This is a genomic window from Cupriavidus sp. JZ107 (assembly GCF_053903255.1).
In genome coordinates this window covers 3,306,563-3,362,743 of record NZ_CP096481.1, presented here as the reverse complement: position 1 = coordinate 3,362,743, position 56,181 = coordinate 3,306,563, and the positions used below count along the sequence as shown (strand labels likewise).

At 66.3% G+C, this 56,181-nt stretch carries 52 protein-coding genes and 2 pseudogenes (2 of these 54 only partly in view); 27 read left to right on the top strand and 27 right to left on the bottom strand.

The annotated features are described in order from the left end of the window. The 6 genes and pseudogenes from M1D55_RS24775 to M1D55_RS24750 all read left to right on the top strand — a co-directional run. Window positions 1-2,590: the 3' portion of an efflux RND transporter permease subunit gene (locus M1D55_RS24775; protein WP_023263838.1), read on the top strand. 563 nt of this gene lie to the left of the window's left edge; the window shows 2,590 of its 3,153 coding nt (coding positions 564-3,153); its start codon lies beyond the left edge, outside the window; it ends in the stop codon at window positions 2,588-2,590. A 1-nt stretch (window position 2,591) separates the two neighbouring features. Next, on the top strand, window positions 2,592-4,067 hold the full coding sequence (locus M1D55_RS24770) for an efflux transporter outer membrane subunit (RefSeq protein WP_456282065.1): 1,476 nt from the start codon (window positions 2,592-2,594) through the stop codon (window positions 4,065-4,067). Between the two features lie 211 nt (window positions 4,068-4,278). Next, the gene (locus M1D55_RS24765; protein ID WP_023263836.1) at window positions 4,279-5,013 is read left to right on the top strand and encodes an NYN domain-containing protein; all 735 of its coding nucleotides are present in this window, start codon (window positions 4,279-4,281) and stop codon (window positions 5,011-5,013) included. 464 nt (window positions 5,014-5,477) lie between these two features. Further along, a complete protein-coding gene (locus M1D55_RS24760) occupies window positions 5,478-5,903 on the top strand; it encodes a hypothetical protein (RefSeq protein WP_006579575.1) in 426 nt (141 codons plus the stop codon). A 36-nt stretch (window positions 5,904-5,939) separates the two neighbouring features. After that, window positions 5,940-6,268 (top strand): annotated as a pseudogene (locus M1D55_RS24755) (nucleotide pyrophosphohydrolase). Between the two features lie 17 nt (window positions 6,269-6,285). Next, on the top strand, window positions 6,286-7,167 hold the full coding sequence (locus M1D55_RS24750; RefSeq protein ID WP_232206872.1) for a DUF72 domain-containing protein: 882 nt from the start codon (window positions 6,286-6,288) through the stop codon (window positions 7,165-7,167). On the opposite strand, the gene M1D55_RS24745 is transcribed toward M1D55_RS24750, so the two are convergent. Further along, window positions 7,104-8,381 (bottom strand): MFS transporter, encoded by a 1,278-nt coding sequence (locus M1D55_RS24745; protein ID WP_232206871.1) that lies wholly within the window; start codon window positions 8,379-8,381, stop codon window positions 7,104-7,106. The genes M1D55_RS24750 and M1D55_RS24745 overlap by 64 nt on opposite strands. A gap of 237 nt (window positions 8,382-8,618) precedes the next feature. Between M1D55_RS24745 and M1D55_RS24740 the strand changes: the two genes are divergently transcribed. Further along, window positions 8,619-9,416: an AraC family transcriptional regulator gene (locus tag M1D55_RS24740; RefSeq protein ID WP_064574803.1), complete on the top strand. Its 798-nt coding sequence runs from the start codon at window positions 8,619-8,621 to the stop codon at window positions 9,414-9,416. Between the two features lie 36 nt (window positions 9,417-9,452). Here M1D55_RS24740 and M1D55_RS24735 read toward each other — a convergent pair whose 3' ends face one another. Beyond that, a complete protein-coding gene (locus M1D55_RS24735; RefSeq protein WP_456282064.1) occupies window positions 9,453-10,682 on the bottom strand; it encodes a M20 aminoacylase family protein in 1,230 nt (409 codons plus the stop codon). Window positions 10,683-10,742: 60 nt separating this feature from the next. Here M1D55_RS24735 and M1D55_RS24730 point away from each other — a divergent pair. Beyond that, a pseudogene (locus M1D55_RS24730) lies at window positions 10,743-11,009 on the top strand (hypothetical protein); the annotation flags it as partial. On the opposite strand, the gene M1D55_RS24725 reads toward M1D55_RS24730, so the two are convergent. The 5 genes from M1D55_RS24725 to M1D55_RS24705 form a co-directional block, all read right to left on the bottom strand. Further along, window positions 10,896-11,747: a fumarylacetoacetate hydrolase family protein gene (locus tag M1D55_RS24725; RefSeq protein ID WP_064574806.1), complete on the bottom strand. Its 852-nt coding sequence runs from the start codon at window positions 11,745-11,747 to the stop codon at window positions 10,896-10,898. The pseudogene M1D55_RS24730 and the gene M1D55_RS24725 sit on opposite strands and share 114 nt — an antisense overlap. A gap of 59 nt (window positions 11,748-11,806) precedes the next feature. Then, window positions 11,807-12,502 (bottom strand): glutathione peroxidase, encoded by a 696-nt coding sequence (locus tag M1D55_RS24720; RefSeq protein ID WP_456282063.1) that lies wholly within the window; start codon window positions 12,500-12,502, stop codon window positions 11,807-11,809. A gap of 56 nt (window positions 12,503-12,558) precedes the next feature. Next, entirely contained in the window at window positions 12,559-14,058 is a 1,500-nt protein-coding gene (locus M1D55_RS24715) for an MDR family MFS transporter (protein ID WP_456282062.1), read from the bottom strand. A 281-nt stretch (window positions 14,059-14,339) separates the two neighbouring features. After that, a complete protein-coding gene (locus M1D55_RS24710) occupies window positions 14,340-14,777 on the bottom strand; it encodes a CBS domain-containing protein (protein ID WP_006576941.1) in 438 nt (145 codons plus the stop codon). A gap of 141 nt (window positions 14,778-14,918) precedes the next feature. Next, window positions 14,919-16,130: a hypothetical protein gene (locus M1D55_RS24705; RefSeq protein WP_456282061.1), complete on the bottom strand. Its 1,212-nt coding sequence runs from the start codon at window positions 16,128-16,130 to the stop codon at window positions 14,919-14,921. A gap of 241 nt (window positions 16,131-16,371) precedes the next feature. On the opposite strand from M1D55_RS24705, the gene M1D55_RS24700 reads away from it, so the two are divergent. Then, entirely contained in the window at window positions 16,372-16,665 is a 294-nt protein-coding gene (locus M1D55_RS24700) for a hypothetical protein (RefSeq protein WP_023263622.1), read from the top strand. A gap of 124 nt (window positions 16,666-16,789) precedes the next feature. Then, window positions 16,790-17,782: a Bug family tripartite tricarboxylate transporter substrate binding protein gene (locus tag M1D55_RS24695; RefSeq protein WP_006576938.1), complete on the top strand. Its 993-nt coding sequence runs from the start codon at window positions 16,790-16,792 to the stop codon at window positions 17,780-17,782. A 54-nt stretch (window positions 17,783-17,836) separates the two neighbouring features. On the opposite strand, the gene M1D55_RS24690 is transcribed toward M1D55_RS24695, so the two are convergent. Continuing rightward, window positions 17,837-18,631: an aquaporin gene (locus tag M1D55_RS24690; RefSeq protein ID WP_456282060.1), complete on the bottom strand. Its 795-nt coding sequence runs from the start codon at window positions 18,629-18,631 to the stop codon at window positions 17,837-17,839. 10 nt (window positions 18,632-18,641) lie between these two features. After that, the gene (locus M1D55_RS24685; RefSeq protein ID WP_064574815.1) at window positions 18,642-19,334 is read right to left on the bottom strand and encodes a response regulator transcription factor; all 693 of its coding nucleotides are present in this window, start codon (window positions 19,332-19,334) and stop codon (window positions 18,642-18,644) included. Window positions 19,335-19,698: 364 nt separating this feature from the next. Between M1D55_RS24685 and M1D55_RS24680 the strand changes: the two genes are divergently transcribed. Together M1D55_RS24680 and M1D55_RS24675 are read left to right on the top strand one after the other, a co-directional pair. Beyond that, window positions 19,699-20,394, top strand: coding sequence for a response regulator transcription factor (locus M1D55_RS24680; RefSeq protein ID WP_023263623.1), 696 nt, complete (start codon window positions 19,699-19,701; stop codon window positions 20,392-20,394). Next, window positions 20,391-21,131: a hypothetical protein gene (locus M1D55_RS24675; RefSeq protein WP_456282059.1), complete on the top strand. Its 741-nt coding sequence runs from the start codon at window positions 20,391-20,393 to the stop codon at window positions 21,129-21,131. The genes M1D55_RS24680 and M1D55_RS24675 overlap by 4 nt, the downstream gene beginning before the upstream one ends. Window positions 21,132-21,144: 13 nt before the next feature. Here the strand turns inward: M1D55_RS24675 and M1D55_RS24670 are convergent, their stop codons facing one another. The 4 genes from M1D55_RS24670 to minC all read right to left on the bottom strand — a co-directional run bounded on the left by M1D55_RS24670 (window position 21,145) and on the right by minC (window position 24,480). Beyond that, complete coding sequence (locus M1D55_RS24670; protein ID WP_006578293.1) at window positions 21,145-22,230, bottom strand: porin; 1,086 nt, start codon at window positions 22,228-22,230, stop codon at window positions 21,145-21,147. A 329-nt stretch (window positions 22,231-22,559) separates the two neighbouring features. Continuing rightward, window positions 22,560-22,814 carry a cell division topological specificity factor MinE gene (gene minE, locus M1D55_RS24665; protein ID WP_006578294.1) on the bottom strand — a complete coding sequence of 85 codons (255 nt, stop codon included), beginning with the start codon at window positions 22,812-22,814 and terminating at the stop codon, window positions 22,560-22,562. Between the two features lie 15 nt (window positions 22,815-22,829). Beyond that, entirely contained in the window at window positions 22,830-23,642 is an 813-nt protein-coding gene (gene minD, locus M1D55_RS24660; RefSeq protein WP_006578295.1) for a septum site-determining protein MinD, read from the bottom strand. A gap of 61 nt (window positions 23,643-23,703) precedes the next feature. Further along, window positions 23,704-24,480 (bottom strand): septum site-determining protein MinC, encoded by a 777-nt coding sequence (minC, locus tag M1D55_RS24655; protein WP_064574821.1) that lies wholly within the window; start codon window positions 24,478-24,480, stop codon window positions 23,704-23,706. Between the two features lie 197 nt (window positions 24,481-24,677). On the opposite strand from minC, the gene M1D55_RS24650 reads away from it, so the two are divergent. Both M1D55_RS24650 and M1D55_RS24645 read left to right on the top strand, forming a co-directional pair. Continuing rightward, window positions 24,678-25,649: a magnesium and cobalt transport protein CorA gene (locus tag M1D55_RS24650; RefSeq protein WP_023264438.1), complete on the top strand. Its 972-nt coding sequence runs from the start codon at window positions 24,678-24,680 to the stop codon at window positions 25,647-25,649. A 341-nt stretch (window positions 25,650-25,990) separates the two neighbouring features. After that, window positions 25,991-26,929 carry an alpha/beta fold hydrolase gene (locus M1D55_RS24645; protein WP_456282058.1) on the top strand — a complete coding sequence of 313 codons (939 nt, stop codon included), beginning with the start codon at window positions 25,991-25,993 and terminating at the stop codon, window positions 26,927-26,929. Between the two features lie 99 nt (window positions 26,930-27,028). On the opposite strand, the gene M1D55_RS24640 is transcribed toward M1D55_RS24645, so the two are convergent. The 6 genes from M1D55_RS24640 to M1D55_RS24615 all read right to left on the bottom strand — a co-directional run bounded on the left by M1D55_RS24640 (window position 27,029) and on the right by M1D55_RS24615 (window position 32,706). Further along, window positions 27,029-28,531, bottom strand: a complete 1,503-nt coding sequence (locus M1D55_RS24640; protein WP_023264436.1) for a tripartite tricarboxylate transporter permease — start codon at window positions 28,529-28,531, stop codon at window positions 27,029-27,031. A 13-nt stretch (window positions 28,532-28,544) separates the two neighbouring features. Continuing rightward, on the bottom strand, window positions 28,545-29,006 hold the full coding sequence (locus M1D55_RS24635) for a tripartite tricarboxylate transporter TctB family protein (protein ID WP_006578074.1): 462 nt from the start codon (window positions 29,004-29,006) through the stop codon (window positions 28,545-28,547). A 415-nt stretch (window positions 29,007-29,421) separates the two neighbouring features. After that, entirely contained in the window at window positions 29,422-30,318 is an 897-nt protein-coding gene (locus tag M1D55_RS24630; protein WP_456282057.1) for a 2-hydroxy-3-oxopropionate reductase, read from the bottom strand. A gap of 140 nt (window positions 30,319-30,458) precedes the next feature. Next, window positions 30,459-30,878 carry a GNAT family acetyltransferase gene (locus tag M1D55_RS24625; protein ID WP_006578076.1) on the bottom strand — a complete coding sequence of 140 codons (420 nt, stop codon included), beginning with the start codon at window positions 30,876-30,878 and terminating at the stop codon, window positions 30,459-30,461. Between the two features lie 60 nt (window positions 30,879-30,938). Then, window positions 30,939-31,742, bottom strand: a complete 804-nt coding sequence (locus tag M1D55_RS24620; RefSeq protein ID WP_456282056.1) for a thioesterase family protein — start codon at window positions 31,740-31,742, stop codon at window positions 30,939-30,941. Continuing rightward, entirely contained in the window at window positions 31,726-32,706 is a 981-nt protein-coding gene (locus M1D55_RS24615; protein WP_064574825.1) for a Rieske 2Fe-2S domain-containing protein, read from the bottom strand. The genes M1D55_RS24620 and M1D55_RS24615 overlap by 17 nt, the downstream gene beginning before the upstream one ends. Here M1D55_RS24615 and M1D55_RS24610 point away from each other — a divergent pair. From M1D55_RS24610 to M1D55_RS24595, 4 genes are all read left to right on the top strand, one after another. Continuing rightward, window positions 32,691-33,437: a TetR/AcrR family transcriptional regulator gene (locus tag M1D55_RS24610; protein ID WP_456282055.1), complete on the top strand. Its 747-nt coding sequence runs from the start codon at window positions 32,691-32,693 to the stop codon at window positions 33,435-33,437. The genes M1D55_RS24615 and M1D55_RS24610 overlap by 16 nt on opposite strands. After that, window positions 33,434-35,113: an acyl-CoA dehydrogenase family protein gene (locus M1D55_RS24605; RefSeq protein WP_456282054.1), complete on the top strand. Its 1,680-nt coding sequence runs from the start codon at window positions 33,434-33,436 to the stop codon at window positions 35,111-35,113. Before M1D55_RS24610 ends, M1D55_RS24605 begins: the two co-directional genes overlap by 4 nt. A 103-nt stretch (window positions 35,114-35,216) precedes the next feature. After that, window positions 35,217-36,728 (top strand): class I adenylate-forming enzyme family protein, encoded by a 1,512-nt coding sequence (locus tag M1D55_RS24600; protein WP_064574829.1) that lies wholly within the window; start codon window positions 35,217-35,219, stop codon window positions 36,726-36,728. Between the two features lie 151 nt (window positions 36,729-36,879). After that, on the top strand, window positions 36,880-37,299 hold the full coding sequence (locus M1D55_RS24595; protein ID WP_006576053.1) for an FKBP-type peptidyl-prolyl cis-trans isomerase: 420 nt from the start codon (window positions 36,880-36,882) through the stop codon (window positions 37,297-37,299). Window positions 37,300-37,311: 12 nt separating this feature from the next. On the opposite strand, the gene aac(3)-IV is transcribed toward M1D55_RS24595, so the two are convergent. The 3 genes from aac(3)-IV to M1D55_RS24580 are packed head-to-tail and all read right to left on the bottom strand — an operon-like array spanning window position 37,312 to window position 38,937. Next, window positions 37,312-38,100 carry an AAC(3)-IV family aminoglycoside N-acetyltransferase gene (aac(3)-IV, locus tag M1D55_RS24590; RefSeq protein WP_064574830.1) on the bottom strand — a complete coding sequence of 263 codons (789 nt, stop codon included), beginning with the start codon at window positions 38,098-38,100 and terminating at the stop codon, window positions 37,312-37,314. Between the two features lie 46 nt (window positions 38,101-38,146). Further along, the gene (locus M1D55_RS24585; protein WP_064574832.1) at window positions 38,147-38,557 is read right to left on the bottom strand and encodes a GNAT family N-acetyltransferase; all 411 of its coding nucleotides are present in this window, start codon (window positions 38,555-38,557) and stop codon (window positions 38,147-38,149) included. Between the two features lie 35 nt (window positions 38,558-38,592). Beyond that, window positions 38,593-38,937, bottom strand: coding sequence for a winged helix-turn-helix transcriptional regulator (locus tag M1D55_RS24580; RefSeq protein WP_456282053.1), 345 nt, complete (start codon window positions 38,935-38,937; stop codon window positions 38,593-38,595). 134 nt (window positions 38,938-39,071) lie between these two features. Between M1D55_RS24580 and M1D55_RS24575 the strand changes: the two genes are divergently transcribed. Further along, complete coding sequence (locus M1D55_RS24575; RefSeq protein WP_456282052.1) at window positions 39,072-39,962, top strand: NAD(P)-dependent oxidoreductase; 891 nt, start codon at window positions 39,072-39,074, stop codon at window positions 39,960-39,962. A 33-nt stretch (window positions 39,963-39,995) separates the two neighbouring features. On the opposite strand, the gene M1D55_RS24570 is transcribed toward M1D55_RS24575, so the two are convergent. Then, window positions 39,996-41,264, bottom strand: a complete 1,269-nt coding sequence (locus M1D55_RS24570) for a serine hydrolase domain-containing protein (protein ID WP_456282051.1) — start codon at window positions 41,262-41,264, stop codon at window positions 39,996-39,998. Here M1D55_RS24570 and M1D55_RS24565 point away from each other — a divergent pair. Continuing rightward, window positions 41,226-43,025 (top strand): saccharopine dehydrogenase NADP-binding domain-containing protein, encoded by a 1,800-nt coding sequence (locus M1D55_RS24565; protein WP_456282050.1) that lies wholly within the window; start codon window positions 41,226-41,228, stop codon window positions 43,023-43,025. The two genes, M1D55_RS24570 and M1D55_RS24565, sit on opposite strands and share 39 nt — an antisense overlap. 293 nt (window positions 43,026-43,318) lie before the next feature. Then, window positions 43,319-45,271, top strand: coding sequence for a putative Ig domain-containing protein (locus M1D55_RS24560; RefSeq protein ID WP_232206853.1), 1,953 nt, complete (start codon window positions 43,319-43,321; stop codon window positions 45,269-45,271). A gap of 42 nt (window positions 45,272-45,313) precedes the next feature. Here the strand turns inward: M1D55_RS24560 and M1D55_RS24555 are convergent, their stop codons facing one another. After that, window positions 45,314-46,075: an SDR family oxidoreductase gene (locus M1D55_RS24555; RefSeq protein WP_006576861.1), complete on the bottom strand. Its 762-nt coding sequence runs from the start codon at window positions 46,073-46,075 to the stop codon at window positions 45,314-45,316. A 243-nt stretch (window positions 46,076-46,318) separates the two neighbouring features. On the opposite strand from M1D55_RS24555, the gene M1D55_RS24550 reads away from it, so the two are divergent. Together M1D55_RS24550 and M1D55_RS24545 are read left to right on the top strand one after the other, a co-directional pair. Then, window positions 46,319-47,314: a GlxA family transcriptional regulator gene (locus M1D55_RS24550; protein WP_023264427.1), complete on the top strand. Its 996-nt coding sequence runs from the start codon at window positions 46,319-46,321 to the stop codon at window positions 47,312-47,314. Beyond that, window positions 47,311-47,847, top strand: coding sequence for a dihydrofolate reductase family protein (locus tag M1D55_RS24545; RefSeq protein ID WP_456282049.1), 537 nt, complete (start codon window positions 47,311-47,313; stop codon window positions 47,845-47,847). Before M1D55_RS24550 ends, M1D55_RS24545 begins: the two co-directional genes overlap by 4 nt. A 92-nt stretch (window positions 47,848-47,939) precedes the next feature. On the opposite strand, the gene gyrB is transcribed toward M1D55_RS24545, so the two are convergent. The 3 genes from gyrB to dnaA all read right to left on the bottom strand — a co-directional run bounded on the left by gyrB (window position 47,940) and on the right by dnaA (window position 53,837). Beyond that, the gene (gyrB, locus tag M1D55_RS24540) at window positions 47,940-50,465 is read right to left on the bottom strand and encodes a DNA topoisomerase (ATP-hydrolyzing) subunit B (RefSeq protein WP_006579264.1); all 2,526 of its coding nucleotides are present in this window, start codon (window positions 50,463-50,465) and stop codon (window positions 47,940-47,942) included. A 224-nt stretch (window positions 50,466-50,689) separates the two neighbouring features. After that, window positions 50,690-51,805, bottom strand: coding sequence for a DNA polymerase III subunit beta (gene dnaN, locus M1D55_RS24535; protein ID WP_023264426.1), 1,116 nt, complete (start codon window positions 51,803-51,805; stop codon window positions 50,690-50,692). Window positions 51,806-52,127: 322 nt separating this feature from the next. Beyond that, complete coding sequence (gene dnaA, locus M1D55_RS24530; protein ID WP_232206850.1) at window positions 52,128-53,837, bottom strand: chromosomal replication initiator protein DnaA; 1,710 nt, start codon at window positions 53,835-53,837, stop codon at window positions 52,128-52,130. A gap of 807 nt (window positions 53,838-54,644) precedes the next feature. Between dnaA and rpmH the strand changes: the two genes are divergently transcribed. From rpmH to yidC, 4 genes are all read left to right on the top strand, one after another. Beyond that, on the top strand, window positions 54,645-54,779 hold the full coding sequence (rpmH, locus tag M1D55_RS24525) for a 50S ribosomal protein L34 (protein ID WP_006578231.1): 135 nt from the start codon (window positions 54,645-54,647) through the stop codon (window positions 54,777-54,779). Window positions 54,780-54,944: 165 nt separating this feature from the next. Further along, complete coding sequence (gene rnpA, locus M1D55_RS24520; protein ID WP_156526473.1) at window positions 54,945-55,358, top strand: ribonuclease P protein component; 414 nt, start codon at window positions 54,945-54,947, stop codon at window positions 55,356-55,358. Window positions 55,359-55,372: 14 nt separating this feature from the next. After that, a complete protein-coding gene (gene yidD / locus M1D55_RS24515) occupies window positions 55,373-55,633 on the top strand; it encodes a membrane protein insertion efficiency factor YidD (protein WP_006578233.1) in 261 nt (86 codons plus the stop codon). 20 nt (window positions 55,634-55,653) lie between these two features. Then, on the top strand, window positions 55,654-56,181 hold the 5' end (the start) of the coding sequence (gene yidC, locus M1D55_RS24510; protein WP_064574841.1) for a membrane protein insertase YidC. It continues 1,134 nt past the right edge of the window; only the first 528 of its 1,662 coding nucleotides appear in the window; the start codon lies at window positions 55,654-55,656; the stop codon falls past the right edge of the window.

Below are 56,181 nucleotides of genomic sequence, written 5' to 3'. Positions count from 1 at the left end.
CGATCCGGCCAAGCTGACCGGCTACAACCTGACCCCGCTGGACGTCACCGCGGCGATCTCCGAGCAGAACATCCAGGTCGCCGTCGGTGAACTGGGCGGTACGCCCTCGCCGCGCGGTACCGAGCTGAACGCCACGGTGACCACGCAGAGCCGGCTGTCGACGCCCGAGGAATTCGCCAACATCCTGTTGCGCGTGAATCCGGACGGCTCGCAGGTGCGCATCCGCGACGTCGGCCGCGTGGAGCTCGGCGGCGCCGACTATTCGACCGTCGCCCGTACCAACGGCAAGCAGTCGGCCGCGATCGCCATCAAGCTGGCGCCGACCGCCAACGCGCTGGCCACGGCCACCGCGGTGCGCGCGAAGATGGAGGAGTTGTCGAAGTTCTTCCCGGCGGACTACGAGTACACCGTGCCGTACGACACCTCGGCCTTCGTCAAGATCTCGATCGAGGAAGTGGTCAAGACCCTGCTCGAAGCGATCGTGCTGGTGTTCCTGGTGATGTACCTGTTCCTGCAGAACTTCCGCGCCACGATCATCCCGACGCTGGTGGTGCCGGTCGCGCTGCTCGGTACGTTCGGCATGCTGCTGGCGTTCGGCTTCTCGATCAACGTGCTGACGATGTTCGGCATGGTGCTGGCCATCGGTATCCTGGTGGACGACGCGATCGTGGTGGTCGAGAACGTCGAGCGGATCATGAGCGAGGAAGGGCTGTCCCCCCGCGAGGCGACCCGCAAGGCGATGGGCCAGATCACCGGCGCGATCGTCGGCATCACGCTGGTGCTGACCGCGGTGTTCATCCCGATGGCGTTCTTCGCCGGTTCGGTCGGCAACATCTATCGCCAGTTCTCGCTGTCGCTGATCGCCTCGATGGCATTCTCGGCGCTGATGGCGCTGACGCTGACCCCGGCACTGTGCGCCACGCTGCTCAAGCCGGTCGAGGCGGGCCATCACCACGAGAAGAAGGGCTTCTTCGGCTGGTTCAACCGCACGTTCGCGCGGGCGGCCACCGGCTACCAGAGCATGGTGGCGAAGATCCTGGGCCGCACCGGCCGCTACCTGATCCTGTACGGGCTGATCGTCGCCGCGGTCGTGCTGCTGTTCCAGCGCCTGCCGTCTTCGTTCCTGCCCGACGAGGACCAGGGCTACACCATCACCGTGGTGCAGCTGCCCAACGGCGCGACGCAGGAGCGTACCCTCGGCGTGCTCAAGCAGATCGAGGACTACTACCTGCAGAAGGAAAGCAAGATCGTCGACCAGATGATCACGGTGGCGGGCTTCTCGTTCTTCGGTCGCGGCCAGAACGGCGGTATCGCGTTCGTGCGCCTGAAGGACTGGAAGGAGCGCACCGGCTCGGACGAGACCGCGCAGGCCCTGGTGGGCCGGGCCTTCGGCGCGCTGTCGTTCATCAAGGACGCGATCATCTTCCCGCTGAACCCGCCGGCGATTCCGGAACTGGGCAACTCGTCGGGCTTCGACTTCCGCCTGCAGGACCGCTCGGGCCAGGGTCACGCCAAGCTGATGGAAGCGCGCAACATGATGCTCGGCATGGCCGCGCAGAATCCGGTGCTCGCCGGCGTGCGTCCGGAAGGCCAGGAAGACGCGCCGCAGCTGCAGATCGACATCGACCGCGAGAAGGCGCGCGCGCTGGGCGTGTCGATCGCCGACATCAACTCGACGCTGTCGATCGCGTTCGGCTCCTCGTACGTCAATGACTTCATCTACGAGGGCCGCGTGCGCCGCGTGATCGCCCAGGCCGAAGGCGCGGACCGCCGCCTGCCGGACGACCTGACCAAGCTGCGCGTGCGCAACAGCAACGGCGACATGGTGGCCTTCGCGGCGTTCGCGACGTCGAAGTGGATCATGGGCTCGCCGCGCCTGGAACGCTACAACGGCCTGCCGGCGGTCAAGCTGGCCGGCCAGGCCGCGCCGGGCCGCAGTACCGGCGAGGCGATGGCCGCGATGGAAGAGATGTTCGCCAAGCTGCCGCCGGGCTTCGGCTTCGAGTGGTCGGGTCAGTCGTTCGAAGAGCGGCTGGCCGGCGCGCAGGAACCGATGCTGTACACGCTGTCGCTGATCATCGTGTTCCTGTGCCTGGCCGCGCTGTACGAAAGCTGGTCGATTCCGGCCGCGGTGCTGCTGGTGGTGCCGCTGGGCGTGCTCGGCGCGCTGCTCGGCGTGACACTGCGCGGCATGCCCAACGACGTCTACTTCAAGGTGGGCCTGATCGCCACCATCGGCCTGTCGGCGAAGAACGCGATCCTGATCGTGGAATTCGCCAAGGACCTGCAGGCGCAGGGACGCAGCCTGATCGACGCGACGCTGGAGGCGGTGCACTTGCGCTTCCGGCCGATCCTGATGACGTCGTTCGCGTTCATCCTCGGCGTGCTGCCGCTGGCGATCTCGACCGGCGCCGGCTCGGGCAGCCAGCGCGCGATCGGTACCGGCGTGATGGGGGGCATGATCACCGCCACCGTGCTGGCGATCTTCCTGGTGCCCGTGTTCTTCGTGGTGATCCGCAAACGCTTCAAGGGCAGCGAGCGTCAGCGCATGCTGGACCAGAAGTGGCTGGACCCGAAGGAGGAAATCTGACATGACCAAGACACTGACCGCGCTGCTGCTGGTGGCCGGCGTGCTGTCCGGCTGCACGCTGGCGCCGCGCTATGAGCGGCCGGCCGCGCCGGTGGCGGCCGAATTCCCGACCGCTACCGAAGGCTACGGCCAGTCCGAGGTGAAGACCGGCGAAAGCCGCCGCGCCGCCGACATCGGCTGGCGCGAGTTCTTCCGCGATGCGCGCCTGCAGGCGATGATCGAGACCGCGCTGGACAACAACCGCGATCTGCGCACCGCCGCGCTGCGCATCGAGGAAGCGCGCGCGCTGTACCAGGTGCAGCGGGCCGACCTGCTGCCGACCGTCAACGCGACAGGCGGCTATACGCGCCAGCAGGTCTCGGGCGCGGCCTCACCCTCGGGCCAGGGCTATACCGCCGGGTACTGGCAGGCCGGCGGCGCGATCACCTCGTACGAGCTCGATTTCTTCGGCCGCGTGCGCAGCCTGTCCAACGCCGCGCTGGCGCAGTACTTCGCCACCGAGGAAGCGCGCCGCGCCGCGCAGATCTCGCTGGTGTCGGAAGTCGCCAAGGCCTATCTGGCCGAGCGCGCCTACGACGAGCAGTACCAGATCGCGCAGAACACGCTGAAGACCCGCGAGGAAACCTTCCGCCTGGCGCAACAGCGTTTCGAGGCGGGCGCCACCTCGGCGCTGGACCTGCGCGACAACGAGTCGCTGGTGGCCCAGGCCCGCGTGTCGGCCGCCGAGCTGGCGCGCCAGCGCGCGCAGGCGCGCAACGCGCTCGAGGTGCTGGTCGGCACCCCGCTCGGCGCGATTCCGAACCTGCCGCCGCCGCGCACGCTGTCGGACGAACGCTTCGTCACCGACATCCCGCCGGGGCTGCCGTCGGACCTGCTCGAGCAGCGTCCCGATATCCGCCAGGCGGAACAGCAACTGCTGTCGGCCAACGCGAATATCGGTGCCGCCCGCGCCGCGTTCTTCCCGCGCATCTCGCTGACCACCCAGCTGGGCAGCATGAGCCGCGACTTCTCCGGGCTGTTCGAGGCTGGCACCAAGGCGTGGTCGTTCGCGCCGCAGCTGGTGCTGCCGATCTTCGACTTCGGCCGCAACATGTCCAACCTGGACCTGGCCAACGTGCGCAAGAACATCCAGGTGGCGAACTACGAGAAGACCATCCAGGTGGCCTTCCGCGAGGTCGCCGACGCGCTGGTCGCACGCGGCACGCTGGAAGAGCAGGTCACCAGCCAGGAACAGGTGCGCAACGCCGAGGCGGCGCGCTTCGAACTGGCCAACCTGCGCTTCCGCAGCGGCATCACGGGGCAGCTCGAAACACTGGACGCGCAGCGGCAATTGTTCACCGCCGAGCAGGCGCTGATCCAGGCACGGCAGCTGCGGCTGAACAATGCGATCGACCTGTATCGGGCGCTGGGCGGCGGGCTGTCGGAAACCGGCCCGGTGGCATCCGCACCGACGCCGCAGAACGGCACGGCCCGCTGATCGCAGCGGTCCGGCACCACAAGGAAAGCGCCTTCGGGCGCTTTCTTTCTTTGACTGCAGGTATCCGGTTTGCTGTTGCCCCGGACCCGGACCGATGCTAGATTGCGCTGCATCCAGCCCTTGGCAGTAAGCCGTTGCAATCATCCAGCAGCGCGCCGACCCCCTGGGCTTTTTGCGTTTTGACGTAGAAATGGGGGCCACAGGAGTCAGCATGCCGACAGCGATCCTCATCGACGGGGCCTTCTTCATCAAGCGCTTTCGGGCAATCGAGCCGCAGAATGCCCATGACGCACGCCGGGCGGCGGAGTGCGCTCATAGGTGGGCATGCGCCCATCTTTCGCCACGTCGAAACGGCACTGGGAGCGATGCATCTCCGGAGCGCCAGCGACGGCCACAGGATCGTCGCGAGTTGTATCGGATCTTCTTTTACGACTGCCCTCCGTTGACCAAGAAGATGCACAATCCGATCAACAAGAGAATTGTCGACTTCGCCAAATCGGCAGAGGCGGCTTTCCGGCTTCAGCTACACGAGCATCTACGGGGCATGCGCAAGGTCGCACTCCGGCTCGGGCATCTTTCCAGCTACAGCCAGTGGACCATCAAGGCTTCCAAGGTGGCCGAGCTGTTAGCCGGAAGGATTCAGATGCCGGAGCTGACGCCGGACGACGTGATGGTCGATATCCGGCAAAAAGGTGTCGACATGCGAATCGGCGTCGATGTGTCCTCGCTGGCGTTCAAAAAGCAGGTTGACCAGATCGTGCTGATAGCGGGCGACGCTGACTTCGTACCGGCGGCAAAGCAGGCCCGGCGTGAGGGAATCGACTTCATCCTTGACCCGATGTGGCAGCGCATCCCACCAAATCTGAACGAGCACATAGACGGCCTGCGGTCGACTTGTCCACGGTACGCGGGCCTGGAGCCTTACGAAGACGCTTCGCGACCGTAGGCTGGTTTTGCAATCGGTGTACCAGCCGCCTCGGCGCCGATACGTCGATGAAGGTTTGGATTTGACCTCCGTGGCTTGCCAGCCGTTACAGCGTTCCAAGTTTTTCAAAAGAACCGGCCAACCGACCCACCTACGATCGCGTTTGTCGGTTCGCCCGTCAGCGATTTGCGGGAGCCAGCTACCAACCCCAGCTCCTCGTTGGGTCGCACGTCATCCTTCCTTTGGTAGTTGGCTTTTTTTCCTTCCCCCGCTTTTCTCCTCCCGCGCCCTCCCCTCGCTCGTTCGCTCCCGCGCCGTTGCGACTCCGGTTTGCTTGCGCGTTTCCGCCGTTGCCGGCATTAGCATTAGTTTTCGCGCCAAATTCACTAAAAAGCGTCGCCCGATCGGCGCCGGCTGTACATGCGCGGCTGCGGAAAGCGATACCTTGCGTCTTCACCTCGTTCTTCAACGCTGGAGACCATGGGATGTCGACCCTGACAGAGAATGCCAATGCCGACAGCGCCGACCGGCGCTATTACCAGACCGATGACTCGCTGACGCGCATCACCTGCCGCGTGCTCGACGGCAAGCTGTGGATGACGCTGGACAATATCGCGAGGCTGTACCGGACCTCCGAGCAGGATGTCGCCAGGCAGCTGAAGGCGGCCTTCTGCGGCCGCAGGCTCGGTTCGGCGTCGATCCGCAAGGAGGCCCAGCGCGACGATGGCGTCGTACCGGGCCCGACCTGCTACGCGCTCGACGCGGTGCTGCTGGTTGGCGTACGGCTGGGCTCGACGCGCGGCGAAGCGTTTGCGCATTGGGCGGCCGAGGTGCTCGCCAACGAGCCGGCGGGGCCGACGGACGAGCCGGCGGCGCGGCGAACCGGGCCGGCGCCAGGCACGGTAAAGTAGCCCACCGAACAACCGACCACAGGCAAGGACGTGCAGATGAAGCTGGTTGAAACCGAGCGTTTGCAACAGGTGCTGAACGACTTCATTCGCGCCCGCGACTGGGCGCGGTACCACTCGCCGAAGAACCTGTCGATGGCGCTCAGCGTCGAGGTGGCCGAGCTGGTGGAAATCTTTCAGTGGAAGACGGAGCAGCAGTCTCTCACCGTGATGGCGACGGACGAGCGCGAGCATGTGCGGCAGGAGCTGGCCGACTGGTCGAGCTGGCCTGTGTGCTGGAAGTCGATCTCGACGCCGCGGTGCGCGACAAGATCGCGCTCAATGCCGCCAAGTACCCCGCGATCACGCCATCGCAAGTCAATCGCTAAATCGAAGGAGGATCGTCATGGCAGCGAATGCATCGACTCAGGCCGGTGTGATCCGCGTCGGCATTGGCGGCTGGACCTATGCCCCCTGGCGCGGCACGTTCTATCCGGAGAAACTGACGCAGGCGCGCGAGCTCGAGTTCGCCAGCAGCCGGCTGACGGCGATCGAGATCAACAGCACCTACCACGGCACGCAGAAACGCGCGTCGTTCATCAAGTGGAAGGAGCAGACGCCCGACGATTTCGTTTTCTCGGTCAAGGCGTCGCGTTTTGCGACCAACCGCCGGGTACTGGCCGAAGGCGGGGAGTCGGTCGAGCGCTTTCTCGACAGCGGCATTACCGAACTGGGTGCCAAGCTCGGGCCGATCGTCTGGCAGTTCGCGCCAAGCAAGGCGTTCGAGCCCGAGGACTTCGAGGCGTTTCTTGCGCTGCTGCCACGGGAAGTCGATGGCATCCGGCTGCGCCATGTACTGGAAGTACGCCACGCCAGCTTTGCCTGCGCGGAATTCCTGGCGTTGGCTCGCCAATACAAGGCGGCGACGGTGTTCACCGACGCCGAGAAATTCCCCTCGTTCGCCGATGTGACCGGAGATTTCGTCTACGCACGGCTGATGCGCAGCAACGCCAAGCTGAAGTATGGCTACGCGCCAAAGGCGCTCGACGCGTGGGCCGAGCATGCGCGGGCGTGGGCGCGGGGCGAGGCGCCGGAAGCTCTTCCGCGCGTCGAAAACAACGACGTCCCGGCGGGCCGCCGGGACGTCTTCGTGTTCTTCATCAACGGCGACAAGGAACGCGCGCCGGCCGCCGCGACCGCCCTGCTCTCGCGCCTGGATCCGGACTACGAGGCGCGCGTGCGGGTTTCCGGCAGGAACACGGCCAGCACGCCGAGCAGCGGCAAGTAGGCGCACCAGCGGTAGACCGTCTCGATGCCGTGCGCGTCGGCGATGCCGCCGAGCACCGCGGCACCGATGCCACCCATGCCGAAGGCCAGGCCGAAGAACAGGCCCGACACCATGCCGACCTTGCCCGGAATCAGTTCCTGCGCGAACACCAGGATCGCGGAGAACGCCGAGGCCAGGATGAAGCCGATCACCAGCGACAGCGCGGCGGTCCAGAACAGGTCGGCATGGGGCAGCATCAGCGTGAACGGGGCAACGCCGAGGATCGAGAACCAGATCACCCGCTTGCGGCCGATGCGGTCGCCGATCGGGCCGCCGAGGATGGTGCCGACCGCCACCGCGAACAGGAAGGCGAACAGATACAGCTGGGCCGAGCGCTGCGGCACGCCAAAGCGCTCCATCAAATAGAACGTGTAATAGGTGCCCAGCGACGCCATATAGAAGTACTTCGAGAACAGCAGCACCATCAGCACCGCCATGGCGCGCGCCACGGTACGGGCCGGCAGGCGCGGCGCGCTTGCCATCGCCTTGCGCGCCGCGCGGGCATGCTCGGCCAGCCGCTGGCCATACCAGCCGCCGACGCGCCACAGCACCGCGATCGCCAGCAGGGCCGCCAGCGACAGCCAGGCGATGCTGCCCTGCGTGTGCACCACCACGGCCGCCAGCAGCGGGCCCGCCGCGCTTCCCACATTGCCGCCGACCTGGAAGATCGACTGCGCCAGCCCGTGGCGCCCGCCCGAAGCCATCCGAGCCACGCGCGACGATTCCGGATGGAAGATCGAGGAGCCGGTGCCGACCAGCGCCGCGGCGACCAGCAGTACGCCATAGCTGGGCGCGATCGACAACAGCAGCAGTCCCGCCAGCGTGAAACCCATGCCGACCGCCAGCGAATGCGGCTTCGGATGCTTGTCGGTGTACAGGCCGACCAGCGGCTGCAGCAGCGAGGCGGTGATCTGGTAGGTCAGCGTCAGCAGCCCGATCTGCACGAAGCTCAGATTGAAGCCGCCCTTGAGCATCGGGTAGATCGCCAGGATCAACGACTGGATCATGTCGTTGAGCATGTGGGCGAAGCTGATCGCGGACAGCACGCGGAAGCCGGTACGCTCGCCGGCGGCGGCGGCGCCGTGCGCGGCCGGTGCGGCAGGCCCGGCCGGTGTCACGGCGGCATCGGGCACATTGCCCAGTTCGGCAGACAGGGAATCGATTCGCGAAGCCATGGCAAGGTCTCTGTTTGGACTTGTTCTGGGAGCGTTCGGGCGCAGTCGGGAAGACGCGGGAGCAACACGGCAGCATGGCCGCACGCGCGCGAACACGGTGATGCTATTCCTTGTGTTGGCGCCTGTCCTGCGAGATTGAGACTACAACCATCTCGAAACGGACAGATAATGGCCCTATCCGGCGCATGAAACGCGCCCCAAACGCCACATCTTCGCCCCATTTGCGATATCGACCCAATGGCCGACGCTGCTTCCCCACCCGGCGCCCTGCTCTCCCGCCCGCGCTACATGGCGTACGACCGTGGTCCGATGCCGGTGGCCGCGATGGCCGCCGACTATCAGCCCGGCCACATGACGACGCGCCACCGGCATCCGCACGCGCAATTGCTGCATGCCGTGCACGGCGTGATGGTCGTGGGCACCGACGAGGGCCAATGGATCGTGCCGCCGACGCGGGCGATCTGGGTGCCCGGCGGCACCGATCACTGGATCCGCATGGTCGGCCACGTGCGCATGCGGACCGCCTATATTCGCCCGGACGCGGCCGACGGCTTGCCGACGCGTTGCACCGTGCTCGGGGTCTCGCCGCTGCTGCGCGAATTGATCCTGGCGGCGATCGATATCGTGCCGCCCTATGTTGCCGATTCCCGCGACGGCCGCGTGATGCGGCTGCTGCTCGACGAGGTGGTGCTGCTGCCGGCGTTGCCGCTCCATCTTCCGCATCCCGCGGACCCGGCGCTGCGGCGCATCTGTGCCGCGATTCTGGAAATGCCCGATACGCCGATGACGCTGGCCGACTGGGCGCGGCGATTGGGCATCGATGGCAGGACCGTGCAGCGGCGCTTTGCGCGCGAGACCGGCATGACCTTCGGACAGTGGCGTCAGCAGGCGCGGCTGCTCGCCGCGCTGGAGCGGCTGGCGGCCGGCGTCAAGGTCGTCGAGGTCGCGCTCGAACTGGGCTACCAGAGCCCGAGCGCGTTCGCGGCGATGTTCCGGCGGCAGTTCGGCGTGCCGCCCAGCGCGTTCTTTCGCTGAGCGGGTTTGCCGTCGGCGTCCGCAGGCAGACGCCGGTCAGGCAGCGAGGTAGCGCTCGACCAGCCGGGTCCAGTACGCCGCGCCCACCGTCAGGTTGTCGTCGTTGAAGTCGTAGGCGGGATTGTGCAGCAGCGGACGGCCCGCGCCGTTGCCCAGGCGCACGAAGCAACCGGGACGCTGTTGCAGGAAATAGGCGAAGTCCTCGCTGCCGGCGATCAGCGGGATCTGGCCCACGACCTTGTCCGGGCCGACCAGCTCCTCGGCGACCTGGCGCGCGAATTCGGTTTCCGCTTCGCTGTTGACCACCACCGGATAGCCGGGGCGGTAGTCGATGTCGACCGCGGCGCCATAGCCCTCGACGTGCGAGCTCACCAGCTGGCGGATGCGCGTTTCCAGCGTGGTACGCACCTCGGGACTGAACGAGCGGACGCTCAGTTCAAGCTTGGCGCTTTCCGGAATCACGTTGGGCGCATGGCCCGCATGCAGCGAGCCGATCGTCACCACCGCGGTCTCGTTCGGATCCACATTGCGCGACACGATGGTCTGCAGCGCCATCACCAGGCTGCCGGCGACCAGGATCGGATCGATCGACTGATGCGGCCGCGCGGCATGGCCGCCCTTGCCGCGAATCGTAATCGTTACGGTATCGCAGGCCGCCATCATCGGGCCGGCGCGGAACATGAAGGTGCCCACCGGCACGCCCGGATGGTTGTGCAGGCCGAAGATCGCATCGCAGGGAAAGCGTTCGAACAGCCCGTCGGCGAGCATCCGCTGCGCGCCGCTGGCGCCGGCGCCGATTTCCTCGGCGGGCTGGAAGATCAGATTGACGGTGCCGTCGAAGTTGCGGGTCCGCGCCAGCTGGCGCGCGGCGCCAAGCAGGATCGCGGTATGGCCGTCGTGGCCGCACGCGTGCATCTTGCCGCAATGGACGCTGGCGTACGGCAGGCCGGTCGATTCCAGGATCGGCAGCGCGTCCATGTCGGCGCGGATGCCGACGCTGCGCCCGCTGTCGCCGTTGCGCAGCGTGCCGACCACGCCCGTGCCGCCGACCCCGCGCGTCACCGCATAGCCCCAACGCTCGAGCCGCTGCGCCACCAATTCGGCGGTGCGGTGCTCTTCGAATCCGAGTTCGGGGTATTGGTGGATGGTGCGGCGAATCGCCTCGAGTTCGGGGCGGCTATCCAGGGTATCGGACAACTCGCAATAGGCCGGAGTGAGATCGGCTCCGAGGCGGGACACGAGAATGGGGGGATCAACTTCAGACATGAGGCACTCGTATTGGCTAGTCCATGAAGGACAGTATTCCACTTAGGATCACGAGTGCCTATGCGATTTGACCTTTGCGACGCATTTGTTTTCAGAACTGTTGCTAACGGGGTACGGTCCACCCTGACGCGCGCAGGGTCGGGGGAACTCGATCGCCTTCAAGGGATCAGAGCCCCCCTCATGTTTCATTGTGTTACGACGCGGACGAAGCCATCACGCCGAGCGCGTGTAGGGCAGCACCTGCTGCATCTGCTCGCCCAGTCCCTCGATGCCGAGCCGCATCGTGTCGCCGGCCCGCAAAAAGCGCGGCGGCTTCAAGCCCATGCCGACGCCCGGCGGCGTGCCCGTGCAGATCAGATCGCCGGGATGCAGCGTCATGAAGCGGCTGACGTAGCTGACCAGCGTCGCGACGTCGAACACCATCGTCGCGGTGGTGCCGCTTTGCATCCGTTCGCCATTGACGTCCAGCCATAGCGACAACGCCTGCGGATCGGGCACCTCGTCGCGCGTGACCAGCCACGGACCGACCGGGCAAAAGGTGTCGCAACCCTTGCCCTTGTCCCAGGTGCCGCCGCGCTCGATCTGGAATTCGCGCTCGGAGACATCGTTGACCACGCAGTAGCCCGCCACGTGATCGAGCGCGGCGGCCGGCGACACGTCCTGCGCGCGCGTGCCGATCACCACGCCGAGTTCGACCTCCCAGTCGCTCTTGACCGAATCGCGCGGCAACATCACGGGATCGTTCGGGCCGTTCAGCGAGCTGGTCGCTTTCAGGAACACGATCGGCTCCGACGGGATCGGCATGTTTGCCTCGGCCGCGTGGTCCGCGTAGTTCAACCCGATGGCGACGATCTTGCCGATTCCGGTCCATGGCGTGCCGAAACGCTCGGATTCGGCGAGCGGCAGGGTGGCGGGATCCAGCGCCGCCAGCTCGGCCAGGACGCTCGGCGACAGCGCGCGCGCGTCGATATCGCCGATCACGGCGGACAAGTCGCGCACGCGGCCCTGTGCATCGATCAGTCCCGGCCGCTCGGCGCCGGCGCTGCCAATTCGTACCAGCTTCATCGTTCTCCTCGTCTTGCTTGTTGGTGTGATTGGTTGGTGTGATGCGGTGATTTACCGAATCAATTTGCCGCCGCCGGTTTCGCCTGCGGCGGTGCGGCCAGCAGTTGCTCGATGCGCGAGACCAGTTGCCGGTCCGACGGCTTCACCGAGCTCTGGTAGCTGGCGACGACGCGTCCGTCGCGGTCGATCAGGTACTTGTGGAAGTTCCATTTGGGCGCCGTGCCGCTTTCCCTGGCCAGCCGCGCATACATCGGATTGGCCTGGTCGCCGCGCACATGGGTCTTGGCCAGCATCGGGAACTTGACGCCGTAGGTGTTGAAGCAGAAGTCGGCGATCTCCTTTTCCGAGCCCGGTTCCTGCGAAAAGTCGTTCGAAGGGAAGCCCAGCACCACCAGGCCGCGCTCGCGGTATTTGGCGTAGAGCGCCTCCAGGCCCTCGTACTGCGGCGTGAAGCCGCAATAGCTGGCGGTATTGACGACCAGCACGACCTTGCCCGCGTACTGGCAAAGGTTCTGTTCGGCCTCGTCCTGCAGCCGCGGGAAGCGGAAGTTCAGCGTGGCGGGACAGTTCGCGGCGGCGGGGCGCGCGGCGGACGATGCCTGAGAGATTGTCGCGGCCGCGCCGGCAGGGCGGTTCGCGCCTTGTTCACCGGCGGCATGCACGGCGGGCGCGCACAGCGCCAGCGCGACGGCCAAGGGCAGGGCGGCGCGGCGGCGCCGCGGCGGCTGGCTCGAAGGGGAGGGGAAGCGGGTCATGGCGTCGATCTCCTGCAAACGGTGACCCGTAGTCTACGCCGGCGCCCGCGGCCCCGTTATTCCATCGCCAGCGGCTTGACGTGATCCGGGACGGCGCCGCGCAGCTCGACGTCGGGGGTACGCCGGACCAGGCCCAGCGCGAGCAGCGCGGCCGCGGCGCCGGCCGCGAAGATCCAGTGGAAGCCGGCCTCGACGCCGCCCGCCAGCAGGTGCTGCACCTGCGGCGTCAGTTGCGCGAACGCTTCGCTGCCGTGGCGCAGGGCACCGAGGTCCAGCGGCGCGCTCGCGCGGTCGTGCCCGGCCGCGTGCAGCGCGTCGCGGAAGGCCAGGGTCAGCAGCGTGCCGGCCATCGCGCCACCGAGCGCGCTGCCCAGCGAGCGCAGCACCAGCAGCGCGCCGGTGCCGGCGCCGGTGTCGCGGCGTTCGAGCGCGTTCTGCACGTTCATCAACGTGCCGACCATGCAAATGCCCAGTCCCACGCCAGTCACGATCATCGCGGCCAGCAGCAACAACAGCGAGGTGGCCGGCGTCGCGGTCGACAGCGCCGCCAGGCCGAGGGCCGCGGCGGCAAAGCCGATCGTCAGCAGACCGCGCAGCCGGCCGAGCCGGGGCGCCAATATCGCGACCACGAAGTTGCCGGCGACGGTGGACAGCAGGAAGGGCACCACCAGCATGCCGGACATCGCCGCGTCGGCGCCGCGCACCAGCTGGAAATGCAGCGGCAGCGCGAAGACGCAGAGGAACAGCGCGGAAGCCGCCAGTGCAGAGGCACCGACGCCCAGCACATAACTGCGGTTGGCGAACAGGCGCGGCGGCAGCAGCGGATCGCTGGCGCGCCGTTCCTGCCAGACCAGCGCCAGCACGCTGAGGCCGGTCAGCGCCGCCAGTCCGGCCATCGGCGCGGACAGCCAGTCGTATCGCTCGCCGCCCCAGCTCATCGCCAGCAGGAAGGACACGATCGCCACGGTCAGCAGCAGCGCACCGCCCCAATCGACGCGCGCCTTGCGGGCCGGAGCGGGTAGGGCGCGCAGGCCGCGATGGCACAACCACATCGCCAGCAGCCCAAGCGGAAGATTGATCCAGAACAGCCAGCGCCACGACAGATGGTCGGACACCCAGCCGCCGACCAGCGGTCCAGCCACCGACGCCACCGCCCATACCGCCGCCAGGTAGCCTTGATAGCGGCCGCGCTGGCGCGGTGACACCACGTCGGCGATGGCCGCCTGCGCCAGCGACATCAGGCCACCGCCGCCGATGCCTTGCAGCGCGCGAAACAGGATCAGCTGCTGCAGCGAACCCGCTATGGCGCAGGCCAGCGAGGCCAGCACGAACAGCGCGATCGCGACCATCAGCAGTCGCCGCCGGCCGAACGAGTCCGACAGCTTGCCGTAGAGCGGCGTGGTCACGGTCGAGGTAATCAGATAGGCCGTGACGATCCAGGACAGATGGCCGAAGCCGTCCAGATCCTGCGCGATCGCCGGTACGGCCGGTATCACCACGGTCTGATCGAGCGCGGCAAGCAGAATGCACAGCACGATGCCGCCGATCACGCGCATGATCGCGCGGTGCTCCGCGGCGGCGGCTATGGGCTGCGCCGGCACGGGGAGCGCGGTGTCCGACGGGGCAATCGAAGAAGAGGCGGTAGCGGAAGCGGGGGTAGGGCGGTCGGATACGGCGGGGCGGGACATCGGAGCAGCGGCCGCGGGCGGCCGGAGAGAGCGGCCGGGTGGGCGGCCGAAGCCAGCCCTGCTGGACCGGCTTCATCTGTTATTCACTAAACGCAAAATTATATGCGTTTACCGAATATGCCGCCGCCGGGGGCGCTGCCCTCCGTACGTCAGCGGCTGCCTGCGATGTACTGCTCCAGCTGCTCGATGATGAAGCGTTGTTCGGAGATGATGTCCTTGACCAGGTCGCCGATCGACAGCATGCCGATCAGCTCGTCCCCTTCCATCACCGGCAGGTGGCGCAAGCGGTGTTGCGTCATCAGCGCCATGCATTCGTCGGTGGTCTGGTCGGCCCGGACATAGACCACCGCGGTGGTCATGATGTCCCGCACGAAGGTTTCGCGGGACGTTCGCTGCATCAGGATGACCTTGCGTGCGTAGTCGCGTTCGCTCAGGATGCCGACGATCTTGCCGTGCTCCATCACCAGCAGCGCGCCGATGCTCTTTTCCGCCATCAACTGGAGCGCGGCATACACCGTCGCGCCCGGCTGGATGCTGTAGATGGCTTGCGTCGGCTTGGACGCAAGGACCTGTCGTGCAGTTTTCATCATCCACTCCTGGTCGAGTCGGGAAGGACTGCGGCTCCCACCGGCATCCGCGGTGGCGGGCGGTCCGCCGGTCAGGTCGGCGGTACGCCATTCCAGATTAGCAAAGGATCGCGACGCGTCACAGGGTGACGGGGAAGAATCTTACTGATATGCCCTTATCGCCATATCGGCTCGCTTGCCCCAGACGCGCGCCGGCTTGCGCGGCGCGTTCGCCACTTCGGCTCCGGCCTGGTGGCGTTCCGCGGTCAACGCTTGCGCGCCCGCGACGATGGTTCGCAGCTCGATCCGACTCGCGCGGTCGCCGTTGGGAAGGGCAGCAATGTCGGCCATCGATTGCAGCATCGGGGCCGCCGCCGGTGGTGACAGGACCGGCAGGACGGCGGCGAGATCCTTCAGGTGCCGGCTGATCAGCTGGAAGCCATTGACGGTGTTTGCATCCGCTCCTGGAAGTGGCTCGGTCTTTCGGGCCATCGCACAGGGGTTGACCGCGGCGGCAAGGCCATCTGCCAGCCGCGTAGCGCCGTTTTCCAGCCACTGCCGGAATGCCGGACCGACGGGCAGCCGGCCGGTCAGTTGCACGATTCGCCTGCCCGTCGCCATGTCGAAGTCGTGTGTCTTGGCAAACAGGTCGCAAAGCAATGCCACCATGTCGTCGCGCCGGACTCGCGCCGGCGTGTCGGGGGGCACGGCGAGCGAGCAAAGCGGCTCGAGGATCAGTTCGAGCCGATCGCGTGGCAGCGTCTCGGGCAGGGCGCGCAGTTGCTCCTCCACCAGCTTCAGGTCGTCGTCGGACACGACCGCATCGCGGAAATCGAGGCTGGCGGGCAGATCGATGTTGGCGTCCACAGAGGCGTGAAATCGCCGACAGAGTTGATACAACCAGCCGAGCCGCTGGTCGCGGGGCAGAAAGCCCTGCTCGGGAATGAGTTGAACTCGCCCTTCCGCCTGCGTGAAATGCCCGACGGTATGCCGGATGCGGGCGTTCCTGACGGACCCGCACGGCAGCAGCCGGCACAAAGTCCGCACGATGGCGAGCCATTGCTGCCGCCATGTCATGTGGCGGAACGGCACTTCCACCAGTGTGCCTTCCCATCGTCCAGATGGGCATTTGCTCAGCTGGAAGCGATAGCGGTTCGCGCCTAGCTGAACGATGTGATGGGTGCCGTCGCCATGCAGTTGCTGCAAAAGGTCGCCGGGACGGCGCTGTACGGCCAGCCGGATGTCCTGAATGCTGGCGAACTGGTGGATGGTCAGGGGAGCGCGCATGATCGAAGGCAGGCCGACGACGGGCAGGAACGCATGGCCGGGCACCGCCGTACAGGCCGTCGTGCCGTTGCCATGCAACGAACGCATGGCGCGAGTGTGACGAACTCGTCAAAAAAGAACTTTCGGCAATCTGCAGATTCCGCTTGAAGCGGCACGCCGCCACTTGTCGAATTGCCGTGCCGGGACTTGCATCGGCACTCACCACGCACTATCGCGCACCGTCGCGCACCGTCGGCCACCATGGCGCCCATCAGCAGAGGTGGGATTTGCGGCATCATGGCGGCGTTGCCGTTTCCATCGCGGGGCGTTTGCCGCCCCGCCTGCCGCCGTGTCCGCCCACGAAGCCCCGTCCCGCTCCCGCGATGCATCGCCCGCGCCCGGCGTACCCGATGCCTGCGCCCACTGTCTCGCGCTGGCCGCCGACATGCGCCGCCGCGAACCGCACGAACGCCTGGCGTTGAAACACACGGCGCCGCTGGTCAGCCAGAGCGCGGCCGGTGTGCCGTTCAGCATGTTGACCTTCGAGTGCCGTGAGTGCGGCACCGTCTGGCGCCTGTACGATCGGGCCAACGAGTTGTTCGTCTCCTGGGTGCCCCATTGGCGGCCGGGAGCGTTGGGCTAAGATAGCGCCCGTCGCCGGCCTGGCAGCGAACTGCCCGCCTTCTGCCTGCCTTGCGCATGCGTCATGCCGGCTTCTACCGTCAACTCACGGCCATCACTTCCTACCCATCTCTGCTGCCTGCGCCATGTCTCTTGCCTTCCGCCTGCCCGGACTCTCCGCCCTTGCCGCCGCCACGTCGTTTGCCGTCGTCGCCAGCGCGCCGGCGTTCGCCGCCGACAACTATCCGTCGCGCCCGATCCGACTGATCGTTGCCTATCCGACCGGCGGGATCAGCGATACGGTCGCGCGCGCGCTCGCCGAGCGCCTCTCCGATCAGATGGGGACCTCGGTGGTGGTCGAGAACAAGGCGGGCGCCGGCGGCAGCATCGGCATGGATGCGGTGGCCAAGGCCGCGCCCGACGGATACACGATCGGCTTTTCGTCGACGAGCCCGCTGACCTTGAACCCCCACGTCGGCAAGGTCCACTACGACCCGCAGCGCGATATCGCCCCGGTGATGAGCGTGATGTATTCGCCGGTGATCGTGGTCGCCACCTCGAGCTTTGCCGGCAAGACCTTCCAGGATCTGGTCGCGCAGGCCAAAGCCAAGCCGGGTTCGGTCCGGTGGGCGACCTCGGGCCTCGGCACGGTCGGCCACGTCGTGCTCGAGCAGGTCAAGGCCAAATCGCGAGCGGACCTGACGCTGATTCCGTACAAGGGCGCCGGCCAGCAGATGAACGACGCGCTAGGCGGCCAGTTCGAAGTGATGAGCACCAATGCCAGCCCGGCGCTGACGCAGCAGATGCAGGCCGGACGGCTGCGTGCACTGGCGGTCGGCGCGCCGAAGCGCATCGACGCGCTGGCCGAGGTGCCAACCTTTGCCGAACTCGGTTATCCGAAGGCCAATCTGACGTCGACCTTCGGCGTGTTCGCGCCGGGCAAGACGCCGGCCGCGATCGTCACGCGTCTGAATGCCGAACTGAACAAGGCGCTGGCCGCGCCGGAAGTCCGCGAACGCCTGCTCAAGGGCGGTGAGGTGCCGACCGGCGGCAGCGCGGCGCAGTTTGCCGCCGCTATCCGTGCCGAGTACGACGACAACGGTCGCATCGTCAAGGAAGCCGGCATCAAGGCGGACTGAGCCGGCGCAAGACCGGGCTTCCGCAGTCATCCGCACCGCCACCGCGCACGCCGCTCACGCGGGCGGGGGGGGATCGCAGCCGGGGTCGGCCGCGTCGGCAGCGGCCCAGTGGGCCAGCGCCGTCAGCTCGTCAGGCTCGGTCAGCAAGCCATCCTCGTCGAGCAGGCAGAACGCGACCAGCCCGCCCATCAGTCCGCCCGCCGCGGGCGCCAGCCAGAACAGCCAAAGCTGCGCGATCGCCCAGCCCTGAACGAACAGCGCCTGGCCGGTGGCGCGCGCAGGGTTGAGCGCGGCGTGGGTCACCGGCAAGGCAAGCAGGTGGGCCATCGTCAGCGCGAGCCCAAGTACCACGGGACCCGCCGCGATCAGGCGGCAACGGCGCGTGACGCTGGCGGTCACCAGCGCCAGCATCGCGGTCGCCGCGAATTCGATCGCCAATGCGCTCGGCATGTCGTAGCCCGACGGCGAATGCAGACCGTAGCCGTTCGCGGCGAAGCGCTCGGACGACAGGGCGAAATCCGGGCGGCCCTGCGCCGCCAGCATCAGCAAGGTCGCCGCGGCCACCGCACCAAGCAGCTGCGCGATGCCGTAGGGAATCACCTCTCGCCAGGGAAAGCGCCGTGCCGCCGCCAGGGCCAGGCTGATGGCGGGATTCAGATGCGCACCGGAGATCGGTCCGACCGCCCGCCCCATTGCATAGGCCGCGAGCCCGAAGGCCAGCGCGATGCACAGCAGGTCCGCGGCGGTATCCGGCTTGCAACCGGCCAGCACCACCACGCCGCAACCGGCAAAGATCAATCCGAAGGTGCCGACCGCTTCCGCGAGCAGTCTTCTGGCGAGGGAGGCCATGGTTCGCTCCTTAGATGGGGTCGACCACATCGAGGCGGCAGCCGGCCGAATACACCGTCGTCAGCCGCACGCCGTTGTGCGGCCACAGGGCCAGCTTGGTCCGCACGCGTGACAGATGGCTGTCAAGCGTGCGCGAACCGGCCGGCAGCGCGCGATGCCAGACCTCGTCGATCATGGTCTGGCGCAACACCAGCTGGCCGAGATGACGGAACAGCAGAATGGCCAGATCGAACTCCTTCGGCGAGAGCATGACCGGCGTGCCGGTCAGATACGCGCGCCGGTCAGTGGTCGAAAAACGATAGGCACCGACCGACAGATCGAAGCAGCCCTCGCCCGTATCGAGCATGCGCCGCGCCAGTGCGTGAATGCGGGCGGCCAGTTCCGCTCGCCGCACCGGTTTGGTGATGAACGCATCCGCGCCCTGCGCGAGGCCGTGGCACAGCTGGCACTCCTCGGCGGCATCGCCGAGCAGCATCACGGGCAAGCGGCTGCCTATAGTACGGCGCACCCACAGCAGCACGTCCTGGGCGGCGATGCCCGGCACTTCCCAATCCAACAGCAGCATGTCGAATGCTTCCTGGCGCAACGCCATCATCAGGGTCCGTCCTTCCCGGAAGCGAATGCATCGATGGCCTTGCAGGCTGAGCGTTTGCTCGAGCACCACGGCTTGCGTGGGATCGTCTTGCAGCGCAGCGATTCTCATGGCGTCTGCTCTCCTCGCGTGTCGATTTCGATTGCGCGGGGGGGGGGGGGTGGGTGTCCCGACGCGCGACAAGGGAGTGCGCCGGCGGGGCTGTCACCGGCCGCGGATCGTGAGAGCGTTGGCATGGGCCTTCGCGTCGATCGCCGCTGGCATTGGCGCGGCAATGTCGATCCGCGCAGGCATCGTACGTTCAGACATCGGCATGCCGAAAGTGAGAATTTGTTGAAACCTCAAATTGAGGCAATTCCTATTTGTAAACGGTCACGCGCAGGCTTAAATGCGGGATGGTTCGATGCTCGATGGCAAGGGGCCGGTCGCAGGCAGACCGGAGTTCGATCGCTCACCACCGTGAACGGAGTTGCGCATGAAGATCGCATCGCTCGAAGACGAACCCGCGCAAGCTGCGTGGATCCAGCAAATCGTGACCGAGGCCGGCCACTGCTGCGTCAGCTTCGGACAGAGCCGGCAGTTGCTGCTGCGCTTGCGCAATGAGAGTTTCGATCTGTTGCTGCTCGACTGGCAGATGCCGGACATGAGCGGCAAGGAAGTTCTGCACTGGACTCGTACCAACCTGGATCGGCGCGTGCCGGTGATGTTCCTGACCTGCCGCGGCGCCGAGGAAGATGTGGTCAGCGGCCTGTGCGCGGGGGCCGACGACTACATGGTCAAGCCGATCCGGCCGGGCGAGCTGACCGCGCGCATCCAGTCCCTGCTGCGCCGTACCGACAGCCGCCGCGGCGGTACCGACGCGCGCGTCAGCCTGGGCGGCTACGTGTTCGACAGCGCCGCCCGTACCGTCACGCTGAACGGCTGCCCGGTCGAGCTGACGCCGAAGGAATTCGACCTGGCCCTGCTGCTGTTTCGCAACGAGGGCCGCATCGTCGCGCGCAACTATATCGTCGCCGCGGTCTGGGGCAGGGAGATCTCGCCGCTGTCGCGCACCATCGATACGCATATGTCCCGCGTACGCAGCAAGCTGGGCCTGCGCGCGGAACGCGGTTTCCGGCTGATTCCCGTCTATACCCACGGTTATCGGCTCGAGGTGGTGAGCCTGCCATGAGTTTTCTCGTCAGCATGAGGGATCGATTTGCCCGTCTGGCGGCATGGCGCCGCCGCTGGGCCCGCAGCGCGGCGCGGCGCGGCGATCCGGTATGGCGCGCGGTGGTCCATGGCTTGGCGCATGACCTGCGCGTTCCGCCCACCGACATGCTGGCGCTGGCCGGCCTGTATCGCGCCGGTGCACTGGCGGGGCCTGCGTTTACGGCGCGGGTCGTCGCGCACGCGCGCGAGGCGCTGAACCGGGTCGACGAACTGGGCAGCCTGATCGAAGAAGCCGCTCATTCGTATCGCCGCGAGCCGGTCGATCTGGCTGCATTGGTCGCCGGATGCGTCGATGCGGCATGGAGCGCGGCCGACGAGACGGGCGTGATCCTGCACTGCCAGGCCCTGCCGGCCGTCGCATGGGTGGAGGGCGATGTCCGCATGCTCGAGATGGCGGTCACCCGCCTGCTGGCCCGTGCGATTCTGGATGCCTCGCCCGGTGCGGCCGTGCACCTGCGGATCGGCATCTCGCGCCGGGTTTGCTGCGTGGAGATAGCGACCGCGGCCGCGTCGCCACATGAGGTCGTCGCGGCGCTGTCACGCAGTGCGCCGGCCGGAATGTTCCTGCGCCGCGTGATGCGATGCCACCGCGGCAAGCTGACATTGGGCAACGAGCATGGCGTGGCGATCTGGCGCCTGGTACTGCCCCAAAGCAAGAAAGCACCCGAAGGTGCTTTCTTGCCTGCAGATCGGTAAGAAACGATGCCGATCAGAAGATGTGGCGGATACCCACGGCCACGCCGGTCTGGTTGCTCTTGCCCGGCAGTTCGGTGCGAGCACCGTCCTTGACCTTGTTGTAGTCGACCGTACCGTAGACCTGGGTACGCTTGGACAGCGCGTACTCGGCCAGCAGCACGCCGGTGTAGCGCTTGCCATCGTTGCCGGCAACACCGTCCTTGTTGTCGATGTCGTCGTAGTAGAACGCGCCGGTCAGGGCCAGGGCCGGGGTCAGCTGGTAGCTGGCGCCCACATAGCCGATCTTGTCCTTGCGCGGATTGGCAGCGTGGTTGCCGCCCGCAGGGATCGGGTTGCCAGTGGTGGCTTGATCCGGATTCAGGAAGCCGTTGTCGATGACGCCGGTGTGATCCTTGCCGCCGATGTAACCGACGAACAGCTTGGCCGCGCCGATGGTGTACTTACCGGCCACGCCCCACATCTGCTGCTTGTTCTCGTTGATGTCGCGGATTTCCTGGTACACGCCGCCGATGCCGAACGGGCCGAAGGCGTACGACGCACGGGCACCCCAGTACTGGTTGGTACGCACGCTGCCGGCTTGCTCGCCGAAGCCATAGCTGGCGCCGACGTTCAGGCCGCCGAACTTGCCGTCATAGCTGATGACGTTGTCGCGGCGCAGTTGGGTCAGGAAGAACGGCCAGGCGTTGTTGTTGTAGTTGCCGATCGTCAGCGGATCGTAGTCACCGAACAGGTTGAAGCCCTCGGTGTATTGACGGCCCAGCTTGATCGTGCCGAAGTCGCCCGACAGACCCACGTAAGCCTGACGGCCGAACAGCGTGCCGGTGGCCTGGTTGCCGCGGCCGGTGTCCGGATCGAAGCCGTTTTCCAGTTGGAAGATGGCCTTCAGGTTGTTGCCCAGGGCTTCGCTGCCCTTGATGCCCCAGCGGCTGTTGGTGATGGCGCCGTTGGTCAGTTCGACCAGGCCGTCATCGTTGGCGTTGGCGTTGGTGGTGTAGCGAATGCTCTGGTCGACGATGCCGTACAGCGTGACGGAGGATTGCGCGTAGGCGCTGCCGGCGAACAGGGCGCCGAGTGCGAGAGTCAAGGCCGATTTCTTCATGGTGCTCCTTTTCTGTCTTGTGGTTCTGTCGCCGGATCGCGGCGGCATTTATTGGCTCTACGTTGTCGGTAGACGCCGCGAAAATTTATCAAAACGTAACCCGTTCCGACACCAATCCTTGCCGGAGCGGCGCGGAATGGACGCCGCTGGTGCAAATTCGTTGTCCGGCCGCGACAGTTGGCCGCAATGGTGCATTGCGGCGTGCAAAGTCGGGCCCGCGAAGGCGTGCGGAAACAGAAAAGGGGAAGGGCGGGGCGGGCGAGGGCGTCCGCGTAGGGACACCCCGCCAAAGGGGGGGGCGGCCGGACCGGGCGGCCGGCCGGTGACGATCAGCTCTGCGGGATCTCGATCTTGACCTCGAGCACCTCGAGGTTGTCCTGGCGCTCAAGACTGACCCGCAGGTCCTGATCGCCGATCTTCACGTATTTCGAGATCACGGCAACCAGCTCGCGCTGCAGTGCCGGCAGATAATCGGCCGGCGCGGAATGGCCGGTGCGTTCATGGGCGAGGATGATCTGCAGCCGCTCCTTGGCGACCGACGCGGATTTCTTTTTCTCCCCGAGCAGGAAGGACAGGATCGACATGGGGATGAGCCCTCCTTACTTGTTGCCGAACAGGCGCGACAGCAGGCCCGGCTTCTGATAATCGACGAAGCGCATCGGCTTTTCCTTGCCGAGGAAGCGGTCCACCACGTCGCCGTAGGCGTCGGCCACGTCCGTGCCCTCCAGATGGATGGCCGGCGTGCCCTGGTTCGAGGCGTGCAGCACCGCCTCGGATTCGGGAATCACGCCGATCAGCTTGATACGCAGGATTTCCTGGATGTCGGTCAGCGACAGCATCTCGCCGCCGTGCACGCGCTTCGGGTTGTAGCGCGTGATCAGCAGATGTTCCTTGATCGGCTCGCCTTCGCTGGCGCGCTTGGTCTTGGACGACAGGATGCCGAGGATGCGGTCCGAGTCGCGCACCGACGAGACTTCCGGATTGGTGACGATCAACGCCTCGTCGGCAAAATACATCGCCATCAGCGCGCCGGTTTCGATGCCGGCCGGCGAATCGCAGACGATGTATTCGAAGTCCATGGCGATCAGGTCCTTGATCACCTTTTCGACGCCTTCATGCGTCAGCGCTTCCTTGTCGCGGGTCTGCGAGGCCGGCAGGATGAACAGGTTCTCGCACTTCTTGTCCTTGATCAGCGCCTGGTGCAGATTGGCCTCGCCCTGCACCACATTGATCAGGTCGTAGACCACCCGGCGCTCGCAACCCATGATCAGGTCGAGATTGCGCAGGCCGACGTCGAAGTCGATCACGGCGGTCTTGTGGCCGCGCAGGGCCAGCCCGGCGGCGAAGCTCGCGCTGGTGGTGGTCTTGCCGACGCCTCCCTTGCCGGAGGTCACAACGATGATTTTTGCCATGGCTCTTGGTCCAGTAATAGGGTTGAAGCTTGCGCTGCGATGTTGCGGGACTCGGCCGGACTCACTTCATGCGAAGCGGCTCGAGAATCAGGGTTTCGTCGGCGAGCCGGACCTGCGCGGGTTTGCCCAGCACGTCGGGCGGCAGGGTCTGTTCGGCGGTCCGGTAGATGCCGGCGATCGAAATCAGTTCGGGTTCCAGGCAGGTGCAGAAGATGCGCGCGTCCGGATTGCCCTTGACGCCCGCCAGCGCACGGCCGCGCAGCGGGGCGTAAATATGGATATTGCCTTCGGCGATGACTTCCGCACCGAAGCTGACCACGTCCATGATCACCACGTCGCCGTGCGCGTAGATCTGCTGTCCCGAGCGTAGCGGCCTGTCGATCAGCATCGTCGTGGCGGCGCGCGGCGGTTCGGGTGCCGGAGCCGCGGCGGGGGCAGGAGCAGCAGCGGGCGCAGGGGCTTCGCTGGCCGCAGCGGCCGCCTCGGCGTCGCGCGCGGCGCCGGCGCGCCCGTTGCCGCGGCGGCTCTGGCTGTCCAGCATCGGCAGCCCGCAGGCCTGGGCCCAGTCGTGCTGCTCCTGGCGCGCCACCACGCCGATCGCGCGGGCCTTCAGCGTGGACAGCGTGTCGATCACGGCGCCCAGTTCCGGCCGCTGGCCGTCTTCCAGCGAGCGCAGGTCCAGCGCGATGACGTCGTTCGAGAAGAAATCGGGGGTTGCTTCGAAGCGCGACAGCAGATCGTCTCGCAGCGCCGAGGTATCCGCGGTATGGAGCGCAAGAAGGAGGGCGTCGACGTTGCCACTACGCAGCTCGAAGTGTGGCGATTTCTTCTGGGACATAGCCGGGTAAGCGTGGAAATATCGCATTCTAACTGCCTCTTCCCGGCGAACTGTAACAATTGTCGTTCAGGTGACCTGCACGGCGCGACGGTTCGCAGCGAGGGTGCGAGCCTCGGCGGGGCTGGCCGCGATATCGACCTTCGCTCTCCACCGCACCGCCGCTTGTTACGATTGCGCATCCTGACCGAGGAGCGTTCATGGGTGCGATCGTCAATTGCGTGGCCTACCGCGGCGGCAAGCGGCTTGGCGAGGTCCCGTTGGAGGACATCAGCGAGATACTGAAGACGCCGGGCACATTCGTCTGGCTGGGCCTGTACGAACCGGACCTGGCGCTGCTGCGGCAGGCGCAGCTCGAATTCGGCCTGCACGATCTGGCAGTCGAGGACGCCCTGAACGCCCATCAGCGTCCCAAGCTGGAGGCCTATGGCGACAGCGTCTTCATCGTGCTCAATACCGCGCAGCTGGTGGGCGACAGCGTCGAGATCGGCGAGACCCATCTGTTCGTCGGCCCCAATTACGTGGTGTCGGTACGCCATGGGGCCAGCAGCACGTACGCCCCCGTGCGCGAGCGCTGCGAGCACGAGCCGCACGCGCTGGCCAATGGGCCTGGTTACGTGCTGTACGCGCTGATGGATTTCGTGGTCGATCACTACATGCCGATCGTCAACCGGCTCGAGGACGCCTTCGAGGAACTGGAGCAGGGACTGTTCCGCGACCAGTTCGACCGCACCGCGATCGAACGGCTGTACCACATCAAGCGTCAGGTGCTGCGCCTGCGCAATGCGGTCTATCCGATCGAGGAGATGTGCGGGCAGCTGATCCGATTGCACGAGGAACTGGTGCCCAGGGACCTGCGGGCCTATTTCCGCGACGTCGAGGACCACGCCAGCCGGCTGCTGCGAACGCTCGACGTCGTGCGCGAAATGCTGACGACCGCGGTGCAGGTCAATCTGGCGCTGGTGACGGTGGGCCAGAACGAGGTGGTCAAGCGGCTGGCAGGCTGGGGCGCCATTCTGGCGATCCCGACCGTGGTGTTCAGCCTGTACGGCATGAACTTCGAATATATGCCGGAGCTGAAGCTGCCCTTCGCCTATCCGGCCGTGATCGCCGGCACCGCGCTGGCGTGCACGGCGCTCTGGCGCAAGCTGCATCGGGCGGGGTGGGTTTGAGGGCCCCAAAAAAACCGGCCACCACCTCCGGTGCCGGGGCGCGACATTGCGATGGTGGTGGCCGGGTCCGCGCAAGCTGCCCGTGTGGTGTACAACGCAGGGCATGTTAGGAGCGCCGCGCTCCAACGTTTCCGGGAACGGGCCGGGGCTTTTGCATTTGACTCGTGGCGGCTCAGGGCCGGGCTCAGGGGCCCCAGGGGCCACGCAAAAACTGCGCGCTTTGCACAATCGCGATGGCAGGGTGCGGGGGCGGAGCAGCGAACGGCAGGGGAGCGCGCGGCGTCCCGCGTCGGAATGCAACTTGCATCGTCGTCCGGAATCTTTTTTTCGGAGGGGCGACGATGAACGATCCGCACGATATGCCCGCGGTTTCGACCGCTTCGGCGACGGAAATCGCCGAGCGGCAGGATGCCGTGACGCACCGGACGCTGGACCTCGACGGCATGCGCATCTTCTACCGCGAAGCCGGTCGGCGGGACGCGCCCGCAGTGCTGCTGCCGCACGGCTACCCCTGCTCGTCCTACCAGTACCGCCGTTTGCTGCCCGCGCTGGCCGATCGCTGGCACGCCGTGGCGCCGGATTTTCCAGGATTCGGCTACAGCGATACGCCGGACTTCGGCGCATTCGGCTACGACTTCGATGCCTATGCGGCCTTTCTCGAGCGATTCGCCGACGCCCTCGGGCTGCGGCGGTATGCGCTGTATCTGCATGACTACGGTTCGCAGATTGGTCTGCGCCTCGCCATCCGGGCGCCCGAGCGGATCGCCGCGCTGATCGTCCAGAACGGCGACATCTACGAGGACCAGTTGGGCCCCAAGTACGAGACCATCCAGCGGTATTGGGCCGACCCGTCCCCGCCCAACCGCGCGCCGCTGGAGGCCGCGGCCAGCGAACACGGCTTTCGCGACGAGTTCATCGGCGAAATTCGCCCGGAACACGTGCCGCGCCTGTCGCCCGATCTATGGACACTGCACTGGCGCCTGATGGACACGCCGGTTCGGCGCGAGCTCGCCGTGCGGCTGATGGAAGGGCTGAAGGCGAATCTCGACTGGTTCCCGCGCTATCAGGCCTATCTGCGCGAACACCAGCCGCCCACGCTGATCCTGTGGGGCCCCCATGACGGCTATATGCCGGAGGCCGCCGGCCGTGCCTATCTGCGCGATCTGCCGCGGGCGGAACTGCATATGACCGACGGCGGCCACTGGCTGCTGGAGACGCATTTCGCGCAGGTATGCCCGCTGATCCGGGACTTTCTCGGCCGCGTGTGGACGGGCGCGTAGTCGCCTGCGTAGTCGCCTGCGTAGTCGCCCCCATTGCGACAGGCGGCTCCCTCTCCCGCCCGTGGGAGAGGGATGGGGAGAGGGGACACTGCGGCCTCGCTATTCCTCCTGGAACGCCTCCTCGCGCTTGGCCTTGACCGCCGGCAGCGCGACCACCGCCACCAGCGCGGCGGCCGCGACCAGCAGCCCCAACGACAGCGGCCGCTCGATGAACACATGGAAGTCGCCGCGCGACAGCAGCAGCGTGCGGCGGAAGTTCTCCTCCATCATCGGCCCCAGCACGAAGCCGAGCAGCAGCGGCGCGGGCTCGCAGCGCAGCTTCATGAAGATATAGCCGATCATCCCGCAGGCCGCCGCGACGAACACGTCGAACACGGTGTTGTTGACCGAATAGACGCCGATGCAGCAGAACGTCAGGATCGCCGGGTACAGGAAGCGGTACGGCACCTTCAGCAGCTTGACCCAGATCCCGATCAGCGGCAGGTTCAGGATCACCAGCGTCAGATTGCCGATCCACATCGAAGCGATCAGCCCCCAGAACAGCGAGGGGTTGCTGGTCATCACCTGCGGACCGGGCTGGATATTGTGGATCGTCATCGCGCCGACCATCAGCGCCATTACCGCGTTGGACGGGATGCCAAGCGTCAGCAGCGGAATGAACGAGGTCTGCGCCGCGGCGTTGTTGGCCGACTCGGGTCCGGCCACGCCTTCGATCGCGCCCTTGCCGAATTCGTGCGGATGCTTCGACGTCTTCTTTTCCAGCGAGTAGGCCGCGAACGACGACAGCGACGCGCCGCCGCCCGGCAGCACCCCGAGCGCCGAGCCGAGCGCGGTACCGCGCAGCACGGCCGGGATCATGCGCTTGAAGTCCTCCTTCGTCGGGAACAGGTTGGTCACGCGATCGGTGAAGGTCTCGCGCGATTCCCTCTGCTCCAGATTGACGATGATCTCGGCAAAGCCGAACAGGCCCATCGCCAGCCCGGTGATATTGATGCCGTCGGTCAGCTCCGGCACGTCGAACGAGAAGCGCGCCACGCCCGAATTGACGTCGGTGCCGATCAGGCCGATCAGCAGGCCCAGCACGATCATCGCGACGGCCTTGACCAGCGAGCCGGATGCCAGCACTACGGCGCCGATCAGGCCCAGCACCATCAACGAGAAATACTCGGCCGGCCCGAACTTGAATGCCAGTTCCGACAGCGGCGTCGCGAACGCGGCCAGGATCAGCGTGGCGACGCTGCCGGCAAAGAACGAGCCCAGGCCGGCCGTCGCCAGCGCGACCCCCGCGCGGCCCTTGCGGGCCATCTGGTAGCCGTCCAGCGTGGTCACCACCGACGACGATTCGCCGGGCAGATTGACGAGAATTGCGGTGGTCGAGCCGCCGTACTGCGCGCCGTAATAGATGCCTGCCAGCATGATCAGCGCCGCGACCGGAGGCAGCGTGTAGGTGATCGGCAGCAGCATCGCGATGGTCGCCAGCGGTCCCAGGCCGGGCAGCACGCCGATCAGCGTCCCCAGCACGCAGCCGAGCAGCGCATAGGCCAGGTTCTGCAGCGACAGCGCGGTCGAGAATCCCAGCGCCAGATGGTTGAGCAATTCCATTGCGTGGCCCTCCTCAAGCCGACAGGAAAGCCGGCCACACCGGCATTTGCAGATTGATGCCGTAGACGAAGGCAACCAGGCTGATGACCACCAGCACCGCGGCATTGAGCAGCGCGCCGCGCCAGGTGAATTCGTGGCTCGCCATCGACGCGATCAGCACCAGCAGGATCACCGACAGCACCATGCCGAGCGGCTTCAGCACCAGGCCGAACAGCACCACCGATCCGAGCACCCACAGCACGGTGCGCAGGTCCCAGCGTGCGAGCCGGTCGGATTCGCCAGTCGGCGACATCGCGCCGATCGCCACCACCGCGCCAAGCAGCGCCAGCACGATGCCGAGCCAGAACGGAAAGTAGCCGGGTCCCATGCGTGCCGCGGTGCCCATGGTGTAGCCGCGCGCAACCAGCGAAAAGCCGAGGCCGACGGCGATGAACATCAGTCCGGAAAAGAAATCGGTTTGTTTGCGTATTCGCATGATGGCGCCCGCAGGATTCGAAACGGTGAACGGAACAGCCATCCCCGCCTGTCTGGGCGCAGGCTTGTCGGGATGGCACTCGGGAATGTCGCGGCGCACGGGCATGCAATGCCGGCACGGCGACGGCAGGCGACCCTCGTCCTGGCAAGGGCGGCTGCTGGTCGGGGCTGGCGGACGTCCGGATGACAGACCGGGACCAGCGCCCTCGCGACGGTGCGGAACCGTCGATGGCTACGAACAATACATCATGGCATGATGTATTGGAACGCAAACAAGGGTAATTCCCGAGAAATTCACCGTGCTGGTGCGGTGCCGTGCATGCGGGTTTGGCCGGGGTCTGGCCAGGTTGGGTAGACTGGGGTTTGGCCCGATTGCATCGGGCCCTGGCGGCGGCGCGCCTTTTGCGATCGCTGCTTCAGGAGGCCGGCGTATCGCCGATCGTGAAGTCGGCCATGTGCTCCAGCGCACGGACCAGCCCGGAGTGGTCCCAGCCCTCGCCCCCTAGCGCTTCGCAGACATTGAACAACTGCTGGCACGACGCGGTGCCGGGCAGGCTCAGGCCAAGCGTGCGGGCCGTGGACAGCGCCAGGTTCAGGTCCTTCTGATGCAGCGCGATCCGAAAGCCTGGGTCGAAGGTGCGGCGGATCATCCGTTCGCCGTGCACTTCGAGAATGCGCGAGCTGGCAAAGCCGCCCATCAGCGCCTGCCGCACGCGGGCCGGGTCGGCGCCCGCCTTCGCGGCCAGTACCAGCGCTTCGCCCACCGCCTCGATCGTCAGCGCGACGATGACCTGGTTCGCGACCTTGGCGATCTGCCCGTCACCGACGCCGCCGACCAGCGTGATGTTCTTGCCCATCAGCTGCAGCAGCGGCAGTACGCGATCGAACGCGGCCTGCTTGCCGCCCGCCATGATCGACAGCGTGCCGGCCTTGGCGCCAACCTCGCCGCCCGATACCGGCGCATCGACATAGTCGCAGCCGAGCGCTTCGATGCGGCCGGCAAACTCGCGCGTGTCGATCGGCGAGATCGAGCTCATGTCGACCACGACCTTGCCGCTGGTCAGCCCCGCCGCGACGCCGTTGTCGCCGAACAGCACGCGCTCGACGTCGGGCGTGTCGGGCAGCATCAGGATGATGACGTCCGCCTGCCGCGCCACCTCGGCCGCGTTCGCGCACGATTGCGCACCGGCATCGCGCAGTCCCTGCGGCGCGCCGCTGCGGCTATGGACGTACAGCGTGTGTCCGCCTTCGAGTAGATGCCGTGCCATCGGGGCGCCCATCACGCCCAGGCCGATGAATCCGATATTGCTCATCTGTCTGCCTCTTCGATCGAGTCGGGAACCGCCGGGCACGTCGCCCATTGCGCGCTCGTGCGGGCGCCAGCGTCAACTGAACAAGCCGGGCGCGGCGTGTCGGGCCGGATGGCCAAGGACGGGCGTTGGGCGATCCGGGCTCAGTTGTCCGGGATCAGCCGCTTGCCGAGGCTGACGGTGGCATCGATGGTATAGCCCAGTTCGCGATAGAAGGCGAGCACGCCTTCGTTGTCCGTGCGGACCAGCAAGTTCAATTTCGGACAGCCGCGTTCGCGCAGCAGTCTTTCGGCCTCGGCCATCAACTGACGGCCATGGCCGCGCCCCTGGAAATCGCCATGGACGGCGAGGTAATAGATCCAGCCGCGATGGCCGTCATAGCCGACCATGGCGGTGGCCATCAGTCTGCGGTCGACCTCGCCGACGAGGAACAGCTCCGGCTGTTCGGCGAGCTTGCGCGCGATGTCGCGGTGCGGATCGTTCCAGGGACGCGTCAGCCCACAGTGCTTCCACAGGGATACCACGTCGGTTTCATCGGACTCGCGGAAGGTGCGTATCTGCATGGGCGCGCATCGGTCGTGGAGAAGCGCTCAGTGTAGCGCTGGCGCTTCACCGACGACCTTCTATCGCGCCTTGATCACCAGGCTCTGTTGCGCCACGCCGATCGCACCGGCCTCGTCGTACAGCGTCGAGGCAGTCAGCCCGATGCCGCTGGGCTGGGCCACCGTGACGGCGTCCACGCCGACCCATTCGCCGCGCGGCTGGCGGTGCAGCGAGACCGTCAGGTCCGCGTTCGCGAACACGAAGCGATCGAGCGGCAGCGCCCAGCTGATGCCGTTGCCGAAGTCGGCGGCCGCGACCGCGCGGGCGCTCGCCGGCGTGGGCCAGCCGTCGATCAGCGGCACCGCCAGGCGGAACCACGCGGCCGCGGGGCCGGGCTCGGCGACGCTGCCGGCCGCGACGCGGCTCTCCATCGCCGTGTAGTGAAACGAGGTCTGCTCGGCCATGCCCGGAATGCGGATCGGTTCGCTGCATTGGTCCGGCAGCGGCAGCGGGCACGCGCCAGCGGGGGGAAGCAGGTCCACCGCCCGCTCGCGCATGAACACCGCGACGCCGCGCACGACCGGCTTGTCCTGATGCATCAGGCTCAAGGCCACGCGCCGCACCGAGCCGCCCGGCTGGATCTCGTGCGTGACCTGCAGCGGTGCGATCGGTACCGGCCGCAGCAATTCCAGCGTCAGCCGCACCATCGACCATCCCGGCTCGCCGGCCATCGCCCGTTCGGCGATCGCGGCCAGCAGCCCGGCCGGTGCGCCGCCGTGCTGTGCATCGGGGCTCCACGGCCCGCGGGCCAGCGTCGACGGCAGGATGCTGTTGCCGACGTAGGCGAATACGCAGTGCGGGTCCTGATCATTCTGCGACGCCACAGGCCACCTCCCGGATCGGCATGGTTTCGACGGCAAACTGGCGCGCCCACTCGCGGAATTTCATTACCGGCCCATCGCCGCGCGCGAGGCTGGGACGAGGGCGGTGTGCCTTGTGGTTCCAGATCGGCACGTCCTGGCTGACCTGCCGGATCGCCTCGTTGACCAGCTCCAGGCTCATGTCCGGCGCCTCGATCCCCGACAGCCGGGCCATCAGGCTGAAGCGCAATTCCACCTCGTTGGCCTCGCGCGGCGTGATCGCGTCGACGAACAGGATCTCGGCCAGATCGCCGATCCGAAAGCGCACCGTGGCCAGATAAGGCCCATACAGCGTGGTCTGGATGTAGCCCCGTTGCACGCCGCGCGGCGTCTTGAACTGGTGGACGATATTGACGTCCAGCACCGGACCACGTGGTTCGAAGCGGTCGACCACCGCCAGGCTTTCCACCCCGTGCAGATAGTGGAAGTGCGTGCTGTCGACGATGTTCTCCTGGATCTCCTGCCAGACGGTTTGCACCTGCCAGGCATGGCGGTGATAGCGTGACCATTCGCCGTGGCCGTATTCCGGCAGCCGCGGGAATTCGTAGCTCGGCGGCCGGTCCTGCGGATGCCACCAGGCCAGGATCAGGCCATTGCATTCGACGGTCGGCCAGCGGCGCATGCCGCGCGATTGCAGCGAGGCGTCCGGGCTGTATGGAATGCGCGTGCATTCGCCCTGTCCGTCGTAGCGCCAGCCGTGGAACGGGCACTGGATCTCGTTGCCGACGACGCGGCCGCCATGGCCGAGATGCGCGCCGAGGTGGCGGCAGTAGGCGTCCATCAGGTGTGCCGTGCCATCGTGATCGCGCCACAGCACGAATTCCTGCCCGAAGGCCCGCACCGGACGCACATCGCCGCGCTTGAGCGCATCGCCGTACTCGACCTGGAACCAACCGAACGCATAGGGGCGAAGTGGCAGCCGATCCATTGCGCGTCTCCTTTCCGTCGAATTTTTTCCGAGTCTACAACCAGAAACTCAACCTTGCACGAAGAAATGAAAGCATAGATACTTCTTTCATGCCCTACCGTCGAACCCCCAAAGTCGAAGCTCGCCTGGCGGAAACCCGCGAGCGGATCATCAAGGCCGCGCTCAAGCTCGTGGCATGTGGCGGCTACGCCGCCGCCAACATTCCCGCGATCGCCGCCGAAGTCGAGATCTCGGCCGGCCTGATCTACCGCTACTTCGCCACCAAGGCCGATCTGTTCAACGAGGTGTTCAAGCGCGCGGCGCAGACCGAGATCGACGCCTGCGCCGCCGCGTTCGACACCGACGGCACCGTGCGGGAGCGGCTGGCCCGGGTGGTCGAGACGTTCGCGCGGCGAGCGCTGCGCGGGCGCCAGCTGGCCTGGGCGCTGCTGGCCGAGCCGGTCGATCCGCCGATCGATGTGGCGCGGATGCAGTTTCGCGAGCCCTATCGGGCAATCTTCGCCAGGCTGGTCCAGCAGGGCATCGAGGCGGGCGAGATTGCGCCGCAGCACCCCCATCTGGTCGGCACCGCGATCGTCGGCGCCATCGCCGAAACGCTGGTTGGACCGCTCAGCGCGCCGCATCCGGACGAAGAGGACGCCGATCTGGTGGCCAGCCTGGTCGCGTTCTGCGTGCATTCCCTTGGACCGCAGCCGAGCGCTGCCAACCCGTCAAGGAGAAGACGGCAATGAGTGACTTCCATCAGGCCCCGCCGAAACCCGGCAATCGCTTTCGTACCGATCCGACGCTGCGGCTGACGCTCGAGCGGCTGCTCCCGGCGGAGGTGTTCGCCGAGGCCAGCCCCTCGCTCGACCGCCTCGGCGAGCGCGCGGTCGCCGAACTGCTGCCGCTTGCCGATCAGGCCGAACGCAATCCGCCGCAGCATGTGCCCTACGACCCCTGGGGCCGGCGTGTCGACGAACTGCGTGTCGATCCGGCCTGGCTGCGGCTGGTGCAGATCGGCCAGGAGGAAGGCCTGGTGGCGCTGCCCTACGAAACGCCCTACGGGGAACATTCGCGCGTGGTGCAGGCCGGGCTGGTCAATCTGTACGACCCCGCCTGCGCGGTGGCCGACTGCCCGCTGGTGATGACCGACGGCGCCGCGCGGTTGCTGCTGCAGCACGATCCGAAGCTGGCGCAGCGCTATGTGCCGAAGCTGACCGCCCGGCACAACGCGTGGACGTCGGGACAATGGATGACGGAGAAGGAGGGCGGCTCGGACGTGGGCCGCAGTTCGACCACGGCGCGCCGATCGAGCGACGGCACGTGGTTGCTGAACGGCACCAAGTGGTTCACGTCCGCCACCACCGGGCAGATGGCGCTGGCGCTGGCGCGGCCCGAGGGCGCGCAGCCCGGCAGCCGTGGCCTGTCGCTGTTCCTGATCGAGTTGCGCCGTCCGGACGGCAGCTGGAACGGTATCGAGGTCCGGCGGCTGAAGGACAAGCTGGGCACGCGCGCGCTGCCGACCGCCGAGCTGGACCTGAAGGACGCCATCGCGGTACCGGTCGGCGAGATCGGGCAGGGCGTCGGCAAGATGGCGGGCCTGCTCAATATCGCGCGGCTGTGGGCCTCGTGGGGCGGCCCGGCCGGTGTCGGCCACCTGCTGGATCTCGCTCGCGACTATGCAGGCAAGCGCGAAGTCTTCGGCAAGCCGCTGGCGCAGCAGCCGATGCATCGCGCGTGGCTGGCGCGCATCGCCGCCGAGTACGAGGCGATGCTTGCGCTCAATTTCCAGACCGCGGCGCTGATCGGTGCGGCCGAACACGGCGCCGACGGCACGCTGTCGCGCCTGATGGCGCCGCTGACCAAGCTGGCCTGCGCGCGCCAGGCGGTCTGGGCCGGCAGCGAGCTGCTCGAGAGCTTCGGCGGCGCCGGCTACATCGAGGACACCGGTCTGCCGCGGCTCTTCCGCAACCTGCATGTGCATTGCATCTGGGAAGGCACGACTTCTGTACTGGCGCACGACGTGTTGCGCGCGCTGCGCGCTTCCGAACATGGCGAGGCCTGGATCGAGGACGTGGTGCGGCGGCTGCGCGGGCTGTCGCTCGACGCGACGCGCGGTCTGCGCCAGCGGATCGAGAACGCGCTCGACACGCTGATTCCGATGATCAACGCTCCGGACGAAGAGCAAGGCAGGCGCCTGGCATGGGGCATGGCGCGCACCTACCAGGCCGTGCTGCTGGCCGAGGCGGCGCAATGGCGTCTGCGCGTCAAGCGCGATGCGTCTGGGCTAGCCGCAGCCGAGCTGTTCTGCGCCGATGGACTGGTGCCGGCGATGGTACCGATGATGGCCTCGACGGCCGCCGGCATCGACATCGCCGCCGCAGCCGATGCGCTGGCGATGGGAAGCGCGCCTCCGAACGCATGATCGCGTCGGGCCGAATGGATTCCCCGGGGAGGAACTGGCAAGGCATGCAGTAGACGACGACAGGCAAACGGCCAACCAAAAAACCGGCCAAGGAGGAGACACCATGTGGACGATCAATGAGGCGCTCGACAGCGTCGCCCGGCAGCGCAGCTCGGATATCGCCATCGTCGATGGCGCGCAGCGTATCCGCTACGACGAGCTGCGACGTCGCGTCAAATACACCGCCGCGTGGCTGCAGGCGCAAGGCATCGGCAAGGGCGACAAGGTCGCGCTGCAGGGACGCAATTCGGCCGCATGGGTGATCGCCTACTATGCGATCCTCGATATCGGTGGCGTCGCCGTACCGGTCAATCACAAGCTCGCCGCGCCCGAGACCGCCTATATCCTCGCGCACAGCGAAAGCCGGCTGTGGCTGGTCGACGCGGACCTGCATCGCCAGCTCGATGGCGCGCCGCCGGCGTTTGCGTTGTCCGCCGTCGGCAACGAGCAGGCGGGACTCCCGCCGATCGCCCCGGAGGGAGAGCAGCATGACTATCGGCCGGTCGATGTCGACGACGACGATCTGGCCGAGCTGCTGTACACGTCCGGCACGACCGGCAAGCCCAAGGGCTGCATGCACTCGCATGCGAACGTGATTCTCGCCGGCACCGGCTCGAGCCTGGTCTACGGCCTTGGGCCGTCCGATCGCGTGCTGCTGGCAATGCCGATCTGGCACAGCTTTCCACTGAACAATCTGCTGGTCGGCAGCCTGTTTGTCGGCGCCACCGCGGTGCTGCTGCCGGAATATCACCCCGTGAGGTTTCTCGAGACCGTGCAGCAGGAACGCTGCACGCTGTTCTTCGGCGCGCCGATCGCCTACCTGATGGCGATGAAGATGGCGCCGGATTTTGCCAGTTACGATCTGTCGAGCGTGCGCGCGTGGCTGTACGGTGGCGGCCCGATCGATTCGGGCACCGCGCGCATGCTGGCCGAACGCTACCGCTCCGAGCGCTTCTATCAGGTGTTCGGCATGACCGAGACCGGTCCCACCGGAACCGCACTGCTGCCCGAGGAGCAGGTGGTCAAGGCCGGTTCGATCGGTCGCCATGCGGTCAGCGGCTGCACCGTCAAGGTCATGCGCGACGATCGGCACGAAGCCGGTCCCGGCGAGGTTGGCGAAATCTGGATGCGTTGCCAGTCGATGATGCTGGGCTACTACCGCGATCCCGCCGCGACTGCCGCGGCGTTTCACGAGGGCTGGTATCGCACCGGCGATCTGGTGCGGATCGACGAGGACGGCTATCTGTTCATCGTCGACCGCGTCAAGGACATGATCGTCACCGGCGGCGAGAACGTCTATTCCAAGGAGGTGGAAGACGTGCTGGCCGGCCATCCGGCGATCTCGGAAGTGGCGGTGGTCGGCATGCCGCATCCCGAGTGGGGCGAGAGCGTGGCGGCCGTGGTGGTGGCCAGGGCCGATGCCAGCGTCGACGTCGAGGACATCCAGGCCTTCTGTGCCGAGCGGCTGGCGAAGTACAAGGTGCCGCGACAGGTGCGCGTCGTCGAAGCGATGCCGCGCACGCCGACGGGCAAGGTGATGAAGTACCAGTTGCGCGAGCGGCTGCGGGCGCTTTGATCAGCGGTTTCAGGGGGAGCGGGTGAAGGCGGGCGGTCTGTCGGTGGTCGCTGGCGTTGCTTGCGGTGAGGCGCGGCACGGGCGCTGCGGACCGTCCCGGTCTTCAATCGGTTTATCCTTGTGCCTTTCCTTGACTCGACGGATGACCGCAATGACCCGACTCCCGCTGCTCGCTTCCCTTGCTTCGCTGGTTTCCATCGGCGCGCTGGCGCTTTCCGCCCATGCCGCCGAACCGGCCCAGACCCTGCCGTCGGGCGTCTCGATCCAGCACCTGACCAAGGGCAACGGCGCATCGCCCAAGGCTACCGATACCGTCAAGGTGCACTACCGCGGCACGCTGACCGACGGCACCGAGTTCGACAGCTCGTACAAGCGCGGACAGCCGATCTCGTTCCCGCTCAATCGCGTGATCCCGTGCTGGACCGAGGGCGTGCAGAAGATGCAGGTCGGCGGCAAGGCCAAGCTGGTTTGCCCGGGCAGCACCGCGTATGGATCGCGCGGCGTGCCGGGGACGATTCCGCCGAATGCGACGCTGAACTTCGAGGTGGAACTGCTCGGCATTGGAGGCTGAACGCACAGGAGGCTATGCTGTCCTGATCGATCGCCGTGCGGCGTCGCATTCCTCGCAGCCGGTCTCGGGCGGATGCAGGAAGATCAGCGGATCGCGAGCCAATTGCTGTAGCACGATATCGACGACGTCCCGCGCCCGCATCAGGCGGGCGCTGGCATTGCCGACGGGGCCTTCACGCTGAAGGCCTTTTTCCTTGAGCCATCCATCCGCCAGATCGAAGCGCTCGCAGCAGTGATCGTTCTCGAGATAGTCGATCCGGACCGGCTGGCCGTCCCGCAGCACCGTGCAGTGATGCGGCACGCCGTAAGGCACGCCGCCCATCAGTTCGGCCAGATGAATCGTGGTGTTGGCGTCGTGGCCCACGCCGAGCAGCAGCACCTGTCCATCGAGCTCGTGCACACGGCCGGCCGGACTGGCTGCGATGTGGGGCGGCAACGGCAAGGCATCCGCGGTGATTCGGCGCGCCTGTGGTCCCGCCGCTGCGAAGGCGAACGGATGCTCGCTGCGGATGACACCCGGCTGGCGCCAGAAGGTGTCGGCGACGATGCCGAGGTCTCGCGAGGCCGGTGTCGTCGCCGGATCGAACGGGACATCGTCGTCCTCGGTCCAGGAAGGCATCACCAGCGTGCCAGTGGAGCCGATCGCGGCGCGCAGTGCTTCGATCAGGCCTGGCGGTCCGCCTTCGACCGGCCGGACATGACGAAACGAACAATGGACCAGCAGCGCCGCGCCCGGCGCGATACCAAGCGTGCGCAATTGCTGAACCATCTCGGCCCGGGTCCATTCGCGTTGTCCGGCCATCGCATCCTCTTTCGGTCAGAGCGTTTCCGCTTCGGCGAGCGGGTCGCTACCGTTGCGCTGGCGTTGCCAGCCGCATATGGAGTAGCGGGAACGGCCGGCCCTGTCCATCGAGCGGCGACCGGTCGAAGACGCTGAAACCCATTCGCCGATAGAAACCGGTCGCGGCTGGATTCTGCTCGTTGACGTCCACCAGCGTGGCTCCCATTCTCGTCACGGCGTATTGCAGCAGCGCCTTGCCGATGCCGTGCCCTTGCCACTGGGGCGCGACGAACAGCATCTCGATCTTTCCGTGTGCAACGCCGACAAAGCCTTGTATTTCGCCGTTGTCGCCGCTGTATACCCTTGAATCGACCAATGCAAGATATTCGTTGAGAACGAGCGGCCGCAATTCATCGATATCGGCGCCGGTGAGGAAATGATGGGTCGCCCGCACTGAAGCTTCCCACACATCGGTCATGGCCCCGAATTCCGATCGGGATGGCGTCCTGATGGTCACGTTGATTTCCCGCTGTTTTTTTCTCTGGCCGCCGCGTATTTCTGCCCCCACTCGGCCACCGGCCCCAGGGCGCGATTCAATTCCCGACCGGCCGGCGTCAGCGAGTATTCCACACGCGGCGGCACCTCGTGAAACACCTCGCGGCGCACGATGCCATCTGCCTCCATCTCGCGTAATTGCTGGATCAGCATCTTCTCGGTGATGCCATCGAGCAGCCGGCGAAGTTCGCCGGTCCGCAACGGTTTGGCATGCAGCTCATACAGGATCAGCGCCTTCCACTTGCCGCCGATCACTTCGAAGGCGGGCCCGATGCCGCAGTTATAGGGTTGGCTGCGTTTCATGGATTCGATGTTCCTTGCCGCGGCGAATCGCTGTTACTTACCAGAAGGATAGTACCTGTCATTTTGGTGCGTACTTGACCATATAAACCGTACGTTCCCATACTGGCTGCACCTTGTCATCTGCGGGAGCAAACATGAAAACGGTAGCGGTAATCGGTCTGGGACAAATGGGAACGACGTTGGCCCGGCTGTTCATCGAGGCAGGCATGCAGGTGCGCGTGTGGAACCGCACGCGATCGAAAGCCGAACCACTGGCGAGCCGTGGCGCCATCGTCGCCGCCACCGCCGCGGCGGCGATGGCCGACGCCGAGGCTGTCGTCATCTGCGTGCACGACTATCGCGCGACCCGTGACATCCTGTCGGACGTCGCGGTGAAGTCTGCACTCAAAGGCAAGCTGCTGCTGCAATTGACCACCGGCAGCCCGCAGGACGCACGCGACATGGCCGCGTTGGCCGCCCGGATCGGCGCCGGCTATCTCGACGGCGCGCTTCAGGTCGCCCCCGAGCAAATGGGACAGCCGGACACCACCGTGCTGGTGTCGGGCAGCGGCGAGGACCATGCGCTGGCGCGCGAACTGCTCGCCGTGCTGGGCGGCAATGTGGTCTATCTCGGCGAGGACGTGGCCGCCGCGGCCACCATGGACCTGGCGACGCTGTCGTACGTCTATGGCGCGTCGATGGGCTTCTTTCAGGGCGCCGCGCTGGCGCAGGCCGAAGGGCTGGATGTCGGCGTGTACGGCGGCATTGTCGAAGCGATGTCGCCCTCGTTCGGCGCATTCCTGCGTCATGAGGGCAATGTCATCGACAGCGGCGATTACGCCGTGTCGCAAAGCCCGCTGTCGATCTCGATCGATGCCACCGGCCGCATCGAGCAGGCGATGCGGCAGAAGGGGCTGCGGAGCGAACTGCCCTCACTGATCGCCCGGCTGCTGCGGGACGCGGAAGAGGCGGGATACGGCAACGAGGAGTTCGCGGCCGTCGCAAAAATACTGAGGGGCGCCGCGGAACCGGCGCCGGTTCGCTAAGCCGCCGGCGTTGCGAGGGTGGCCGCCACCGATCTACCGACCGACCGCGCGATGGATCGCCAGTGCCGCCGCGACCATGGCTTCGGATGACTCGAGCACGCGTGCCGGATCGTCGCGCTTGCGCAGGCCCGCGGCGCTGGTCGCGCGCGCAGCGCCATCCGGGCTGGCAGAAAACTTCACCACCGTCAGCCCTTTGGCCGGATTGATATAGATCTTCTGCCCAAAACGACCGCTGGCCTCGACGCTGCCGTCGCCGTCGTTGCGCTGAAACCAGTAGTGGCGATAGCCATACCCGTCGCGGCCGGGCGTAATGTTGCCGCGTGCGAAGCGCGCCTGATTGGTGGCCGGCTTCAGCGCAATCCGGACTGCCGCCGGTGAAATGCCAGCCGATCCATCGCCCGCCGCCGCGCGGCGTACCGCCTCGGCAAAGCGGGCGGCGTCGCGCAGCGTCGAGTTCATGCCGCCGCTGGCCATTTCCGTAGTCAGGCGGTCGACCTGTACATAGGCATCGTCGTCGGCAAAGCGCGACCAGATCATCTCGCTGACCAGCTGCGACCAGCTCTTGCCGGTAATCCGGCGCAGCGCCCATGCCACCGCTTCCGGCGAACCGTTCTGGTAGTACCAGACGCCGCCATCCGCACTGCTGTCGGGACGGCCAGTCGCATGCACGACCTTGAGGAAGTCGTAGATGGTATCGGGCGCATCGGGCTTGCGCGGCACGATGCCGACCGCGCCGAACAGCCCCAGGTCCGGCGGCAGCCCTTCGGGGTAGCCAACCGGCACCTCCATGTCGAGGTTCTGCTGCACCGTCGCCTCGCCGAACGGATTGCCGGCGAGCTCCGGTACGTACTGCGCGAGCCGGGCCTGCGGATCGAGCTTGCCCTGTTCGATCAGCATGGCCGCCAGCAGCCCCGTCACCGATTTCGTCATCGACGCCCAGATGTGCGGCTGGTACGGACCGAAGCCGGCAAGGTAGCGCTCGTAGACGATCCTGCCCTGGTGCAGAACGATAAAGCCGTCGGTATGCGTGTCGCGCAGGTAGTCGGCAAGCGAGATGGTCTTGTCTCCCACCGTGAACGTGGCGCCGTCCAGCTCGGCGCCCGGCTGGCCATCCAGCGCCAGCGGTCGATCGGCATGGCGAATGCCGGCGGTCGCCGACATTTCTCGCGCATGCCGAAACGCCCAGCGCATATACGGCGGGCGCAGACCGCTGCCGCGGCTGAGCTGCCGCTCCGCAGAAGGCGGGAAGCCCTGCATGACTTCATGCTCGGCAACCGGGGAAGTCGGGCGATCGTCCCGCACCTGGGATACGGCTGGCGACGCCACGATCAGCGCGACGGCAAAGCAAGGCCAATGGCGTCGAATGGCGGTCGCGAGCGTTGGCGATCGAGTTGGCATGCTGTCTCCGTTCTTCTGATGCGGCGCGGTGAGGTGGCAGCGCCGCCGTGTGTGCATGGTGCGAGCGGCGCGATACCGCTCGGCGGCTTATCTTGCGTGGGCTGCGGCAGGACAACAATGATGTGCCGGGAATATGGGCATAACCCGTCGGAATGGCGCTCGATGCAGCGCCGGCGAAGACCCGTTGGCAGCGGGCGGCACGTGGGGATACCATGGCCTGCGGCACTCCGCTGTGGCGCGCCGTTCAACACGCGAACCGGGCCGCATCGCCGTTGCCGGACAGAAGGGGTCAACGTGATCGACCACATCGTCATCGTCGGCTTTGGCTGTATCGGCCAGGCCGTGCTGCCGCTGCTGCAGCGAACCTGGCCACGGGCCGCCATCACCGTAGTGGATCGCTCGTTCGACGATTGCCGTCGTCATCTCGTGGCGGCGCACGGCCTGCAGGCGGTGGAGGCTGGCATCACCGCGGACACGTTCGCGTCGGTCCTTGCTCCGCTGTTGCGTGACGGGACCTTTCTGCTTGGCGTGGCGCCGTCCGTCTGCAGCCGCGATCTGATCGCCCTGGCCCAGTCCCACGGTGCCTTCTATATCGATGCCGGCATCGAGCCCTGGGACTATGCCGGCGATGCGAACGCCGCGCAACTGAGCAACTACGCGCTTCGCGAACAAATGCTGGCGTTCGCTCGCGGCCGCGAGACGATGCCCACGGCGCTGGTCGCGCATGGCGCCAATCCGGGCATGGTCTCGGTGCTGGCCAAGGCCGCGTTGATCGAGCTGGCCCGCCATGCCGGCCTCCAGCAGGCCGGGCCGCAGCATCGCGGGGACTGGGCGGCGCTGGCACGCCGCCTCGATCTACGCGTGATCCAGATCAGCGAATACGACAGCCAGCAAGCGCCCGGCTTCCCGCGCGAAGGCGAGTTCGCCAACACCTGGTCCGCCGAGGGCTTCATCACCGAATGCCTGCAGGATGCCGAACTCGGCTGGGGCACGCACGAACCGGCGCTGCCTCCCGGCGGCTACCGCCATAGCGATGGTTGCGGTGCCGCGATCGCGATCCATCGGCCCGGACATCGGACACGGGTGCGCTCATGGTCGCCGTCGCACGGACCGTTCGACGCCTACCTGATCACGCACAACGAAGCGATCTCGATCGCCGCCTATCTCACCGACGATGCCGACGAACCTGCCGGCCTGCCGCCGTATCGTCCCACCGTCTACTACGCCTATCGCCCGACAGACGCCACGCTGGCCTCGATGCAATGGCTCGACGAGCGCGCCGCGCCGCGCGTACGCGGCGAACGCATCCTGCGCGACGAGATCGTCGGCGGGGAGGACGAGCTCGGCGTGCTGCTGCTCAGCGGCCGGCACGGTGGCATCTGGTACGGGTCGCACTTGAGCATCGAGCGGGCGCGCTCGCTGGCGCCGTACAACTCGGCGACCAGCCTGCAGGTCGCATCCAGCCTGGTGGCCGGGATGCGATGGGTACTGTCGAATCCGCGGCGCGGCGTGGTGGAATCGGATGCGGTGGACTACGGCCCGGTGCTGGCCGATGCCGCGCCGTGGTGGGCGCCGCTGGGCGGCCATTTCACCGATTGGCGGCCGAAGCGCGGAGCGACGTCCTTGGCGATTGGCGAATTCCTGCTCGACGCGCCAGCCGCCTGATAGCGCCGGCGGACTGGATTTTCCATCTCTTCCACCACAATCCATTTGGCGCCGCTGGAAAAAGATCCTTCGCCAAACCATGGGAAATTCAGCGGCATTTGGCGTTAATCACCCCGTGCATTACCTGGTGTATATTTCGCCGATTCCCGAACCATCGCCAATTTGCCGGGTTGTTTTTGCATTTTCGACCCGTATCGAATGCGATTGCCGCGACGGCTGCGTATCGGCATGCAAGGTAATACCGTTGCCATTCGGGAGCGCGCCGTAAATCAACGGAACTGGAACCGGGAAAAATGACAACACTCTTTCGCCATGCCGCAATTCGCCCGCGGCGCCAACTGCAGCGGCCGGGCCAATGGTTGTTGCTGCTGATGTGCCTGTGCTTGCTGTCACTGCTATCCGCGTGCGGCGGCGACGATGACGGCGACAAGCAGGCGCCCTCGCCAACCCCGACGCTGCAGGCGCCGGCAGGCCTCAGTTACGGCATGTCGTCGGTGGTCTACGAACTCGGCAAGCCTATCGTGCCAAATCGTCCCAGCGCGAGCGGGGGTGCGGTGGAGCGCTACAGCATCGCACCGGCATTGCCCGCGGGCCTGTTGCTCGATGCGGTCACCGGCGTCATTTCGGGGACGCCCACGACGGTAGTCCCGTCGACGGTCCATGTCGTCACGGCGGAAAACGGCGCCGGCAGCGCGACCACCCGCGTGCAGATTGAAGTGCGCAACGCGGCAGTGGCCCCAAGCCAATTGGCTTACCGCGAGTCCGCGGTCGTCTATACCGTGGGCGAGCCGATTGTCGCGAACGGCCCCGGCAACGGTGGCGGACCGATCGATGCGTACACCATTACGCCGGCGCTGCCGGCCGGCCTCGCATTCGATACGCAGACGGGCGTGATCAGCGGCACGCCAACTGTTGCCGCGGCCGAAGCCACCTATACCGTGACGGGCCGCAATGCGGCGGGGCAGACAACAACCACGCTGCGCATCGCGGTGGAAGCCGCGGTGGTGGCGCCCACTGGGCTGGCCTACGTCCAGCCTTCCGTGCTGTACGTCGCGGGCGAAGCGATCGTTCCGAACACACCGGTCGTGACCGGCGGCGCCGCGGCCAGCTTTTCGGTGAGCCCCGCGCTGCCCGCAGGCCTGAGCCTGAACATCCAGACCGGCGTGATCGCGGGAACGCCCACGGCGATTCAACTGCAGAAGGTCTACACGGTTACCGCTACGAACAAGGCAGGCAGTACGTCGGCCCAGGTCCGCATTGCGGTGACCGGACGCGGCAGCTGGGCGCAGGTCGCCTCGCTGCCCGGCCCGATGCATTACATGACGGGAACCACGTTGAACAGCGGCAAGGTTCTGGTGGCAGGCGGTTATCTGGCATCGGCACCGAGCGCGTCTGCTTTTCTCTACGATCCGGCCACGAACGCCTGGGCGGCCACGGCAAGCATGGCGACTTCCCGGGTCGAAGCCACGGCGACTCGTCTCAATGACGGCAAGGTCTTGGTTGCCGGAGGCGGCAGCGCTACCGCGGAGGTCTACGATCCTGCCACCGGTACCTGGCAGGCAACCGGCAGCATGTCGGAGGCCCGCTCCAGGCACACGGCAACGCTGCTGCCTGACGGCAAGGTTCTGGTCATCGGCGGCAACCTCGCTAGCGGCCGCAGTTCGACGGCCGAGCGGTACGATCCGGCTACCAACGCCTGGACGCCGATGACGACGGCCCTAGGCTCTCCCCGCGGTCAGCATGCCGCGACGCTGCTCCCCGGGGGCGCCGCAATCCTGCTGGTCGGTGGCATTGGCACGATGGGTTTCAACGTGACCGCCGAGCTCTTTCCGGTAGACGATAGTGGGACGATCACGCCGGTGCCGTACCCGGGCGGGGGCAGTAACGTCGCGCAATCCGAGTTACTGGGCAACGGCAAGGTGCTCGTGACCGGCATGGGTAACACGGGCTGGCTTTACGACCCTGTTGCCTCGACCTGGACATCGAGCGTCATGAATGCGGCGCGGACACTGCCTGCGATGGCACTCCTGCCTGATGGCCGCGTCCTGGTGGCCGGTGGATCGAACACGGGGACGCTGGCGAGCGCGGAGATCTATAACCCGGACACCAACGTCTGGACCGTGGCGGCGTCGATGTCGGTGGCGCGCCGCGCCCCGGTGGCGACGGTGCTTTCCGATGGGACCGTGTTGGCCATTGGCGGGGCGAATTCGTCCAACGTCGACGCGGTGGAGCGGTTTTCGCCATAGTCGAACGGCCGGGGAGCCCGGCCGTCGAACTGGCACGCGACCTCAACCCACGGGAATCGGCGTGGCCGCGATGCTCTCGTTGAAGCCATTGACGAAGGCATGCTCGCCCGCGCCGGGGTTGTCGCGCAACGGGCGTGCCGCTTCGACCAGCACTTCCTCGGCATCGGTGGCCAGCGCTGCCATGGTTTGTTCGATGAAGGCGTCCAGCGGCATCGCGCGCGGGTCGTCGCTCTTGTGGATCAGGTCGGTGTTGACCCAGGGCGGGGCGATTTCCTGCACGCGTACCGAGGTGTGGCGCAACATGAAACGCTGCGACAGCGCGTACGAATGCAGCGCCGCCTTGGTGGCCGAGTAGACCGCGGTGTTGGCGAGCGGCACATAGGCCAGCACCGACGTGTTGTGGATCACCACCGAGCGCGGCTGGCGCTTCAGGTGTTCGATCAGCGCCGAGGTCATGCGGATCGGGCCGAGCAGGTTGGTGGTCACGGTGGCCTGCATCGTCGCTTCGTCGATCGCCGCGTCGGCCTGATCGAAGGGCATGATGCCGGCATTGTTGATCAGCACATTTAGTCTCGGAAAGCGCGCGGTCAGTTCGGCTGCCGCCTTCGCGACACTGCCCGCGTCGGCGATATCGAGCTCGATCGCGGCCATGCCCGGGTTTGCCTGGGTCACCTCGTCGAGAAGAGGCTTGCGGCGGCCGCCGATGATGACCTGGTTGCCGAGCCTGTGAAACGCCTCGGCAAGGCCGCGGCCGATGCCCGAGGTACCGCCGGTGATGAAGATCGTGTTGTCGGTGAGTTGCATACGAGGTCCTGTTTCGTCATGGATGAGCAGCAGGCTCGCGCTGGATTCCCGTGAGCTTGCGGTGCCGTCGGCGTGTCGAGTGCGATGCCGTCAGGAGCCATTCTGGGCGAAGCCCGTGGTGGCTCAAATGACCAAAAACCCACGATAAGGGACATCTGGAAGATGGGCGGAGGGCCGACGAAAGGCGGGCCGGCCGCTACAATGGCCGGCATCGAATCGGCAGAACCCTCCAAAGAGGACATCATGAGCGCACGCATTGCCCTGGTCGTCTATCCCGGCTTCCAGATCCTCGACATGGCGGCGCTGACGGTCTTCGAGCTGGCGAACGAGCTGTCGCCGCAACCGCGCTACGAGATTGCGGTGGTATCCGCAGACGGCGGCATGGTGGCCGGATCGTCGCGCGTCAAGATCGAGACGCAAGCGATTGGCAGGCGGCGCTACGACACCTTGCTGGTTGCCGGTACCACGACGCAGGCGCCCACCGAGCCCGCACTGATCGCGCAGTTGCGGCGAGCGGCGCCGCGCGCCAGGCGCATCGCCAGCATCTGCACCGGCGCCTTCATCGTGGCCGAAGCGGGCCTGCTCGACGGACGCCGGGCGACGACGCACTGGGCCCTCGCGCGCGAGCTGCAGCAGCGCTTTCCCGCGGTACAAGTGGATGAGGACAAGATCTTCGTCAACGACGGACCGGTCTGGACCTCGGCGGGCATGACGGCCTGCATCGATCTGGCGTTGGCCCTGGTGATGGCCGACCTCGGCGATGCGCTGGCCAAATCGATCTCGCGGATGATGGTGGTCCACTACCGCCGCACGGGCGGGCAGTCGCAGTTCTCCACGCTGTCCGCGCTCGAACCGAAGTCGGACCGCGTCCGGCTTGCCCTCGACTTCGCGCGCGAGCATCTGCACGAGCCGCTATCTGTCGAACAGCTGGCCGAGCACGTGCACTGGAGCAAGCGGCATTTCAGCCGGGCATTCCAGGCGCAGACGGGCATGTCGCCCGCCAAGGCGATCGAGAAGCTGCGGCTCGAGGCGGCCCATGCGCTGATCGAGGCAGGCGAAACGTCGATCGGGAGAGTCGCATCGCAAACGGGATTCGGCGATGAGGAGCGGATGCGGCGCGCCTTCCTGCGCTCGCTCGGCAGGCCGCCGCAGGCGCTGGTACGGGAAGCGCGGGCGCGGCACCTTGGCGAACGGACTTCGCGGACAATACAGTCCCGACACATGGAGGCAATTCAATGATCACCGCACACGTCTTCATCGCCACCAGCCTCGATGGCTTTATCGCGCGCCGCGATGGGGACATCGACTGGCTTCTGCAGCGCGACGATCCGAGGGAGGACCATGGCTATACGGATTTCATCGCGGACAAGGATTGGATCGTGATGGGACGCGGCAGCTATGAAAAGGTGCAGACCTTCGACCCGTGGCCCTACGACCGGCCGGTGCTGGTGCTGTCGAAACAGCTGGCCGGTACGCCGGTGCCCGAGGCGCTGAAGGGCAAGGTCCGCTTCGCCGATCAAACGCCGAAGGAAGCGATGGCGGCACTGGCGCGCGAGAACGTGCGCCGCGTCTATGTCGACGGCGGTCAGCTGGTGCAGTCGTTCCTGCGCGAGGGCCTGATCGCGGACATGGTGATCACCACGGTGCCGGTGCTGATCGGCGCGGGAAGGCCGTTGTTTGGCGAACTGCCGCACGACATCGATCTTGCGCTGGTATCGAGCCGCAGCTTTCCTTCGGGGCTGGTGCAGTCGACGTATCGGGTGGTGTCTTGAATTGATCGAACGAGCATAAAAAACGCCCGGCCGCAGAGCGGTCGGGCGTCTCGCCTCGTTGGAGCGGGCTGCCGTGCTACGGCGCCGCGCGATCAAACATCGATATTGCGCGCCACCAGTGCATTCGACTCGATGAAGTTGCGGCGCGGCTCGACCTCGTCGCCCATCAGCGTCGTGAAGATCTGGTCGGCGGCGATCGCGTCCTCGATCTGCACCTTCAGCAGGCGGCGCTGCGTGACATCCAGCGTCGTTTCGAACAGCTGCTCGGGGTTCATCTCGCCCAGACCCTTGTAGCGCTGACGGGACACGCCGCGTTCGGCTTCCGACAGCAGCCACTGCATCGCGCCGTGGAAGTCGTTGACGGTCTGCTCGCGCAGCTTTTCGCCCTCGCCACGGCGGACCTTGGTGCCGACCGGGATCAGGCCCTGGAAGGTCTTGGCGGCGAGTGCCAGCGCGGCGTAGTCGGCGCCGTGGACGAAGTCGGAATCGATGTGCGACAGCCGCACGTTGCCGTGATGGCGGCGGGCCACCATCAGGCGGTGCTTCTCGTTCTTCTCGTCGAACTGCGCGTAGACGTCGGCGGTGCCATCGTCATTGACCGCGGCGCCATTCAGGCGCTTGGCATGCATTTCCGACAGCTTGGCCTTCAGCGCGCGGGCCGAGGCTTCGGCGGCTTCGGCCGAGTCGAGGTTCAGTTCGACGCCGTCGGCGATCGCGCGCAGCGCGTCGCTGTCGACCACGCGCGACAGGCGGCCGATCACCGCCTCGGCGAGCTGGTACTGGCGCGCCAGTTCGGTCAGCGCGTCGCCGGCGATCTCGCTGCCATCGGGGCGCAGCAGGCTGGCCTTCTCCATCGCCAGGCGCAGCATGTACGCGTTCAGCTCGTTGTCGTCCTTGATATAGCGCTCGTCCTTGCCGTGCTTGACCTTGTACAGCGGCGGCTGCGCGATATAGACATAGCCGCGCTCGATGATGTCGGGCATCTGCCGGTAGAAGAACGTCAGCAGCAGCGTGCGGATGTGCGAGCCGTCGACGTCCGCATCGGTCATGATGATGATGCGGTGGTAACGCAGCTTCTCGAGGTTGTAGTCGTCCTTGCCGATGCCGGTGCCCAGCGCGGTGATCAGCGTCAGCACTTCCTGGCTCGACAGCATCTTGTCGAAGCGCGCGCGCTCGACGTTCAGGATCTTGCCCTTGAGCGGCAGGATCGCCTGGAACTTGCGGTCGCGGCCCTGCTTGGCGGAGCCGCCTGCGGAGTCGCCCTCGACCAGGAACAGTTCGGACAGCGCCGGATCGCGTTCCTGGCAGTCGGCGAGCTTGCCGGGCAGGCCCATGCCGTCGAACGCGCCCTTGCGGCGCGTCATTTCACGGGCCTTGCGCGCGGCTTCACGCGCGCGGGCGGCGTCGACGATCTTGCCGCAGATGATCTTGGCGTCGTTCGGCGTTTCCAGCAGGAAGTCGCCCAGCGCCTTCGATACCAGTTCCTCGACCGGCAGCCGCACTTCCGACGACACCAGCTTGTCCTTGGTCTGCGAGCTGAACTTGGGCTCGGGCACCTTGACCGACAGCACGCAGGACAGGCCCTCGCGCATGTCGTCGCCGGTGGTCTCGACCTTGGCCTTCTTGGCGATCTCGTTTTCTTCGATGTACTTGTTGATGACGCGCGTCATCGCCGCGCGCAGGCCGGTCAGGTGGGTACCGCCATCGCGCTGCGGAATATTGTTGGTGAAGCAGAGCACCTGCTCGTTGAAGCCGTCATTCCACTGCATCGCCACTTCGACGGTAATGCCTTCCTTCTCCGCATTGGCGTAGAAGATATTCGGATGCAGCACCGACTTGGCGCGATTGATGTATTCGACGAAACCCTTGACGCCGCCGGAGAAGGCGAAATCCTCTTCCTTGCCGGTGCGCTGGTCGGTCAGGCGAATATGCACGCCGTTATTGAGGAACGACAGTTCGCGGATGCGCTTGGACAGGATCTCGTAATGGAATTCGACGTTCGTGAAGATTTCCTCGTCGGCGAGGAAGTGGACTTCGGTACCGCGCTTGTCGGTCGGACCGAGCACCTTCATCGGCGAGACTTCGACCGGCTGTCCGTCCGGGCCGTTGACCGTCTCCAGGATGCGGTTCTGCACCGCGCCCTGGGCGAACTCGATGAAATGCGCCTGGCCGTCGCGGCGCACCGTCAGGCGCAGCCATTTGGACAGCGCGTTGACGCAGGACACGCCGACGCCGTGCAGGCCGCCCGAGACCTTGTAGCTGTTCTGGTTGAACTTGCCGCCGGCGTGCAGCTCGGTCATCGCGATTTCCGCGGCGCTGCGCCGGGGCTCGTGCTTGTCGTCGAACTTGATGCCGTGCGGAATGCCACGGCCGTTGTCGATGATCGAGATCGAGTTGTCGGTGTGGATCGTGACCTGGATTTCCGTGCAGTAGCCGGCCAGCGCCTCGTCGATGGAGTTGTCCAGCACCTCGAACACGAGGTGATGCAGGCCGGTGCCATCCGAGGTGTCGCCGATATACATGCCCGGCCGCTTGCGTACCGCCTCCAGGCCTTCCAGGATCTGGATCGAGGAGGCGCCGTAGCTGTTTTCCTGTTGCGGGTTCTGCTGTTGGGTCATGTTTTCCTACTCACGGCAAATGCGGGGAGCGCGGCGCGCCGGGTCACGACGCGGCCATCGGCCCTCCGCATGGCGGTTACATAAAAACGGCAAAGGGGCGGATCGCCATGATCCTGCCCCTGCTACTGCGGGTCGGTCGCGCCGGTTGTTTGCCCGTTGCGAGCGCCGTAGCCTGCCGTTCGATGCTCCGGATTCTGCGTATCTTGCGATCCTTTACCGGAACATCAGATGCGCATCGGCATGACGACGTACTTGAAGTTGTCGTCTTCCGGCACGGTGATCAGCGCGCTCGAATTCGAGTCGCCGAGGCTGACCTGGACCTGCTCGCTCTTGAGGTTGCCCAGCACGTCGAGCAGATAGGTCACGTTGAAGCCGATATCGAGCGCATCGCCCGAATAGTCGAGTTCGAGCTCTTCCTGCGCCTCTTCCTGGTCGGCGTTGGTCGAGCTGATTTTCAGGGTGTGCGTATCGAGAATGCAGCGCACGCCCTTGAACTTGTCGGTGGTCAGGATCGCGGTGCGTTGCAGCGCCTGCTGCAGCTTGATGCGATCGATCGCGAAGGCGTTCTTGTAGCCCTTCGGAATCACGCGCTGGAAATCGGGGAACTTGCCTTCGACCAGCTTTGAGATCAGCTCGACATTGGCGAAGGTGAACTTGATCTGGTTCGCGGCCAGTTGCACCTGCACCGGATCGTCGTTGTCCTCGAGCAGGCGTTGCAGTTCCAGGATGGTCTTGCGCGGGATGATGACTTCCTGGCGGGCGCCGGCGCCCGCGGCTTCCTGTTCGAGCTCGACCGCGCAGTAGGCGAGGCGGTGGCCGTCGGTGGCGACCGCCATCAGCTTCTTGCCGTCGACCACCAGCAGCATGCCGTTCAGGTAGTAGCGGATGTCCTGCTGGGCCATCGCGAAATGCACCATCGCCAGCAGATGCTTGAAGGTCTTCTGCGGCAGCGTGACGCTGGCGTTGAATTCGGTGGCCTCGGCGACCGTCGGGAATTCCTCGGCGGCCAGCGTCTGCAGCGCGAAACGGCTCTTGCCCGATTGCACCGTCATCCGCTTGTCCGACAGCGACAGCGCGACATCGCCGTCCGGCATCGCCCGCAGGATGTCGAGCAGCTTGCGCGCGGCCACGGTGGTGGCCACGTCGTCGCTGCCGACGCCGCATTCGGCGTGCGTGGTGATCTGGATTTCGATATCGGTGGACAGGAAGGAGACGTTGGCGCCGGACTTGCGGATCAGCAGGTTGGCCAGGATCGGGAGGGTGTGGCGGCGCTCCACGATGCCGCTCACGATTTGCAGCGGACGCAGCAGATTGTCTCGCGAGGTTTTGACCAATTGCATTGAATATGTCCTTCGTCGTTTATAGTCAGCGTCCGCCGGGTGTTCTGGACAACTCCAAAATCACTTAGGAATCAAGGAGTTAATGTCGCATTTTACCTCGAAACGGGCGGCTCGGCAAAGCCGGACGATGTGTGGCTCGTCTGCATATTGTGCATGAAAAGCCACGATCCCCCAATATGTGACGGCGGCCCGGAAACCCTTGTCCCGCGCGGGTTTGCGGGTCCCCGCCGGCCTTTCGTTGGCCCCCCGGCAACGCGCGGCGCGCAGACCACAGTATGCCAGCCCGCCGGGCCCGTCCCGCAAAATCCCCGGCGCCGGGTTTTCAACCCTTCAGGGTCTGTTCCAGAACGTGCAGTTCGTGATTGAGCTGGGCGTCCTTGCTGCGCTCGTCGGCGATCTTGCGTACGGCGTGCAGCACGGTGGTGTGGTCGCGTCCGCCGAACAACTCGCCGATCTCGGGCAGGCTCTTCTGCGTCAATTCCTTGGCCAGATACATCGCGATCTGCCGCGGCCGCGCGATATTGGCAGGCCGCTTTTTGGAATACATATCGGCGACCTTGATGTTGTAGAAGTCGGCGCAGGTTTTCTGAATGTTTTCTACCGAAATCTGCCGGTTCTGTACGGTCAGCAGGTCCTTCAGCGCTTCGCGCGTGACCTCGATCGTGATGTCCTTGCCGTGGAAGTTAGAGAACGCCAGGATCTTGCGCAGCGCGCCTTCCAGCTCGCGGACGTTCGAGCGCAGGTGCTTGGCGACGAAGAAGGCCACTTCCTCGGGCACCGAAACGTTCTCCGCGGCGGCTTTCTTCATCAGGATCGCGACGCGCATCTCCAGCTCGGGCGGCTCGATGGCAACGGTCAGGCCGGAGTCGAAGCGCGAGATCAGCCGGTCGTCGATGCCGGTGATTTCCTTCGGATAGGTATCGCTGGTGATGATGACCTGGGCGCGATTGGCGATCAGCGCCTCGAACGCATAGAAGAATTCTTCCTGCGTGCGGTTCTTGCCCGAGAAGAACTGAATGTCGTCGATCAGCAACAGATCGAGCGAGTGGTAGTAGCGCTTGAACTCGTCGAACGCCTTGCGCTGATACGCCTTGACCACATCGGACACGTACTGCTCGGCGTGGATATAGCGGATCCGCGCGCGCGGGTTCTCCATCAGCATGAAGTTGCCGATCGCGTGGATCAGGTGGGTCTTGCCGAGGCCGACGCCGCCATACAGGTACAGCGGGTTGTATGACTTCCCCGGATTGTTGGCGACCTGGATCGCCGCCGCGCGCGCGAGCTGGTTCGCCTTGCCGGTGACGAAATTGTCGAAGGTCAGGATCGGGTTGAGCCGCGAGCGCTCATGGACCGTGTCCGCCGGCTGCTGGCCCGGCATCGGCTGCTGCGCGACGCGATACGAGCGGGCCGCGGCCTCGGCCGGGTCCAGTTGCGGCACGTCGACATCGACCACGTCGGCGCCGATCGCGTGGCCGCCGCCGGGGTAGGGGGCCGCTTGCGGGTTGCCCGTGCCGGCGCCAATGCCGCCGTGGATGGCGCCATACCCCGCCGGCGCGGCAACGCCGGCACCGGGTTGCTCCGGCGCGCCATACATCAGTGCGCCCGGACCGGGCGCCTGCCCGCCGTGCGCTGGCGGCTGGCCCATTGGCTGGCCGGCGCCATAGGCCGGCGCCAGATGGGCGGCCGGACCCACAGCGCCCGGGGCGGCCGGATCCTGGGCGGCACCGTACGCGCCGCCCGGATTGCCGGCGGCCGGATAGCCGTTCGCTGCCGCACGCCCCGACGCGGTAGGGTCGAGGACGAAGTGGACACTCACCTGCGCTTCCCAGTACTCGCAGGCGAGCGCGGTGATGCGCCCCGAGAACTGGCTCTTGACCCAGTCGAGCTTGAAGCGGTTGGGCGCGGCGATGCGCAGCGACAGGGCGTTCTCGTCGAACGCCACCGGCGCCAGCGGCTTGATCCAGGTTTTGAACTGTTGAGGCGTCAGTTCGCGCTCGAGTTGCGCGGCTGCCGCCTGCCAGAAATCTTGCATCGGTTGTTGTTGGGTAGTGCCACGGCCGCGTGTCGTCACGTCAGCAGTCTTCCGAGTCCCAATAAAAAAGGGCGCCGCTGTCTCCCGAGTGCCGGCATGACCGCTACCGCAGCTGGCTTGCCGGGTCCCCCGCCCGCCAAGCCGCCTAACCGTCATGTCCAGCACACCTCGGGTTGTGCGTGCGCCACGCAGGCCGTGTTGTGTTTGGACCGGGATTGTACCCCCCGGCCCAAGTTATCCACAAAGGATAAGTCTGTGGACAACTTGTGAAAATTCGGTGGATGACTGTGCACAACCTGCAACCTTGCAGCGCCGCATCGGGCACTTATAGAGGGCAATCGCTTGATTTGAAAGGGGATTTCCCTTCGCATCACGCGCAAAAAGCGTTGTTTAGGCCACTCGAAAATGTGCTTCGCACCACTGTGGACAAGAAATCGGCCGCGATTGCCTGTGCGTGCACCCGCACCGCGGCATCCTCCCACAGCCGCCTTGACAGGCGCGCGGAAAATCCGTTAAATGGCGGGTTCTGCGATGCGGCAGGGGATCTCGTATGCGCATCGCCGGGTCTGACCCGCTTCATAAGCGGCGGCGGACCTGAGCACGGGTCGCCCGCGCCAGCCGCGCGGTCATCCCGCCCAGCCTGCGTCGCGAAACCTGTATCGCGACACCCTAGGCCGGCGTCAGGTCAGCTTCAGGACAATCACAAGCGTCGGCAGTACCGCATCCGCGGCGGCCCCATGCGAACCATACGCCGCAGCCACGGCCCTTTCGCGGCCGGGCGTGCCCAGATCAACCAGAGAGTGCAACATGAAACGTACCTACCAACCTTCCGTTACCCGCCGCAAGCGTACCCATGGCTTCCGCGTGCGCATGAAGACCCGTGGCGGCCGCGCCGTGATCAACGCGCGCCGCGCCAAGGGCCGCAAGCGCCTGGCAGTCTAAGGGCCGGGTGACGGGACGGCGGCCCGCCTCGATGCAGCCGGCAAATGCCGGCGCATGATGGCGGTGCCCGGCGCGGTCGAGTCCCGGCCGACGCCCTTCGCCGTTGTCCCCTGTGCCTTGCCCCCAGGACGGCCCGGCAACGCGTGCCAGCCCAGTCTGACCAGCGTGCCGACCCATGCCTTCCCCAAAGCCGCGAGGCTCACAAAGACGGATGAGTTTTCATCCGTTTTTGCTTTGCGCCCGCGGCGCCGCAGCGCCCATTTCGTGCTTTATGTCCGCGCCAACGGCCAGCCGCAGGGGCGGCTGGGCATCGTGGTCGGCAAGAAGTTTGCGCCGCGCGCCGCCGAGCGTAATCTGGTGAAGCGCATGGTGCGGGAACTGTTCCGCCAGCGGCAGGACCAATTGGTCGGCCGCGACGTGTTGCTGCGATTGCAGGCCAAGTTCCCGCGCACCGAATTTCCCAGCCGCCGTGCAGTCCGGCTGGCCTGCCAGGCCGAACTGGCCGAGCTGATGGAAGTCGCCGCCCGGCCCCTGCCGTCCGCTCCGCCCGCTGCGCTCACCTCGCCTTCCGGCGCCTGATCGAGGGCACCGACATGAAGCCTATCCTGCTTGCCCTGCTGCGCTTCTACAAGATCGCGCTGAGTCCGTACCTGGGCTCGCAGTGCCGCTTCCTGCCGACCTGTTCCGACTACGCCCGCGAAGCCATCCTCGGTCATGGCGCCGCGCGCGGCAGCTGGCTGGCCGCCCGCCGGCTGTGCCGTTGTCATCCCTTCGCGCAAGGCGGGTATGATCCGGTGCCGCCTTCGCGCGACGCCGCCCGCCCGCCGGTCAGCGTCCGGCTGCCCAGACCCTGAATTCCCAGATACAGCGAGACATGGATATCAAACGCACCATCCTCTGGGTCATCTTCTCGATGTCCCTCGTGCTGCTCTACGACAATTGGCAGCGCGCCAACGGCCACGCCTCGATGTTCTTCCCGAGCGCCTCGCAACCCGCGGCCACCGGCACGCCGGCGAGCGCGCCGCAGGCCCGCAGCGACGTGCCGAAGGCGGTTGGCGGCGCGTCGCCGACCGGCGCCCCGGCGGCCGCGCCGCAGGCGCCGGCACCGGCCGGCGAGAAGATCGTCATCACGACCGACGTGGTCCGTGCGGAGATCGATACCGCAGGCGGCATCCTGTCTCGTCTCGAACTGCTGCGCCACAAGGACGAGGCCGGCAATCCGGTCGTGCTGTTCCAGCGCAGCGCCGCGCATACCTATATGGCGCGCTCGGGCCTGATCAACGGCGACCTGCCGAACCACACGACGGTGTTCACCGCCGCGCCGGGTGCGCGCGACCTGGGCAATGCCGGTTCGCTCGACGTCGTGCTGACCGCCGAGAAGGACGGCGTGCGCTTCGCCAAG

Excerpts from the sequence above, each read along its gene's own strand:
- M1D55_RS24680 (WP_023263623.1), top strand. The coding sequence starts at position 19,699 with ATGAAGATCGCATCGCTCGAAGACGAACCCGCGCAAGCTGCGTGGATC.
- yidD (WP_006578233.1), top strand. The coding sequence starts at position 55,373 with ATGAAGCCTATCCTGCTTGCCCTGCTGCGCTTCTACAAGATCGCGCTG.
- M1D55_RS24760 (WP_006579575.1), top strand. The coding sequence starts at position 5,478 with ATGTCGACCCTGACAGAGAATGCCAATGCCGACAGCGCCGACCGGCGC.
- M1D55_RS24615 (WP_064574825.1), bottom strand. The coding sequence starts at position 32,706 with ATGGATCGGCTGCCACTTCGCCCCTATGCGTTCGGTTGGTTCCAGGTC.
- M1D55_RS24745 (WP_232206871.1), bottom strand. The coding sequence starts at position 8,381 with ATGGCTTCGCGAATCGATTCCCTGTCTGCCGAACTGGGCAATGTGCCC.
- rpmH (WP_006578231.1), top strand. The coding sequence starts at position 54,645 with ATGAAACGTACCTACCAACCTTCCGTTACCCGCCGCAAGCGTACCCAT.
- M1D55_RS24705 (WP_456282061.1), bottom strand. The coding sequence starts at position 16,130 with ATGCGTTCGTTGCATGGCAACGGCACGACGGCCTGTACGGCGGTGCCC.
- M1D55_RS24650 (WP_023264438.1), top strand. The coding sequence starts at position 24,678 with ATGGGTGCGATCGTCAATTGCGTGGCCTACCGCGGCGGCAAGCGGCTT.
- M1D55_RS24640 (WP_023264436.1), bottom strand. The coding sequence starts at position 28,531 with ATGGAATTGCTCAACCATCTGGCGCTGGGATTCTCGACCGCGCTGTCG.
- M1D55_RS24770 (WP_456282065.1), top strand. The coding sequence starts at position 2,592 with ATGACCAAGACACTGACCGCGCTGCTGCTGGTGGCCGGCGTGCTGTCC.
- M1D55_RS24550 (WP_023264427.1), top strand. The coding sequence starts at position 46,319 with ATGAGCGCACGCATTGCCCTGGTCGTCTATCCCGGCTTCCAGATCCTC.
- dnaN (WP_023264426.1), bottom strand. The coding sequence starts at position 51,805 with ATGCAATTGGTCAAAACCTCGCGAGACAATCTGCTGCGTCCGCTGCAA.
- M1D55_RS24765 (WP_023263836.1), top strand. The coding sequence starts at position 4,279 with ATGCCGACAGCGATCCTCATCGACGGGGCCTTCTTCATCAAGCGCTTT.
- gyrB (WP_006579264.1), bottom strand. The coding sequence starts at position 50,465 with ATGACCCAACAGCAGAACCCGCAACAGGAAAACAGCTACGGCGCCTCC.
- M1D55_RS24740 (WP_064574803.1), top strand. The coding sequence starts at position 8,619 with ATGGCCGACGCTGCTTCCCCACCCGGCGCCCTGCTCTCCCGCCCGCGC.
- M1D55_RS24625 (WP_006578076.1), bottom strand. The coding sequence starts at position 30,878 with ATGCAGATACGCACCTTCCGCGAGTCCGATGAAACCGACGTGGTATCC.
- M1D55_RS24735 (WP_456282064.1), bottom strand. The coding sequence starts at position 10,682 with ATGTCTGAAGTTGATCCCCCCATTCTCGTGTCCCGCCTCGGAGCCGAT.
- M1D55_RS24600 (WP_064574829.1), top strand. The coding sequence starts at position 35,217 with ATGTGGACGATCAATGAGGCGCTCGACAGCGTCGCCCGGCAGCGCAGC.
- M1D55_RS24675 (WP_456282059.1), top strand. The coding sequence starts at position 20,391 with ATGAGTTTTCTCGTCAGCATGAGGGATCGATTTGCCCGTCTGGCGGCA.
- M1D55_RS24670 (WP_006578293.1), bottom strand. The coding sequence starts at position 22,230 with ATGAAGAAATCGGCCTTGACTCTCGCACTCGGCGCCCTGTTCGCCGGC.
- M1D55_RS24645 (WP_456282058.1), top strand. The coding sequence starts at position 25,991 with ATGAACGATCCGCACGATATGCCCGCGGTTTCGACCGCTTCGGCGACG.
- M1D55_RS24545 (WP_456282049.1), top strand. The coding sequence starts at position 47,311 with ATGATCACCGCACACGTCTTCATCGCCACCAGCCTCGATGGCTTTATC.
- M1D55_RS24685 (WP_064574815.1), bottom strand. The coding sequence starts at position 19,334 with ATGAGAATCGCTGCGCTGCAAGACGATCCCACGCAAGCCGTGGTGCTC.
- M1D55_RS24565 (WP_456282050.1), top strand. The coding sequence starts at position 41,226 with ATGCTCGGCAACCGGGGAAGTCGGGCGATCGTCCCGCACCTGGGATAC.
- M1D55_RS24725 (WP_064574806.1), bottom strand. The coding sequence starts at position 11,747 with ATGAAGCTGGTACGAATTGGCAGCGCCGGCGCCGAGCGGCCGGGACTG.
- M1D55_RS24715 (WP_456282062.1), bottom strand. The coding sequence starts at position 14,058 with ATGCGCGTGATCGGCGGCATCGTGCTGTGCATTCTGCTTGCCGCGCTC.
- M1D55_RS24720 (WP_456282063.1), bottom strand. The coding sequence starts at position 12,502 with ATGACCCGCTTCCCCTCCCCTTCGAGCCAGCCGCCGCGGCGCCGCCGC.
- M1D55_RS24580 (WP_456282053.1), bottom strand. The coding sequence starts at position 38,937 with ATGAAACGCAGCCAACCCTATAACTGCGGCATCGGGCCCGCCTTCGAA.
- M1D55_RS24575 (WP_456282052.1), top strand. The coding sequence starts at position 39,072 with ATGAAAACGGTAGCGGTAATCGGTCTGGGACAAATGGGAACGACGTTG.
- dnaA (WP_232206850.1), bottom strand. The coding sequence starts at position 53,837 with ATGCAAGATTTCTGGCAGGCGGCAGCCGCGCAACTCGAGCGCGAACTG.
- minC (WP_064574821.1), bottom strand. The coding sequence starts at position 24,480 with ATGTCCCAGAAGAAATCGCCACACTTCGAGCTGCGTAGTGGCAACGTC.
- M1D55_RS24690 (WP_456282060.1), bottom strand. The coding sequence starts at position 18,631 with ATGGCCTCCCTCGCCAGAAGACTGCTCGCGGAAGCGGTCGGCACCTTC.
- M1D55_RS24695 (WP_006576938.1), top strand. The coding sequence starts at position 16,790 with ATGTCTCTTGCCTTCCGCCTGCCCGGACTCTCCGCCCTTGCCGCCGCC.
- minD (WP_006578295.1), bottom strand. The coding sequence starts at position 23,642 with ATGGCAAAAATCATCGTTGTGACCTCCGGCAAGGGAGGCGTCGGCAAG.
- M1D55_RS24710 (WP_006576941.1), bottom strand. The coding sequence starts at position 14,777 with ATGAAAACTGCACGACAGGTCCTTGCGTCCAAGCCGACGCAAGCCATC.
- M1D55_RS24555 (WP_006576861.1), bottom strand. The coding sequence starts at position 46,075 with ATGCAACTCACCGACAACACGATCTTCATCACCGGCGGTACCTCGGGC.
- M1D55_RS24595 (WP_006576053.1), top strand. The coding sequence starts at position 36,880 with ATGACCCGACTCCCGCTGCTCGCTTCCCTTGCTTCGCTGGTTTCCATC.
- M1D55_RS24605 (WP_456282054.1), top strand. The coding sequence starts at position 33,434 with ATGAGTGACTTCCATCAGGCCCCGCCGAAACCCGGCAATCGCTTTCGT.
- M1D55_RS24750 (WP_232206872.1), top strand. The coding sequence starts at position 6,286 with ATGGCAGCGAATGCATCGACTCAGGCCGGTGTGATCCGCGTCGGCATT.
- M1D55_RS24560 (WP_232206853.1), top strand. The coding sequence starts at position 43,319 with ATGACAACACTCTTTCGCCATGCCGCAATTCGCCCGCGGCGCCAACTG.
- minE (WP_006578294.1), bottom strand. The coding sequence starts at position 22,814 with ATGTCGATCCTGTCCTTCCTGCTCGGGGAGAAAAAGAAATCCGCGTCG.
- M1D55_RS24635 (WP_006578074.1), bottom strand. The coding sequence starts at position 29,006 with ATGCGAATACGCAAACAAACCGATTTCTTTTCCGGACTGATGTTCATC.
- M1D55_RS24630 (WP_456282057.1), bottom strand. The coding sequence starts at position 30,318 with ATGAGCAATATCGGATTCATCGGCCTGGGCGTGATGGGCGCCCCGATG.
- M1D55_RS24585 (WP_064574832.1), bottom strand. The coding sequence starts at position 38,557 with ATGACCGATGTGTGGGAAGCTTCAGTGCGGGCGACCCATCATTTCCTC.